The organism is Yinghuangia sp. YIM S09857, assembly GCF_051388915.1.
GTDB lineage: Bacteria > Actinomycetota > Actinomycetes > Streptomycetales > Streptomycetaceae > Yinghuangia.
Map to the genome: position 1 here is coordinate 259,904 of NZ_JBPKBH010000009.1, position 43,658 is coordinate 303,561.

At 71.1% G+C, this 43,658-nt stretch carries 39 protein-coding genes, 1 tRNA gene and 2 pseudogenes (1 of these 42 cut by a window edge); 22 read left to right on the forward strand and 20 right to left on the reverse strand.

Annotation, left to right across the window (positions count from 1 at the left end; translation table 11 throughout):
* Nucleotides 1-1,631: the 5' portion of a catalase/peroxidase HPI gene (katG, locus tag ACRX5S_RS21345; protein ID WP_436774608.1), read on the reverse strand. 601 nt of this gene lie to the left of the window's left edge; the window shows 1,631 of its 2,232 coding nt (coding positions 1-1,631); the start codon lies at nt 1,629-1,631; its stop codon lies off the left edge, out of view.
* An 866-nt stretch (nt 1,632-2,497) separates the two neighbouring features.
* On the opposite strand from katG, the gene ACRX5S_RS21350 reads away from it, so the two are divergent.
* On the forward strand, nt 2,498-2,884 hold the full coding sequence (locus ACRX5S_RS21350; RefSeq protein ID WP_436774687.1) for a PaaI family thioesterase: 387 nt from the start codon (nt 2,498-2,500) through the stop codon (nt 2,882-2,884).
* 178 nt (nt 2,885-3,062) lie between these two features.
* Here ACRX5S_RS21350 and ACRX5S_RS21355 read toward each other — a convergent pair whose 3' ends face one another.
* From ACRX5S_RS21355 to ACRX5S_RS21375, 5 genes are all read right to left on the reverse strand, one after another.
* Nucleotides 3,063-3,641, reverse strand: coding sequence for a TetR/AcrR family transcriptional regulator (locus ACRX5S_RS21355; RefSeq protein WP_436774609.1), 579 nt, complete (start codon nt 3,639-3,641; stop codon nt 3,063-3,065).
* 339 nt (nt 3,642-3,980) lie between these two features.
* Nucleotides 3,981-4,169 carry a hypothetical protein gene (locus ACRX5S_RS21360; RefSeq protein WP_436774610.1) on the reverse strand — a complete coding sequence of 63 codons (189 nt, stop codon included), beginning with the start codon at nt 4,167-4,169 and terminating at the stop codon, nt 3,981-3,983.
* Complete coding sequence (dmpG, locus tag ACRX5S_RS21365) at nt 4,159-5,163, reverse strand: 4-hydroxy-2-oxovalerate aldolase (protein WP_436774611.1); 1,005 nt, start codon at nt 5,161-5,163, stop codon at nt 4,159-4,161. Before dmpG ends, ACRX5S_RS21360 begins: the two co-directional genes overlap by 11 nt.
* On the reverse strand, nt 5,160-6,176 hold the full coding sequence (locus ACRX5S_RS21370) for an acetaldehyde dehydrogenase (acetylating) (RefSeq protein WP_436774612.1): 1,017 nt from the start codon (nt 6,174-6,176) through the stop codon (nt 5,160-5,162). Before ACRX5S_RS21370 ends, dmpG begins: the two co-directional genes overlap by 4 nt.
* Nucleotides 6,173-7,051 carry a 2-keto-4-pentenoate hydratase gene (locus ACRX5S_RS21375; RefSeq protein ID WP_436774613.1) on the reverse strand — a complete coding sequence of 293 codons (879 nt, stop codon included), beginning with the start codon at nt 7,049-7,051 and terminating at the stop codon, nt 6,173-6,175. Before ACRX5S_RS21375 ends, ACRX5S_RS21370 begins: the two co-directional genes overlap by 4 nt.
* Before the next feature lie 244 nt (nt 7,052-7,295).
* Here ACRX5S_RS21375 and ACRX5S_RS21380 point away from each other — a divergent pair, with 244 nt between their 5' ends.
* The gene (locus ACRX5S_RS21380; RefSeq protein ID WP_436774614.1) at nt 7,296-8,030 is read left to right on the forward strand and encodes an IclR family transcriptional regulator; all 735 of its coding nucleotides are present in this window, start codon (nt 7,296-7,298) and stop codon (nt 8,028-8,030) included.
* A gap of 33 nt (nt 8,031-8,063) precedes the next feature.
* On the opposite strand, the gene ACRX5S_RS21385 is transcribed toward ACRX5S_RS21380, so the two are convergent.
* Complete coding sequence (locus tag ACRX5S_RS21385; RefSeq protein WP_436774615.1) at nt 8,064-8,516, reverse strand: alpha/beta fold hydrolase; 453 nt, start codon at nt 8,514-8,516, stop codon at nt 8,064-8,066.
* 115 nt (nt 8,517-8,631) lie between these two features.
* Between ACRX5S_RS21385 and ACRX5S_RS21390 the strand changes: the two are divergent.
* From ACRX5S_RS21390 to ACRX5S_RS21405, 4 genes and pseudogenes are all read left to right on the forward strand, one after another.
* Nucleotides 8,632-9,762 (forward strand): annotated as a pseudogene (locus tag ACRX5S_RS21390) (cupin domain-containing protein); the annotation flags it as partial.
* A gap of 251 nt (nt 9,763-10,013) precedes the next feature.
* Entirely contained in the window at nt 10,014-10,871 is an 858-nt protein-coding gene (locus ACRX5S_RS21395; RefSeq protein WP_436774616.1) for a fumarylacetoacetate hydrolase family protein, read from the forward strand.
* Nucleotides 10,868-11,584 carry a maleylpyruvate isomerase family mycothiol-dependent enzyme gene (locus ACRX5S_RS21400; RefSeq protein WP_436774617.1) on the forward strand — a complete coding sequence of 239 codons (717 nt, stop codon included), beginning with the start codon at nt 10,868-10,870 and terminating at the stop codon, nt 11,582-11,584. Before ACRX5S_RS21395 ends, ACRX5S_RS21400 begins: the two co-directional genes overlap by 4 nt.
* An 11-nt stretch (nt 11,585-11,595) precedes the next feature.
* Entirely contained in the window at nt 11,596-12,852 is a 1,257-nt protein-coding gene (locus tag ACRX5S_RS21405) for an FAD-dependent oxidoreductase (RefSeq protein WP_436774618.1), read from the forward strand.
* A gap of 293 nt (nt 12,853-13,145) precedes the next feature.
* Here ACRX5S_RS21405 and ACRX5S_RS21410 read toward each other — a convergent pair whose 3' ends face one another.
* Nucleotides 13,146-14,426, reverse strand: a complete 1,281-nt coding sequence (locus ACRX5S_RS21410) for an amidohydrolase family protein (protein ID WP_436774619.1) — start codon at nt 14,424-14,426, stop codon at nt 13,146-13,148.
* Between the two features lie 113 nt (nt 14,427-14,539).
* Here ACRX5S_RS21410 and ACRX5S_RS21415 point away from each other — a divergent pair, with 113 nt between their 5' ends.
* On the forward strand, nt 14,540-15,331 hold the full coding sequence (locus ACRX5S_RS21415) for a FadR/GntR family transcriptional regulator (RefSeq protein ID WP_436774620.1): 792 nt from the start codon (nt 14,540-14,542) through the stop codon (nt 15,329-15,331).
* A 29-nt stretch (nt 15,332-15,360) separates the two neighbouring features.
* Here ACRX5S_RS21415 and ACRX5S_RS21420 read toward each other — a convergent pair whose 3' ends face one another.
* Complete coding sequence (locus ACRX5S_RS21420) at nt 15,361-15,723, reverse strand: winged helix-turn-helix transcriptional regulator (RefSeq protein WP_436774621.1); 363 nt, start codon at nt 15,721-15,723, stop codon at nt 15,361-15,363.
* A gap of 145 nt (nt 15,724-15,868) precedes the next feature.
* Between ACRX5S_RS21420 and ACRX5S_RS21425 the strand changes: the two genes are divergently transcribed.
* From ACRX5S_RS21425 to ACRX5S_RS21440, 4 genes are all read left to right on the forward strand, one after another.
* Complete coding sequence (locus ACRX5S_RS21425) at nt 15,869-16,747, forward strand: NAD(P)-dependent oxidoreductase (protein WP_436774622.1); 879 nt, start codon at nt 15,869-15,871, stop codon at nt 16,745-16,747.
* 327 nt (nt 16,748-17,074) lie between these two features.
* The gene (locus tag ACRX5S_RS21430) at nt 17,075-17,911 is read left to right on the forward strand and encodes a helix-turn-helix domain-containing protein (RefSeq protein ID WP_436774623.1); all 837 of its coding nucleotides are present in this window, start codon (nt 17,075-17,077) and stop codon (nt 17,909-17,911) included.
* A gap of 163 nt (nt 17,912-18,074) precedes the next feature.
* Nucleotides 18,075-18,545, forward strand: a complete 471-nt coding sequence (locus tag ACRX5S_RS21435; protein ID WP_436774624.1) for a cupin domain-containing protein — start codon at nt 18,075-18,077, stop codon at nt 18,543-18,545.
* A complete protein-coding gene (locus ACRX5S_RS21440) occupies nt 18,542-19,261 on the forward strand; it encodes an SGNH/GDSL hydrolase family protein (protein ID WP_436774625.1) in 720 nt (239 codons plus the stop codon). Before ACRX5S_RS21435 ends, ACRX5S_RS21440 begins: the two co-directional genes overlap by 4 nt.
* A 460-nt stretch (nt 19,262-19,721) precedes the next feature.
* On the opposite strand, the gene ACRX5S_RS21445 is transcribed toward ACRX5S_RS21440, so the two are convergent.
* From ACRX5S_RS21445 to ACRX5S_RS21460, 4 genes are all read right to left on the reverse strand, one after another.
* Nucleotides 19,722-20,729 (reverse strand): LLM class flavin-dependent oxidoreductase, encoded by a 1,008-nt coding sequence (locus ACRX5S_RS21445; RefSeq protein ID WP_436774626.1) that lies wholly within the window; start codon nt 20,727-20,729, stop codon nt 19,722-19,724.
* Nucleotides 20,726-21,556, reverse strand: a complete 831-nt coding sequence (locus tag ACRX5S_RS21450; RefSeq protein WP_436774627.1) for an amidohydrolase family protein — start codon at nt 21,554-21,556, stop codon at nt 20,726-20,728. Before ACRX5S_RS21450 ends, ACRX5S_RS21445 begins: the two co-directional genes overlap by 4 nt.
* Nucleotides 21,557-21,613: 57 nt before the next feature.
* Complete coding sequence (locus ACRX5S_RS21455; protein ID WP_436774628.1) at nt 21,614-22,363, reverse strand: glucose 1-dehydrogenase; 750 nt, start codon at nt 22,361-22,363, stop codon at nt 21,614-21,616.
* 158 nt (nt 22,364-22,521) lie between these two features.
* Nucleotides 22,522-22,989 carry a nuclear transport factor 2 family protein gene (locus ACRX5S_RS21460; RefSeq protein ID WP_436774629.1) on the reverse strand — a complete coding sequence of 156 codons (468 nt, stop codon included), beginning with the start codon at nt 22,987-22,989 and terminating at the stop codon, nt 22,522-22,524.
* Between the two features lie 140 nt (nt 22,990-23,129).
* Here ACRX5S_RS21460 and ACRX5S_RS21465 point away from each other — a divergent pair, with 140 nt between their 5' ends.
* Complete coding sequence (locus ACRX5S_RS21465) at nt 23,130-24,065, forward strand: IclR family transcriptional regulator (protein ID WP_436774630.1); 936 nt, start codon at nt 23,130-23,132, stop codon at nt 24,063-24,065.
* Nucleotides 24,066-26,106: 2,041 nt separating this feature from the next.
* Nucleotides 26,107-27,447, forward strand: coding sequence for a recombinase family protein (locus ACRX5S_RS21470; protein ID WP_436774631.1), 1,341 nt, complete (start codon nt 26,107-26,109; stop codon nt 27,445-27,447).
* Between the two features lie 179 nt (nt 27,448-27,626).
* On the opposite strand, the gene ACRX5S_RS21475 is transcribed toward ACRX5S_RS21470, so the two are convergent.
* A tRNA-Leu gene (locus ACRX5S_RS21475) sits at nt 27,627-27,710 on the reverse strand.
* Between the two features lie 353 nt (nt 27,711-28,063).
* Here ACRX5S_RS21475 and ACRX5S_RS21480 point away from each other — a divergent pair.
* The 4 genes and pseudogenes from ACRX5S_RS21480 (at nt 28,064) to ACRX5S_RS21495 (ending at nt 30,971) form a co-directional block, all read left to right on the forward strand.
* Nucleotides 28,064-29,368: a M20/M25/M40 family metallo-hydrolase gene (locus tag ACRX5S_RS21480; protein WP_436774632.1), complete on the forward strand. Its 1,305-nt coding sequence runs from the start codon at nt 28,064-28,066 to the stop codon at nt 29,366-29,368.
* A 226-nt stretch (nt 29,369-29,594) separates the two neighbouring features.
* Entirely contained in the window at nt 29,595-29,834 is a 240-nt protein-coding gene (locus tag ACRX5S_RS21485; protein WP_436774633.1) for a chaplin, read from the forward strand.
* 376 nt (nt 29,835-30,210) lie between these two features.
* Nucleotides 30,211-30,366, forward strand: a pseudogene (locus ACRX5S_RS21490) (chaplin); the annotation flags it as partial.
* 50 nt (nt 30,367-30,416) lie between these two features.
* Complete coding sequence (locus tag ACRX5S_RS21495) at nt 30,417-30,971, forward strand: hypothetical protein (protein WP_436774692.1); 555 nt, start codon at nt 30,417-30,419, stop codon at nt 30,969-30,971.
* A gap of 255 nt (nt 30,972-31,226) precedes the next feature.
* Here ACRX5S_RS21495 and ACRX5S_RS21500 read toward each other — a convergent pair whose 3' ends face one another.
* Nucleotides 31,227-31,457, reverse strand: coding sequence for a DUF5703 family protein (locus ACRX5S_RS21500; RefSeq protein ID WP_358362732.1), 231 nt, complete (start codon nt 31,455-31,457; stop codon nt 31,227-31,229).
* Nucleotides 31,458-31,612: 155 nt separating this feature from the next.
* Here ACRX5S_RS21500 and ACRX5S_RS21505 point away from each other — a divergent pair, with 155 nt between their 5' ends.
* A complete protein-coding gene (locus tag ACRX5S_RS21505) occupies nt 31,613-32,239 on the forward strand; it encodes a hypothetical protein (RefSeq protein WP_436774634.1) in 627 nt (208 codons plus the stop codon).
* A 36-nt stretch (nt 32,240-32,275) separates the two neighbouring features.
* On the opposite strand, the gene ACRX5S_RS21510 is transcribed toward ACRX5S_RS21505, so the two are convergent.
* Together ACRX5S_RS21510 and ACRX5S_RS21515 are read right to left on the reverse strand one after the other, a co-directional pair.
* Nucleotides 32,276-34,900: an AAA family ATPase gene (locus ACRX5S_RS21510; protein ID WP_436774635.1), complete on the reverse strand. Its 2,625-nt coding sequence runs from the start codon at nt 34,898-34,900 to the stop codon at nt 32,276-32,278.
* A 58-nt stretch (nt 34,901-34,958) separates the two neighbouring features.
* Nucleotides 34,959-35,939: an aldo/keto reductase gene (locus ACRX5S_RS21515; protein ID WP_436774636.1), complete on the reverse strand. Its 981-nt coding sequence runs from the start codon at nt 35,937-35,939 to the stop codon at nt 34,959-34,961.
* A 224-nt stretch (nt 35,940-36,163) separates the two neighbouring features.
* Here ACRX5S_RS21515 and ACRX5S_RS21520 point away from each other — a divergent pair, with 224 nt between their 5' ends.
* Nucleotides 36,164-37,210 (forward strand): LLM class F420-dependent oxidoreductase, encoded by a 1,047-nt coding sequence (locus ACRX5S_RS21520; RefSeq protein ID WP_436774688.1) that lies wholly within the window; start codon nt 36,164-36,166, stop codon nt 37,208-37,210.
* A 99-nt stretch (nt 37,211-37,309) separates the two neighbouring features.
* Here ACRX5S_RS21520 and ACRX5S_RS21525 read toward each other — a convergent pair whose 3' ends face one another.
* Nucleotides 37,310-37,933 (reverse strand): hypothetical protein, encoded by a 624-nt coding sequence (locus tag ACRX5S_RS21525; RefSeq protein ID WP_436774637.1) that lies wholly within the window; start codon nt 37,931-37,933, stop codon nt 37,310-37,312.
* A 232-nt stretch (nt 37,934-38,165) separates the two neighbouring features.
* Nucleotides 38,166-39,149 (reverse strand): magnesium/cobalt transporter CorA, encoded by a 984-nt coding sequence (gene corA, locus ACRX5S_RS21530; protein WP_436774638.1) that lies wholly within the window; start codon nt 39,147-39,149, stop codon nt 38,166-38,168.
* 181 nt (nt 39,150-39,330) lie between these two features.
* Here corA and ACRX5S_RS21535 point away from each other — a divergent pair, with 181 nt between their 5' ends.
* From ACRX5S_RS21535 to ACRX5S_RS21545, 3 genes are all read left to right on the forward strand, one after another.
* Nucleotides 39,331-40,065 carry a histidine phosphatase family protein gene (locus ACRX5S_RS21535; protein ID WP_436774639.1) on the forward strand — a complete coding sequence of 245 codons (735 nt, stop codon included), beginning with the start codon at nt 39,331-39,333 and terminating at the stop codon, nt 40,063-40,065.
* 198 nt (nt 40,066-40,263) lie between these two features.
* Nucleotides 40,264-40,830 carry a DUF3090 domain-containing protein gene (locus tag ACRX5S_RS21540; RefSeq protein ID WP_436774640.1) on the forward strand — a complete coding sequence of 189 codons (567 nt, stop codon included), beginning with the start codon at nt 40,264-40,266 and terminating at the stop codon, nt 40,828-40,830.
* Nucleotides 40,800-41,672, forward strand: a complete 873-nt coding sequence (locus ACRX5S_RS21545; RefSeq protein ID WP_436774689.1) for an SCO1664 family protein — start codon at nt 40,800-40,802, stop codon at nt 41,670-41,672. Before ACRX5S_RS21540 ends, ACRX5S_RS21545 begins: the two co-directional genes overlap by 31 nt.
* A gap of 141 nt (nt 41,673-41,813) precedes the next feature.
* Here ACRX5S_RS21545 and ACRX5S_RS21550 read toward each other — a convergent pair whose 3' ends face one another.
* On the reverse strand, nt 41,814-43,328 hold the full coding sequence (locus tag ACRX5S_RS21550) for an MFS transporter (protein ID WP_436774641.1): 1,515 nt from the start codon (nt 43,326-43,328) through the stop codon (nt 41,814-41,816).
* Between the last annotated feature and the right edge of the window lie 330 nt (nt 43,329-43,658).

The window sequence follows — 43,658 nt, forward strand, 5'->3', positions numbered from 1 at the left end:
TCCGCGAACGACACCTTCTTGCCGTCGCCCTGCGCCGAATTGAACGCCTCCTGGACGCCCTCCAGCGTGCGCAGCACCGTGGCGAGCTGGTCCGGGTCGTTCACCTCCCAGTCGCGCTGCGGCTCCAGCCGGACGCGCCCGCCGTTCGCACCACCGCGCATGTCGCTGCCGCGGTACGTCGACGCCGACGCCCACGCGGCCGACACGAGCTGCGACACCGTCAGGCCGGACGCGAGGATCTTCTCCCTGAGCGACGCGGCGTCCGCGGCGTCGATCGCGGCGCCCTCGGCGGCCGGCAGCGGGTCCTGCCACAGCAGCGTCTCGCTCGGGACCTCCGGGCCGAGGTAGCGCACGACCGGGCCCATGTCGCGGTGCGTCAGCTTGTACCAGGCGCGCGCGAACGCGTCCGCGAACTCGTCGGGGTTCGCGTGGAAGCGCCGCGAGATCTCCTCGTACGCCGGGTCGAAGCGCAGCGACAGGTCGGTCGTGAGCATCGTGGGGGCGTGCGTCTTGGACGGGTCGTGCGGATCGGGGACGGTGCCCTCGCCGCCGCCGTCCTTCGGCCGCCACTGGTTGGCCCCGGCCGGGCTCTGGAACAGCTCCCACTCGTACCCGAAGAGGATGTCGAAGAAGGTGTTGTCCCAGGCCGTGGGCGTGGTGGTCCAGATGCCCTCCAGGCCGCTGGTGATCGCGTCGCCGCCGACACCGCTGCCGTACGTGCTCTTCCAGCCGAGCCCCTGCTGCTCGATGGGCGAGGCCTCCGGGTCCGCCCCGACGCTGTCGGCCGGTCCGGCGCCGTGCGTCTTGCCGAACGTGTGGCCGCCGGCGATCAGCGCGACGGTCTCCTCGTCGTTCATCGCCATGCGGCGGAACGTCTCCCGGATGTCGCGGGCCGCCGCGATCGGGTCCGGCGTGCCGTTCGGGCCCTCGGGGTTGACGTAGATGAGGCCCATCTGCACCGCGCCGAGGGGGTTCTCCAGCTCACGGTCGCCGGTGTAGCGCTCGTCGTCCAGCCAGACGGACTCCGGACCCCAATAGACGTCCTCCTCCGACTCCCACACGTCCTCGCGGCCGCCGCCGAAGCCGAACGTCTTGAAACCCATGGTCTCCAGCGCGACGTTGCCGGTGAGGATCATGAGGTCGGCCCACGACAGGCTCTGCCCGTACTTCTTCTTCACCGGCCACAGCAGGCGGCGGGCCTTGTCGAGGTTGCCGTTGTCCGGCCAGCTGTTGAGCGGCGCGAACCGCTGCTGCCCGGCCCCGGCGCCGCCGCGGCCGTCGCTGATGCGGTACGTGCCGGCGCTGTGCCACGCCATCCGGATCATGAACGGGCCGTAGTGGCCGAAGTCGGCGGGCCACCAGTCCTTGGAGGTGGTCAGTACCTCGGCGATGTCGCGCTTCACGGCGGCCAGGTCGAGCGTGTTGAACGCCTTGGCGTAGTCGAAGTCCTCGCCCAGCGGGTTCGCCACGGCGGGGTTCTTCGCGAGGATCTTCAGGTTCAGCCGCTCCGGCCACCACTGGCTGTTGCCGCCACCCTGCGTCGGGTGCGGTGCGCGCCCGTGCGCGACCGGGCAGCCTCCTCCGCCCTCCGTCTTCGCGTCTGTGACGATTGCGTCGTGGTTCTCGGACATCGGAAGTCCCTCCGGGCTAGGCGGATCACGCTGCACAGGTTCTGCGTGCGATTGCACATTCGAGGCCCAGGCTCCAGTCGCGGAAGCCCGCGTCCTCTCCGATCGAGAAACTGGGGTCGGCCGGCGCGACCAGGCGGGGCACCGCGGCCTCCGGCCCACGGAAGCGCCCCGCGGCGCCGGGCGACGGAAGCCGAGTGCCAGGCACCCCGACACCGGCACCACGCGGTTGGCGGGCGACGGCGGGGGCCTGGATCGCGCTCATAGCCCAAGCTAACTTCGCAGAGACGAACGATTCAAGGCTACTAACGACTCAAGTGTCAGTGTCGCGCCCAAGCAATGTTTGCCCCGAAATGCCGCCACCCCTGACGGAGCGACCCCGAGGCCGGCTCACGCTGCCGACGAATCGACATGGCACCCGCCCGCTCGGCCTCCGACAAGCCGCAGAGCGGCAGGACGGGCGTCGGTGGACGGAACGGCGGTGGACCATCGACGCGCCGGGTGGTGTGGGGTCACCGGTCCAGTTGTCGCAACCCGCATGGTCGCCTCGCGTGCTCGGCGGCTTCCCGCGCGGCCTCGACCACACGCCCCCACCGGCGGGCGGCTTTGCGCAGGTGACATCCGGCCCGGCCGCCCCGCTCCGTATTACGCGCACCACCTGCCCGGGCGTCCGCAAACGCCCCTCCGCACGTGTGGCCGGCGGGTTCGCAGCGTTCGACGGCACTTCGGCGCCTCCGCTTTCCCGCATCGCATGCGGTTAGGTTGGCCGGTGTCGGTGTGGTTGCGGAGGGGTGAGTGGCGTGGGTGACGACGTGGTCTCGGCCGCGGTGCGGGCTCGGGTTCAGGAGAGCTTTGACCGGCAGGGGTTGATGGCTCACCTGGGGGCGCGGATCTCGCATATTGCGCCGGGGCGGGTGCACATCGTCCTGCCATCTCGGCCGGAAGTCACCCAGCAGCACGGCTACTTCCACGCGGGCGGGACGAGTGCCATCGCGGACAGTGCCGGGGGCTACGCGGCGCTGTCGGTGTTTCCCGAGGGGGCCGATGTGCTCACCGTGGAGTACAAGATCAACCTCCTGGCCCCGGCGCTCGGCGACCACCTCGAAGCGGTCGGCACCGTGGTTCGGTCCGGTCGTACGCTCACCGTCTGCACCCTGGAGGTGTACGGCGTCCAGGGCGACCGGCGCACGCTGGTCGCCAACGGGCAGCAGACCCTGATCCGCCTCGACCCGGCGCGGACCGGGGCAAAGGGCTGACGGCTCCCGCCCTGCAACTCAGACACCCCCCCCATCACGAACACACCATCCGCATCACGAACACCCCGCCCAGGACCAGGATCACGGGCCGCGGGCCGACAACGCTGCGGCGACAGCGATGCCTTGGTGCCGCCGCCCTTCGGACAGGGTCGCGCGGCCCGGCAGCGGAACCGGCGAACTATTTGGCCAACTGCGTGAGTTCCAGGTCGATCGCGGCCAGTATCAGTTCGCGGGCGCGGTCCACCGTCAGACCGCCGCTGAGCCAGCGGCCGCTGAGGCCTTCGAGCAGCGCGGTGAGCCGCTGGGCGGCGGCCAGGGCCACGGCGGCCTTGAGGCCCGGAACGACGTCGGCGATCAGGTCCGCCACCTCGTGGTCCCACACCCGCGTCGCCTCGGCGAGGTCCGTGCGCAGCAGGTCGTCGAACATCGCGCTGGCCCGCAGCTCGCCCCACGCGGTGGTGTGCTCGCGCACCTCCGCGGTGTCCTGGAACTCCAGCAGCAGCGTCTGCTCCAACACCGTTCGGGGGTCCGCGAGATGCTCGGCCGCGACATGCTCCCGCGTGTGGCGTTCCGCGCGGACGTTGATGAACTCCAGCGTCGCGCGCAGGACCCCGGCACGGTCCTTGAAGTGGTAGTAGATCAGCCCGTTCGAGACCTCGGCCTCAGCGGCCAACTCCTCGATGCGAAGGCCCCGGACGCCCCGGCGGGCGATGAGCCGCGCGGCGGCTTCCATGATCGCGGTACGACGGTCGGCCACGGGGTGAACCCTACCTTCCGCCCCATTTCCGGCCGTGAGGCGCCCGCGCGCTGCCGTGTTCGTCCCTCACCGTCCCTGACACCCGAACTCGGCCCCGCTCGGGCGAGTTCGGCGGCGGGTACGTCGGCTAGTTAGGCGGTGAGTTCGGCCGCAGGTACGGCGGCTAGTTCGGCGGCGAGTTCGGGAGCGGGTACCGCGGCTAGTTAGGCGGTGAGTTAGGCCGCGGGTTCGGCGACCGCCGGCGCTCCGCCCGGGGCCGGGGCCGGGGCGGGGTCCGACTCCACCGGGGGAGTGGCACATCTCCGCGGAGAGTGCGGTTCTCCCCGGCCGCGAACGCGTTCAGTCCCAGCCCGCCCAGCCCGCCCAGCCCGCCCAGCCCGCCCAGCCCGCCCAGCCCGCCCAGCCCGCCCAGCCCGCCCAGCCCACCTCGGCCCACCTCGGCCCGCCCAGCCCACCTCGGCCCGCCCAGCCCACCTCGGCCCCGCCCAGCCCACTTCGGTCCGCCTCGGCCCGCCGCTCAGCGCGCAAGCGTCAGGGCGATGTCCACGATCATGTCCTCCTGGCCGCCGACGAGGCGTCGGCGACCGCACTCCGTCAGCAGGTCGCGTACGTCGACTCCGTAGCGCTCCGACGCCGCCTCCGCGTGCCGGAGGAACGACGAGTAGACCCCCGCGTATCCGAGCGTCAGCGTCTCGCGGTCGACGCGCACCGGCCGGTCCTGGAGCGGGCGGACCAAATCGTCTGCGGCGTCCTGGAGGGCGAACAGGTCGCAACGGTGCTCGAATTCGGACAGGTCGGCGACCGCGACGAAGGCCTCCAGCGGGCAGTTCCCGGCGCCGGCGCCGTGCCCGGCGAGCGAAGCGTCCACGCGGAAACAGCCGTTCTCCACCGCCACAACCGAATTCGCCACCGACAGCGAGAGGTTCTCGTGCGCGTGGATGCCGATCTCGGTCTCCGGCCGCAGCACGTCGCGGTACGCCCGCACCCGCGCCGCCACGTCGTTCATGGTCAGTCGCCCGCCGGAGTCGGTGACGTACACGCAGTGCGCGCCGTACGACTCCATCAGCCGCGCCTGCGCGGCCAGTTCGTCCGGCGGCGCCATGTGCGAGAGCATCAGGAACCCGGACACGTCCATGCCGAGTTCCCGGGCGGCCTCGATGTGTTGCGCCGAGATGTCGGCCTCGGTGCAGTGCGTGGCCACCCGCACCGAGCGCACGCCGAGGTCGTACGCGTGGCGCAGTTCGCGGATCGTGCCGACGCCGGGCAGCAGCAGCGTGGTCAGCCGCGCCCGCTCCAGCACCGACGCCGCCGCCTCGATCCAGGCCCAGTCGGTGTGCGACCCGGGTCCGTAGTTGAGTGAGCTGCCGGCGAGGCCGTCGCCGTGCGCGACCTCGATCGCGTCCACGCCCGCCCGGTCGAGGGCCGTGACGATCCGCTTGACGTCCTCGGTGGAAATCCGGTGCCGCACCGCGTGCATGCCGTCGCGCAGGGTCACGTCCTGGATGAAGACGGGAGTGCTCACGGGGTTGCCTCCTGGGGCTGCCGGGCGGGGCCGCGGCGGTCGTCGCGCGGGTCGTCGCGCGGGTCGTCCCGTCGGTCGTCGCGGCGCAGCGCCACGCGCTCGCCGACCCGCAGCGCGGCCGACGTCATGATGTCGAGGTTCCCGGCGTACGCGGGCAGGTAGTGCGCGGCGCCCTCGACCTCCAGGAATACCGAGACCTGGTGGGTGGGCCGCGGTTCCCCCGCCTCGACCAGGGTGTCCAGCGGCTGGTCGCCGGGTACCGCGGTGACCTGGACCTCCTGCTTGAGCCGGTAGCCGGGCACGTATTCCGCGACGGACTCCGCCATCGCGGCGACCGCGTCCCGGATCCGGTCGGGCGCGTCCGGCTCCGGCGCGTGCACGAGGGCGAAGACGGTGTCGCGCATGATCAGCGGCGGCTCTGCCGGGTTGAGGATGATGATCGCCTTGCCGCGCCGGGCGCCGCCGACCTCGACGATCGCGGCCGAGGTCGTCTCGGTGAACTCGTCGATGTTCGCGCGCGTGCCCGGGCCCGCGGACTTCGACGCGATGGACGCCACGATCTCGGCGTATGCGACCGGGGCCACGCCGCCGATCGCCGCGACGATCGGGATGGTCGCCTGTCCGCCGCAGGTGACCATGTTGAGGTTGTCGTTGTCGAGGTGCCGGTCCAGGTTGACCGCGGGGACGACGTACGGCCCGATCGCCGCGGGCGTCAGGTCGACCAGCACCTTGCCGAACGGCCCGAGCCGGGCCGCGTTGTGCCGGTGCGCCTTCGCCGAGGTCGCGTCGAAGACGATCCCGATCTCGGCGAAGCCGGGCAGGGCGATCAGCCCGTCGACGCCTTCGTGCGTGCTCGGGACGCCGAGCCGGCGCGCGCGGGCCAGGCCGTCCGACTCCGGGTCGATGCCCACCATCGCGGCCATCTCCAGGTGTTCGGAGGTGCGCAGCACCTTGATCATGAGGTCGGTGCCGATGTTGCCCGAGCCGATGACGGCCACCTTGGTCCTGCTCATGAGGTCACCTCGTTCGAGTCCGCGGGGCGTGCCGAGTGCGCCGACGACGTTGGGTCCAGCCCGCCCGCGTCCAGTTCGCCGAACGCGACCGCCACGGTGCCGAGGCCGGTGATGTCGGCCCGCACACGGTCGCCCGGGGCGACCGGGCTCATGGGCCCCAGCGCGCCGGAGAGGACGACCTGTCCGGCGCGCAGCGGGTCGCCGAGTTCGCGGGCCTGCCGGGCGAGCCAGGCGACCGCCGCGATCGGATCGCCCAGGCACGCGGTGCCGGTGCCGGTGGAGACCACCGACTCGCCGACCCGCATGGCCATCTCCGCCTCGCACGGGACGAACTCGTCGAGCCGCCTGCGGACGGTACCCAGCACGTAGGCGCCCGACGAGGCGTTGTCCGCGACCGTGTCCGCGAAGCTGATGTCCCAGTCGGCGATGCGGCTGCCGCAGATCTCCAGTGCCGCCACGGCGTGGTCGACCGCGGCGCGCACCTGCGCGTCGTCCAGCGGGCCGTCGGCGAGGTCGGCGCCGAGCACGAACGCGATCTCGGCCTCCACGCGCGGCTGGAGCACCGCGCGGTATGGGACGGTGGCGCCTGCGGCGTACCGCATCTCGTCGAAGAGCACTCCGAAGTCCGGTTGGTCCACGCCGAGTTGCCGCTGCACAACGGCCGAGGTCAGGCCGATCTTGCGGCCCGCGACCCGGGCGCCTCCGGCGAGCCGTGCGGCGGCGTTGAGCTGCTGGACCGCGTAGGCGGCTGCCAGGTCGCCCGGCGCGATCAGATCGCGGACCGGGGCGCACGGGACGCCGGAGTCGGCGGCCTCGCGGAGCCGCTTCGCGGCGGCCCGCACCGCCTCGTCGGCGCTTGGGGAGGTGCTGGTCATGGTCGGCATCGTCGCCATCCTCCGAAGTGCGTCGCAAGCCATCCGTCTTGCTGAGCGATACGCTGGACGGGTGTCCGCCAGCGCCGATCCCACGCCTTCGACCGCGTCCCGGGGCACGCCCCGAGCCGCGTCTCCGGCCGGGTCGCGAACCCCGGCCGGACCGGGAATCCCAACCGGATCCCCAACCGGATCGCCAACCGGTTCCCGAGCGGCCGCCGTAGCCTCCGCCCCCGACCGCAACAGCGTGCTGAGCAAGGCCACCGCGATCCTGGAGGCGTTCACCGCCGACGACCGCGCCGTCCCGCTCGCCGAGTTGGTCCGGCGCACGGGCCTGCACAAGGCCACCGTCCACCGGCTGACCGCCGAACTGGTGGCCCTGCGGCTGCTCGACCGACTGCCCGGCGGTTACCGCCTCAGCGGCACCCTGTTCGAACTCGGCATGCGGGCCTCGGTCGAGCGCGGCCTGCTCGAACTCGCCATGCCGTTCCTCCAGGACCTGTACGAACGAACCCACGAGATCGTGCACCTCGGCGTCCGCGAGGGCACCGAGGTCGTCTACATCGCCAAGATCGGCGGCCACCGGCAGGCGCGCAGCCCGTCCCGCCTCGGCGGCCGGATGCCGATGCACTGCACGGGCATCGGCAAGGCCCTCCTCGCGTACGGCGACGACGACGTGCGACGCACGGTGCTCGCCGGGCCGCTGCCGCGCCGCACCCCGCACACCGTGGTCGCGCCGGGCAAACTCGGGCGCCAGCTGGACGCGGTGCTGGAGGCCGGAGTGGCCTTCGAGTACGAGGAGTCCGCGGTCGGGCTGGTCTGCGTCGCCGCGCCCGTGTTCGGCCCGGACGACGAGCCGGTCGCGGCGATCAGCGTGGCCGGGCCGTCGCCGCGGTTCCGCCCCGAGGCGCACGTCGCCGCGCTGCGGGCCGCGGCGACCGCGCTGGGCGCCGTGCTGGCCCGGCGCGACGCCCTGTCCTGACCCGGCCGACGCCCTGTCCTGACCCGCCGCCGGTCACGCGTTCCGGACGAAATCGGCCATCAGTCGGTTGAATTCGTCCGCGTGCTCGATCATCACCCAGTGCCCGCACCGGTTGAGCAGCACGAGGCGGCTGTCCGGGACGAGCGCGAGCAACTGCAACGAGACCTCGTACGAAACGACCCGGTCGTCGCGGCCGTGAATGATCAACGTGGGCACGGTGGTCCGCGAAGGCAGTGGGGGGTCGACCCACTTCGGTCCGCAGCGTGTTGACCGGTCGGGGGATCTGCGTCTTGTGGCAGCGGATGCTCGGCATCGAGACCGACAGGGCGGCGATCGGCACCCCGTCCGGGTCGTGCACCGCCACCCCGATCGCGACCAGGCCGCGTTCGGAGCGGCCGTCGTTGACCGCGGAGCCTGCGGGAGACGCGTGCGAGTTCGGTGCGCAGCTCCGCCGGATCGGGGCGCTCGAAGGCGCGGTTCTCCCATTTCAATGGCTTGTCAGGGGGCTGCGCGGGGTCCGTCCGGGGTAGCCGTCTCCAACGTACGTTCTGCCAACCAGAATCTCGTTTTCCGCGGAGCGTCAAGGCGGCACGGTGGACGCATGACCGCCAATCCCACCGAGGCCGCCCGCGCCAGGCTGCGCGCCGTCGCCGCACCGGATCAGCCGGAGGTCACACCGGCCCTCGAAGCGCTCTACCGGGGATTCGACGAAGAACGCCTAGTCCCGCTGTGGACCCAGATCGGCGACCTCATGCCCGCCCATCCGCGCTCGCGCGCCGAACCCCACCTCTGGCGGTGGCGCAACCTGCTCCGGCTCGCCGAGCAGGCGGGCGACCTGGTTCCGGTCGGCCGCGGCGGCGAGCGGCGGGCCATCGCGCTCGCGAACCCGGGCCTCGGGGGCCGCCCCTTCGCGACGCCGACGCTCTGGGCGGCCATCCAGTACCTGATGCCGGGGGAGGACGCCCCCGAACACCGGCACACACAACACGCGTTCCGCTTCGTCGTCGAGGGCTCCGGCGTGTGGACGGTCGTCGGCGGCGACCCGGTGCCGATGAACCGCGGCGACTTCCTGCCCCAGGCGGGCTGGAACTGGCACGCCCACCACAACGCCACCGACGCCCCGATGGCGTGGATCGACGGCCTGGACATCCCGTTCCAGTACGGCGCCGAGACGCAGTTCTTCGAGTTCGGCCGCGACCGGATCGGGGACGCCGAGCGCGTCACGCCGAAACGCTCCCGTTCGGAACGCCTTTGGGGCCACCCGGGGTTGCGTCCGCTCTCCGCGACCGCCGCGGGTGCCGGTACGCCGCTGCTCTCCTACAAATGGTCCGTCACGGACCGTGCGCTGGACGACCAACTCGCCCTGGAGAAGGAGGGGTTCGGCGGCACCGTCGAGCCCGGCCACGCCGCCGTCCGGTACACGGACCCGGCGACCGGCGCCGACGTCCTTCCGACGATCCGCGCCGAGTTCCACCGCGTGGCACGTGGGGCCGAGACGGCGCCGGTGCGCGAGACCGGTTCATCGGTGTTCCAGGTCTTCGACGGGTCGGGGACGGTCACGGTCGGCGGCCGGACGTGGTCCGTCGCGCGCGGCGACCTGTTCGTGGTCCCGTCCTGGACGCCCTTCTCGGCGCGCTCGGAGGCCGGGACCACCGACTCCGACAGCGGGGCACTCGACCTGTTCCGGTTCTCCGACGCGCCGATCTTCGAGGCGCTGCGGCTGCACCGCTCGGCCGTTTCCGAGCACGCTTCCCGGCATCTTGGCCGGCGCGATCCCGTGCCCGATTCCCGGCACGTGCCCCAGCCCGTTCCCGCGCCCGATTCCCGGCACTTTTCCCAGCCCGCTTCTGCGCCCGATCCCCCGCATTTTTCCCTGTCCGTACCCGATTCCCGGCACGTTTCCCAGCCCGCTCCTGTGCCCGATTCCCGGCACGTTTCCGCGCCCGATCCCCAATTCGTTTCCGGCACCGACGAGGACAACCGATGAAGCTCGCCACCCTGCGTACCCCCTCCGGCACCCGCGCCGTGCTGCTCGCCGGGGAGGAACTGGTCGACCTCGGCCGCACCGACGTCGGCGCGCTGCTCGCCGAACCGGACTGGCGGGAGCGGGTGGCGGCGCTCGCTGAGGGTGGCGTGGCCCCCGACGCCGTCCGATACGACCTCTCCCACGCCGACTTCGCCCCGGTCGTGCCGACCCCCTCCAAGGTGATCTGCGTGGGACTCAACTACCAGAACCACATCCGCGAGATGGGCCGCGAACTCCCCAGCCACCCGACGCTGTTCGCGAAGTTCGCCGACTGCCTCACCGGCGCGCACGACGACATCCCGCACCCCGCCGAGACCGAAGAACTGGACTGGGAGGTCGAACTCGCCGTCGTCGTCGGCGGACCGGTGCGCCGCGCCACCACCGCCGAAGCCGAGGCCGCGATCGCGGGGTTCACGGTGCTCAACGACGTCACGTGCCGTGACTGGCAGTTCCGCACACGAGAGTGGTTGCAGGGCAAGATGTGGGACGCGTCCACGCCCGTCGGCCCGTTCCTCGTGACACCGGACGAACTGCCCGGCGGTGTACGCCCCGTGCTGGACGTACAGCTCACGGTCGGCGACGAGGTCATGCAGGCCGACACCACGGGCGACCTGCTCTTCGACCCGGTCGCCCTGGTCGAGTACGTCTCCACGGTCATCCGCCTCAACCCCGGTGACCTCATCGCCACCGGAACGCCCGGCGGCGTCGGGCACGCCCGTACCCCGCACCGCTACCTGGGCGAGGGCGAGACCGTCGTCGCCGAGATCAAGGGCATCGGCCGCCTCGTCAACCGCGTTGTCCGGGACGCCCGGTGAGCGGCGTCCCCGACGAGGCGCTGCGCTGGGCGCGGATCGGCACGGGGCAACTCCTCGGTGCCTGCGCCGCGTTCGACGAATCGGCCTACGGTGCCCCGACACCGCTTCCGGGGTGGACCCGCAGGCACCTCGCCGCGCACATCGCCGCCAATGCCGACGCGCTCCGCAACCTCGTGCACTGGGCCGCCACCGGCGAACCGACGCCGATGTACGCCACGCCCGAGGAGCGCCGCGCCGGGATCGAACGCGGAACCACCATGACCGCACCTGCGCTCAACGACTGGCTCACCCGCTCGGCCGCGACCTTGGACACCGATCTGTCGGCACTTACCGCCGCCCAGTGGGACCACGAAGTCGTCACCGCCCAGGGCCGCGTCGTCCCCGCGAGCGAGATCCCCTGGCTCCGCGCGCGCGAAGTCTGCGTACACGCGGTCGACCTCGACGCGGGTATCGAATTCGCCGACCTGCCGGCCGACTTCCTCACCCGCCTGGCCGCCGAAGCCGCAGCCAAACACGACGGTGCGCCCGTCCCCGTCCTCACACTCACCGCAACCGACCGCAACCACACCTGGACGGTCAATCTCGACCGCAGCCCGACACACATTTCAATCTCCCAACCCCTCCCCACAATCTGCGCCTACCTGACCGGGCGCGCGACGGCCGTTCCGACCGACGCGGGCGCACCGGCCCCCGAACTCCCCGCATGGCTGTAAGGACGCACGTGATGACCCGAGACACGACAAGGTCCAGGGAGAAGGCCGACGCGATGGTCGTAGGCGGCGGAATCGGCGGCCTCGGCGCCGCCCTTGCCCTGGCCACCGCCGGACTGCGCGTACAAGTCCTGGAGCAGGCATCGGAGTTCGGCGAGGTCGGTGCCGGTCTCCAGTTGGCCCCCAACTGCACCCGGATTCTGCACGAGTACGGCCTGCTCGACGAGGTCAGGCAACTCGGCGTCGTCCCCGACACGATGGTGATGTTCGACGCCGTCGACGACGCCGAACTCACCCGGCTCGACCTGCGCGACGTGGAGCGGCGCTACGGGTTCCCGTACGTCGTCATCCACCGCAGCGACCTGCACGCCGTCCTGCTGCGAGCGTGCCGCCGGGCCGGAGTCGGCCTCGCCACCGACAGCCGGGTCACCGCGTACCGGCAAGACGGCGAGCGTGCCTCGGTCGTGCTCGCGGACGGCCGCACCGAACAGGCCGACGTCGTCATCGCCGCCGACGGCCTCCACTCAGTGGCCCGCGAACAGTTCGTGGGCGACACACCGGTCAGCTCGTCGTACGTCGCCTACCGCGGCGCCGTCCCCGTCGACAGCATCAGCGAGTTCCCCGTCGACACGAACGCCGTCGTCGTCCACGTGGGCCCGCGCTGCCACTTCGTGCACTACGCACTCCGCGGCGGCGACATGCTGAACCAGGTCGCCGTCTTCGAGTCCCCGAAGGCCCGTGCCGGACACCAGGATTGGGGAACCCCCGACGAACTCGACACCGCCTTCGCGGCGACCTCCGAACGCGTCCGCGCCGGCATTCCCCTGATGTGGCGCGACCGCTGGTGGCGCATGTTCGACCGCGAGCCCGTCGACACCTGGGTGTACGGCCGCATCGCCCTCCTCGGCGACGCCGCACACCCACCCCTCCAATACCTCGCCCAGGGCGCCATCATGGCCCTCGAAGACGGCTGGGTCCTCGCCCACCACGCCGCCCAGAACCGCACCCCCGACGACACCGTCGACTGGCCCGCCGCCCTCGCCGCCTACCAGGCCGTCCGCCCCGAACACTGCCGCCGCGTCCAACGCACCGCCCGTGCCTGGGGCGACCTGTGGCACCTCGACGGCGACGCCCGAACCCACCGCAACCAGCTACTTCGCGACCGCAACTTCCACGACTACACCTTCACCGACTGGCTCTACGGCCCCACCGCCCTGTACCCCCACCAAGAACCCCCGATGTTCACCCCCGTCCCACTCACGGCCCCTTAGCCGTCGTCGCGAACTCCCCGACCAATAAAGTTCGTCGGAGACGCTGGTGGATCTTGGCGCAGGCACTCGCTCGCGGTGGGAAGGCACTTGCGTCCCCACCCGAGCGCGAGTTCCGCCGCGTGGGGGGGGGGGGGGNCCCGACCAATAAAGTTCGTCGGAGACGCTGGTGGATCTTGGCGCAGGCACTCGCTCGCGGTGGGAAGGCACTTGCGTCCCCACCCGAGCGCGAGTTCCGTCGCGTGGCGGGTCCGCGTCCGCCCGCCGCGGGGGCGGGCGCGGACCCGCCGATTCGGCTAGCCCGCGCGGCTCGTGAGGGCGGGGTGGTCGGCGCCGAAGTGGTCGATGAATACTGAGCCGAGAGCGTCGGCCGGTACCTCGTCGCGGTGCAGCGGGCGGGCGACGTCGGCAACGCGGGGGCCTACCCGGGAGGCGATCGGCGCGAGGGCGTCGAGGTCGAAGCCGTAGAAGCCGGCGGCGTTTCCGGCCAGCATCGCCCGTACCTCGTCCTCCGGCACATCGGCGAAGGTCAACCGCAGGCCTTCGAGGGTGTACGGGAACGTCCCCTCGGCGTGCGGGTAATCCGCCCCCCACATGATCCGGTCGACGCCGATCTGGTACCGCATCGCGCACTCGGACGGGCGCAGCGGGCTCGACCCGAGGAAGCAGTTGCGCGCGAAGTACTCGCTGGGCAGCAGGCTCAGATCCTGGATCATCTCGCCGCCGAAGAAATGCTGGGCGGTGCCGTCCAGCGGCATCACGTGCACGAACTGGTCGAGCTTCGCCAGTTCGCGGGTGACCCAGGCGGAGCCCTGCTCGGTGAACGCGACGCGCAGGCGCGGGAACCGCTCGAACACGCCGCCGAAGATCAGGTGCGTCAGCACGCGGTTCGAGAACCACGTGATCTCGGCGAGCAGCACCGCCAACCCCTGCGGGTCGTGCGGGTATTCGGGGACGCCGCCACCGCTGTGCAGGTTGACGGGGACGTCGAGTTCCTCGCACGCGGCCCAGATCGGGTCGTACGCCCGGTCGAACAGTGGGGGCAGCGGCGAGCCGGGCGGGATGCCCGGGATCAGGATCCCGCCGAACAGGCCGGACTCCTTCACCCACCGCACCTCCGCCACCGCGTCCGCGATGTCGTTGAGCATGACCTGCGCGACGCCGGCGCGACGTCCCGGCGACTGCGCGCAGAAGTCGGCAAGCCAGCGGTTGTGCGCCTGGAGGCCGGCCCAGCGCTGCTCGTACGCGCGGCGGTCGGTCGGCGGCGGCGGCACGAAGAACTGCGTCTGCGGGAAGAACGGCGGCACGGTGTTGGGGAAGACGACCTCGCCGACGATGCCCTGGGCTTCGAGGTCGGCGTTGCGGACCGCGTCGTCCCAGTTGCAGTCCTGCGCCTTGCTGAGCAGGTGCTCCGACTCGAACGGGTTGACGAGCCGGGACGACCAGTCATCGAAATCGTCGTGGTGCTCGGCCGCGAGGTACGGCCGGTAGTCGAGCAGGTCCGCACCGGCGTGGCCGTCGGACGAGATGACCGTATAGCGCCTGTCCTGGTCGTTCAGGTTTGCCTTGTTGTCCACAGGGTTCCTCCCTCGCTGTTTCAGCTAACTTAGCTATGTTAGATAAAACAGACAAGACAGGGGGTCCATCGCGTACGATGGCGCGACTGCGGTCAAGACGAAGGGACCCGCCTGTGAGCGTCGCTGCGGCCGGAGGCATCAACGCCCCCGGCACCCGGATCCGGCGGCTGAGCGTGGCCGAGGAGCTCGCCGAAGTACTGCGGGACCGCGTCCTCGACGGCGGCATGCGCGACGGCGACCTGCTGCCCAAGCAGAGCGATCTGCTGGCCGAGTACCAGGTCGGCCAGAACACGCTCCGCCAGGCGATCCGGATCCTGGAGACGGAAGGCCTGGTGACCGTACGCCGCGGCAACACCGGCGGCCTGGCCGTCAAGCTCCCCAGTGAGGTGGACGCGGCCCGGACGTTCGGGCTCGTGCTGCGCAGCCGCCGCGTACCGCTGGAAGACCTCGCTGCGGCGGTCCGCAACCTGGAGCCGACGTGCGCGGGCATGTGCGCGGCCCGCGAGGACCGGGCGACCGCCGTGGTTCCGCGCCTGCGCGAACTGCACGAGGAGTGCGTCGGGTTGGTCGCGGACCTCCCGGCCTTCGTACGCGCGTGCCGCCGCTTCCACGAAGGCCTCGTCGAACTCTGCGGCAACACGACGATGCAACTACTGCTCGGCACCGCGGAAACACTCTGGTCCGCTCACGAACGCCATTGGGTGGACGAGGTCCCGGAGGGCTCCGACTTCACCGAACGCATCGCCGCCGGCCTCGCCGTCCACCGCGAACTGGTCGACCTCATCGCCGCCGGAGACGTCGACGGAGCCCACGGACTCGCCCGCCGCCACGTGGAGTTCGCCCAATCCCACCCCCTGGAAGCCCGCCCAGGCCACGCAATCGCCTCGCTGCCCGAGAACCCCTGAGAGCAGCCCGCCGCCCTCGGCGCCCGGTCTCAGGCGCTTTCGAGTGCGACTTTGTGCGCGCCGATTCGTTGGATTCGGTCCTGTCCCCACGCGGCCAAAGACTGCATGGCGGTGTTGAGGGTCTTGCCGTGTTCGGTGAGGGAGTATTCGACCTTCGGCGGTACGACGGGGAACACCTCCCGGTGTACGAGGCCGTCCTCCTCCATCTCTCGCAGATGCTGCACGAGCATCTTCTCGCTGACGCCCGGTAGTGCGCGCCGCAGCTCGGCGAATCGGCGGATGCCGTGCTCGTGCAGCTCCCAGATGATCAGCGACTTCCACTTCCCGGCGACGACGTCCATCGCCGCGTCGATCCCGCAGATGTAGGGGCCCTGTCGCGCCGATGTCGCCATGTGCGCCTCCGATTTCGCCGGGGGTACTTACTTTCAGGTGAGTACCTCACCAATTAGTCCGTACTGGTCAACTCTATTGGGTCTGATGAGGATTGGAACCGCAAAGGAAACCTGTACGACCTGTACGACCTGAGGGAGCAGTGAAATGCCGCAGATCCACGACACCGACGTCAGCATCCTCGGACTGGGCGCGATGGGCAGCGCGCTTGCCGAGGCCTTGGTGAAGGCCGGGATGCGAACCACGGTGTGGAACCGTTCGCCGGGGAAGGCGGACGCGCTCGTCGCGCGGGGGGCGACCGAGGCCGCCTCCGCCGCCGAAGCGGTCCGCGCGAGTCGGCTGGTGATCGTCTGCCTGTTCGACCACGACTCGGTGCACGAGGTACTCGACCCGCTCGTCGACGACCTGGCCGGGCGGACCCTGGTCAACCTGACCACGACCAAGCCCGAGCAGGCCAGGCAGTCGGCCGTGTGGGCGGCCCAGGCGAAGGCCGACTACCTGGACGGCGGCATCATGGCGGTGCCGTCCATGATCGGGCAGCCCGGCGCGTCGATCCTGTACAGCGGTTCGGAGAAGGCGTACCGCGAGAACACGGCAGTGTTCGAGCAGTGGGCGGCCGGTACCTACTACGGCGAGGACGCGGGGCTGGCGTCGCTGTACGACTTCGCGCTGCTCTCGGCCATGTACGTGATGTTCGCGGGATTCATGCAGGGTGCCGCCATGCTCGCTCCGGCGGGGGTGTCCGCGGGCCGGTTCGCGGAGATGGCCGCGCCGTGGCTGACCGCGATGACCGGCGAACTCGGCGGGTACGCCGAGGTCATCGACGGCGGCGACTACTCGGTCCCGGGTCAACAGAGCCTGACGTTCTCCAATCTCAGCCTGTTCATCGAGGCAATCGCCGAAGAGGGGGTCAGCCCCGAACCGGTCGCCATGGTTCAGCGGCTCATCCAGCAGCAGGTGGACGCCGGCCACGGGACGGACGGTTTCGCCCGCATCATCGAGAGCATCAAACACCCTGGTGCATGACGCGGTCTTCGGCCGCCGTGCACTGCCCAGGGCCAGTTGGCTGTGTGGGCGGGCGACCTCTGCGAAAGAGGCCCCAGGCACCGGTTGGCGAAGCCGACTTCGTCGCGGCGCGGACCGCCCCAGCGACAGCACACACGCGCCGGGCGGACGACGTATCCGCCGCACGCCGGTCTCCTGCGCTGTAAGCACTGCAAGTGCGGCGGAAAGGGGGCGCGGCCCGTCGTCCGTCCTCGTCGGAGACAGTCCGGGGGCGGGTGTTTCGAGGTGGACAGGGTTCGCGTTCCGCTCGGTGATCTTGCCGGGCTCGCAGACTCGTACACTCACGAAATGGAGGACTACACGGCCACCGGCATGGGGGCACGTCCGGCGCCCGCGTTGCGGCGGTACGTCGAGTCGTACGTGGGCTTCGACCTGCGCGGGCTCCCGGCGGGGGTGCACTGCGGCCCGCCGGGCCGCATGCTCACCGCGGTCATCAGCCTGGCAGACCCTCTGGAGCTGGCGGCGGGCGTTGACGACGGGTCGCCCGTCACCCGGCTCGGCGGTGTGGCCGGCGGTCTGATGTCCCGCTCCGTCGCGATCCGTCACGACGGACGCCAGCAGGGTGTCAAGGTGGCGCTGACACCGCTCGGGGCCCGGGCCGTGTACGGCGTGCCCGCCGCCGAGCTCGCCCACCGGTTGGTGCCGCTCGACGACCTCCTCGGAGGGCTGGGAGTCGAGTTGGCCGAACGGCTCCGTGCGGAGACGACATGGGCGGCACGGTTCACCGCGCTGGACGAGGTGTTCCTGCGAGCCGTCCGCCGCGGCGCCGGGGCGGACCGTGAGCGCCCGGTCCGTTCCGAGGTGGCCGAGGCCTGGCGCCGCATGATCGCCGCGCGGGGACGCGTCCAGGTCGGTGCGGTCGCCGCGGAGCTGGGTTGGAGCCGTCGGTACCTCACCGCACGGTTCCGCGGCGAGGTGGGCCTGACACCGAAGTCCTTCGCGCGGGTCCTGCGCTTCGAGCACGCCCACGAGCTGGCGACGGCGCGGGACCCCCTCCCGTGGGCCGATGTGGCGGACATGTGCGGCTACGCCGACCAGGCCCATCTCGTGCGGGAGTGGAGTGAGTTCACGGGCCGGTCGCCGACGGCGTGGCGTCGCGGCGAAGTCCTCCTCGGGGCCGGGTAGCCGCCGACCGCCCGCCGCCCCGGCTGATGTTCCCAGTCCTCTGTTCTGAGTTCTAGGTTCCGGGTCCTCTGTTCTGAGTCCTCTGTTCCCAGTCCTCTGTTCCCATTCCTCTGTTCCCATTCCTTCAAGACCGCCCGGGCGCGGTCGTGTGACGCTCGTCGGCATGAGACTCGTCAACCACGAACCCAACGCCATCAACCTGCGGGCGACCCCCGTGCACCTCGGGCTGGGATCGACGGCGCAACCCGTCGAGGGCTTCGCCTGGGACCCGGCAGTGCTCCAGGCCTACAGCGCCGCCGTCGCCGCGGACGGCGCCGAGGGCCGCATGGTGATGATCTTCGACGGCGACGGCCCCGGCGACCACTGGGAGAGCCACCCCGCAGGCGACGAACTCGTCGTCTGCCTCAGCGGGTCGGTGACGGTCACCCGCGACGTGGACGGTGCGCCCGAGCGTGTTGTACTCGGTCCGGGCGAGGCCACCGTCAACCCCGCCGGGGTGTGGCACGCGGTCGACATGCAGGGGCCGGCGTCCATCCTGACCGTCACCGCCGGCCTCGGCACCGACCACCGACCCCGGACCGACACCCTGCACCCGGCCGAACGCGCCGAGACACCCGACCGGGAAGCGCCGTGACGACGCGCATCGCCTGCCTCGGCGACAGCCTCACCCGCGCGCAGATCAGCGCCGACTACCTGGATCTTCTCGGACGACGCCACCCTTCCGGCGACGTGCAACTCGCCCGTTTCGGCGCCAACGGCGACTTCGCGTACAACCTCCTGCAACGCCTCGACGCCGTCGTGGCGAACCCGCCCGATGTGATCACCGTGTTGATCGGGACCAACGACGCCCGCGCGAGCCTTGCCGACTACCCGGTCGAGCAGGCGATGAAGCGCAAAAAGCTCCCCGAGCGCCCGTCGGCAGGCTGGTTCCAACAGTGCCTGGGCGCCGTCGTCGAACGGCTGCGAGCAGAAACCGACGCGACGATCGGCCTGCTGTCGCTCCCGGTCCTCGGCCAGCAACCCGATGCGCCGGCGGCCCAGGCATCCGGCGCGTACAGCCGGATGATCGCCGAGGTCGCCGCCACTCACGACGCGACCTACCTTCCGCTCCACGAACGCCAGACCGAGGAACTGCGCCGAGCGGACCCGCCGCCGGTCCCGTACCAGGAGCCGACCCCCGCAGCGGGCCTCGGTGTCTTCCTCCGACACGCCGTACTGCGCCGCAGCCTCGACACGATCTCGCGGCGCCGGGGTCTCCTGCTGACTACCGACCACATCCACCAGAACACCCGCGGCGCCACCCTGATCGCCGAGGCCATCGACGCCGCGATGCTGACCCGCAGCACGTAGTCCGTTCCGGCACGCCGCGGCCGCTCCGATGCCACCCGCACACGCGGATGACGAATGCCATCCAGACGCCGGTGCCGGCGCCGAACACGCCGGCACCGGAGATGGCGAGACGGCCGCCGAGCCGAACCGTCACCGCACCGAGCCAGACGCGGCCGACTGCGTCAGCGCCTCAGAACTCCAGGACCGCCCAGCGCCCAAGTTCAGGAGTCCTGATCAGCACCTGGCCACCCTGGGGCGGGACGTCGCGGGCCAGAAGCGGTCCCCGCGCAACAGTGCCGGCGTCAGAGGTTGGGGATGACGTCGGTTCCCAGGAGCTTGAGGCTCTCCCAGGCGAGTTGCGGGGGGATGCCGCCCATCATGGGGTGGAAGAGGCCGAACGCGGCGTCGCCCATGGCTTTGAGTTCGTCGACCCGGACTGTGAGCCACTGGTGATGGCAGGTGCCGGTGCGGTGCCGGGTGGTCAGGACAGGCGGCTGACGACTTCGTCGGCGAAGGTGCGCATGAAGGTGATCTGGTCGGGGACGAACTGGGCGACGATGATGTTGCGGATGCCGAATTCCTCGATCTCTGCGAGGCGTTCGGTGCAGTGTCCGATCGGCCCGGCGACGGTGGAGTGGCCCGCGAGCCAGGCGGTCAGGCCGAGTTCGTCGACGAGGGCGGCGTTGTGCGCCGCGGTCTCGGGTGAGGCGTGGTGGGTGGAGTCGTAGCGACGCTTGAGTTCCTCGATCTTGGGCACCAACGCGTCGGGCAGTCCCTTGCCTTCGGTGGTGAAGCGGAAGACGTGGTTGGCGGTGCCCGCGAGGACGGAGCGGACCTGGGCGATGCCTTCGGCCTCGGTGGCGGCGGGGACGACGTTGGCCATGCACCAGATCTCGATGTCGGCGATGTCGCGTCCCGCCTCGGCGGCGCCTTGGGTGATGTGCGCGAGGTTGCGCGCGTAAGCCTCGCGCGTCAGCGAGTTCGACAGGATCACCCCGTCGGCGCTGCGTCCGGCCGCGCGCAGTGTGCGGGGGCCTTCGGCGGCCATCCACACGGGAGTCGCGGCCGGCGCCCAGCGTTGGACCAGGTCGGTGTCCTGCCAGGTGGCGTGGTCGCCGCGTGTGAGGGCGCGGACGGTGCGCACGTATGTCTCGGTCTCGTCGACGGTGCCGGGCCGTACGCCGATGTTGCGCAGCGCCGAGTCCCCGGAGGCGATGCCGAGGACGAACCGGCCGCCGCTGATGTGCTGGAGCGCGGAGGCGGCGGACGCGGCGACGGCCGGGTGGCGGGTCCTGGGGTTGGAGACGGTGATGCCGAGGCGCTGGGTGGTGGTGCGCTGCGCGGCGAAGGCGAGGGAGACGTAGGGGTCGGCCCACAGGGACTGCGAATCGCCGGTGGTGAGCATGGCGTACCCGCAGTCGGCGGCGACGTCGAGCCAGGCGGCGTAGTCGTCGAAGTTCTTGACGGTGGTGCCGGTGGCGAACTTCATGCGGCGGCCTCTCCGTTCGGCAGGTTCAGGATGCGCCGGGTGTTGGCGGCGAGGATCTGCCGCTTGTCGTCGTCGGGCAGGTCGGAGTCGAGGATCTGGCCGAGGACGTGGGTGCGGCGGTAGCCGAGGGGTGCCGAGTAGAGGTCGGTGCCGAAGACCAGGCGGGACGCGCCGTGGCGGCGTACGAACGGCTCGACCAGGTCGAAGGTGTAGGCCAGCGAGGTGTCGAAGACGAGGTTCGGGGCCAACTCGCCGACCGAGAGCGCCTGTTGGCACTGCTCGAACGAGGAGAACGCGTCCAGCACGACCAGGGTGAGGTCGGAGAAGTCCCGTCCGAGTTCCTGGACTTGCCACAGGGCTTCGTTCGCCGCTTCGCCGATCGCGTGGACGAAGGGGACGAGGCCGCGTTCGCCGCAGCGTTCGACGATGGCGCGGACGAGCGGCGAGCCGACGGAGACGCCGTGGAAGCGGGCGTGGATGCTGATGCCGCGCAGGCCGAGTTCGTCGGCGCAGCGGTCGATCTCGCCGAGTCCCGCGTGGCCGTACAGCGGTTCGGTGACGCCGACCGCGGCCGGGAAGCGGTCGGGCGCCGCGTCGCGGTAGGCGGCGACGGTGTCGTTGACGCGGCGGGTGTCGGCCAGCCCGTTCGGCCGCAGGTAGCTGTGCCCGGGGATCACCACCGCCTGGCCGATGCCGTTGCGGTCCATCGTGGCCAGGCGTGTCTCCCGGTCTCCGACAAGGCCTCCGTCACCATCGGGACCGGCACCAGACGGCCCGAAAACGTCGGCTACATGGTGGTGGCAGTCCAGAACATCGAAATCGCTCATCTCGCGGTCCTTTCGCGCGCCTACGGCACGGTGTGCTCCTTGCGTCCCGCGACGACGTCAGTAACGACCCGTCAGCAGACCACCGTCGACGAGGAATTCGGCGCCCGAGGCGTACGCGGATTCGTCGGAGGCCAGCCAGGCGACCATGCGGGAGATGTCGATGGGCTGGCCGATGCGCGGGACGGGGAGGGTGGCGAAGAAGGCGCTCGGGTCCCGGCCTTCCCAGGCGGGGTCGCGGGTCATGGCGGTGTCGACGCCGCCGGGGTGGACGGAGTTGACGCGGATGCCGGAGCCGCCCAGCTCCAAGGCCGCCACGCGGGTCAGGCCGCGCACCGCGAACTTGCTGGTGGTGTACGCGGACATCGCCGGGGCGCCCACAAAGCCGTTGGTGGAGGAGATGTTGACGATGGACCCGCCGCCGGCTTCGGTCATGGCGGCGGTGACGGCCTTGATGCCGATGAACTGGCCGACGGTGTTGATGTCGAGGCAGCGGCGGAAGTCCTCGACGGTGGTGTCGGCCATCAGGCTGATCGGCTGCACACCGGCGTTGTTCACCAGCACGTTGACACCGCCGAACCGCGACACGGCGGTCCTGACGGCCTCCTGCCAGTCGGACTCGGAGGTGACGTCGAGGTGGACGTAGCAGGCGTCGTCACCGAGTTCGTCGGCGACCGCCTGTCCCTCCTTGTCGAGGACGTCGCCGAGGACGACCTTGGCGCCGAGGGCGACGAAGTGGCGGGCATGGGACTCGCCCATGCCGCGTGCGGCGCCGGTGACGAGGGCGGTCTTGCCGTGCAGGTCCGTCATGGGGACTCCGGGGGTAGTGGGCTCGGTGAGCTGTCAGTCGACGACGAAGAGGTCGCGCGTGCCGAGTTCGGCCGTAACGTCCTGCCGTCAAGAGGTCAGGCGCCACCCACAGGCGGTACGTACCGCGTCGGCGTGGTACCAGGTCGCGACATAGGCGATCATTGCGCCGCCTGCGGCAGTCCCCCGGCGAGCGGGTCGATGCGCAGGCGCGCGACGCGGGTCGACGCGATGCGCCATGCGCCGCGTTCGATCCGGTATTCGTCCTGGTAGTGGCCGTAGCCGTGGAAACCCTGCGGCGCGCCGTCGGACGGGAATTCGACGTAGTCGAACATCGCCCACACCCCGGTCGCGGCGTCGGCGGCGGTGAAGGTGATTTCCGGCATGTGGCCGTGGTGCACCGTGCGCAGCGGAGCGAGCACCTCGGACATGAACGCGATGATCGTGTCGCCGCCCTCGTTGGCGAACCCGTCGATGTCCATCCGGGCGTCGTCGGTGAACACGTCCCGCAGAGCGGCCCAGTTCTTGGTGTCCATGAACCGGAAGTAGCGGGCCTTGAGCTGCTTGATGTCCTCGATCGCCGCGAGCCGGTCGACCACCGGCAGAGGCTCGGAACCGGAATCGGTCACGTACGTCCTCCAATGACAAATATTCAACATTGTCTGTTGAATGGGTACGGTAGCCGTGCCCGGTCACGAGATCAACAGGCAAGCCGGGGCGCCTGCCACGGGGCGGCCTGGACCGACCGCCGAAGGACGGACAACGACCGATGCCCGCCGCCCAGGACCGCGACGCGTGGTCCGCCATGCCCTCCCCGCCCACAGACCGGGTGGTCGCCGTGGTCGAGTTCCTCGCCTCCCGGCCCGCCGAGCCGGCTACCGTCGCCGAACTCGTCCGCCACCTCGGCTTCAACCGCGCGACCTGCCACGCGGTACTGGCCGCACTGGTGCGCTCCGGCTGGGTGCTCCGCGATCCCGCCGAGAAGACCTTCACCCCCGGCCCCGCACTCATCGCCCTCGGCCGCGCCGCCGAATCCGGCGTCCCCGCAGCGCGCGCCGCCGACGGGGAACTCGCCGCGCTCGCCCGGGACCTCGGCCTGACGGCCACCATCAGCTATCCCAGCGGGGACCACATCGTGGTCGGCAGCCGCAGCCCGGCGGTCCCGGGCAGCGGCGACACGGTCCGTGTCGGGCAGCGCTTCCCGTTCGCACCGCCGTACGGCCCCGGCCTCATCGCGTGGGGCACTGCCGACGACGTCGACCGCTGGCTGGCCCGCGCCCCCCGTACGGACGACACCGGCATCCGCCGCTTCCATGACGCGCTGGCCAGCGTGCGCCGCCGCGGCTACACGGTCGAGAGCATGACCGCCGCCTCCCGGCGCCTGGGCGAAGTGCTCGCCGAGCTCGACTCACTGTCGCCGCGCCAACGTCCCGCCGTCGACGAACTCCTCCACGAGATCGGCGGCATCGAATACCTCGACGACAACCTGCGGGACGGGCACACGTACCCCATCAGCGTCATGTCCGCCCCCGCGTTCGCCGGCGACGGCACCGCCGCGCTGAACGTCAGCGTGTATGTGTGGGCCGACCTCGACCCACCGGCCATCCGAGCCGTCGGCAACCGGCTGCTGGCGGCCTCCCACGCCGTAACCCGCGAACTGCGCGGAACCGCCCCGAAGGACTTCCCCGCCACGCGCCGGACGTAGCGGGCGCTCAATTGCTTGATGTTCGCGGGATTGCACGATGTGCGCGGGCCGACGGGGTCGGGTGGCGAACCCGTCGCCCTCGCCGGCCGGCCCCGCCAGGCCACCGCCGCGCGTGCCACCGCACAAACCGTCGTCGACGCATGGCGGCCCTGGCGCCGGCCGGTCGCGGTGACCGCAGGCGACGACGGCTGGACCGAGCCCGAATTGGGGGCGTCCCTCGCGAAACTCGGGGACCTATCCGAAGTCCCGTACGAAACCCCGAAATTACGAAATAGCTTGTCGTGGGTTCTGGGTCCATCCCTCGAAAGGGTGGCGCTAGCCGAGATCGACGCCAGCCCCCTGACCCCGTAGCCCCGCTCCAAGCAAGAGGTAGCCATGACCCGCAACGTTGATCCATTAACGGGCTCATCTGGCACCGTCGTCACCGTTCACACCCAGCCGGCCGACAACGAAAACCAAAGAGCCGTACGGGTTTTCGCCTTCGGGCGACGCGCCAACCGGGCCCCAGCACACCCGCACCGAAACCCACACACCACAAACACACCGACGGCCCGCCGGCAAGCTGACGGGCCGTCGTGAACCATCGAGGTTAGCCGCAGTGGATGTTGCGCTCGGACCGATAGTAGCCCCCGGACTTTGCGTCGAAGTTTATGCACGCATCAGGTGCGTAAACGCGAACTGGTCCAGCGTAGTACCAGAAGTTACCCGAATCCGTGTCACTGTCGTAGGGACTCCAAGCCGTGATCGACATATTCATGATGGATGAACCGTTGAAAAGGTTCAAATTGACCAGGCAATTCGTTTGCGTAGAGGCCTCCCAGTAGACATTTACTTCTCCAACATCTCCGACCGGATAGACCCCCACCAAAGTTCCGCCGCACCCATTGGCGGCGTGAGCAGTTCCGCTGCCGAGAGTGATTCCACCTGCGACAAGAAATGCACCCAAAAGTGCTTGCAGTACCCTGCGGATCATGCCATCTCCAGTAGTATTGAAATGGGACTATCTGCGAAAACTTGGATGAGCATACAGTCGGCCACCCTCGGAATTCCAGGGTGGAATTGTCCCATTGCAGAATATAAGTCAGCCTTTGCTTCTGGTTCTGTCGTCGATGTTTCGTGACGGGCCGTCAACTTGCTGACGGACCGTCCGTGTTGTGGCTGTCCACGGCCTTCGGAGTACGGGCCCGGTTGTCGTATCGGGTGGGCCCGAATTTCCACGGTTCCGGGCTGATGGTGGCGCACTTTCGTCGGTGTGGATCTCGGTGCAGGCGAGCGGGAGCGGTCGTTGCTGACGGCGTCGTGGGGGTTGGTCGTGCGGGGAGGGGTAGCCGGCTGCGGAGCGGGTCTTTCCGCCTGCGTGCGATCCGTCACCAAGCTCAATGGACAGAACATCTTGCTGGCTAAAACGCGTACGCATGCAACCTTCCTCCTCTGAGGTGCGCATGCGTCTTGGTGGTAGAGCCGCAGCTGGCAACATCGCAGGGCCAACAGACAAAGGGATGCCAATGAATCCATCACACGCGAGCTTCTATCAAGACGCCGCATTGGCACGGGACCGCGCAACCTTCGACCGCCAGACGGAGACGCAACGCGACCACCCGCCTGCGAAGTACGGCGCCGGGGTAGCCGCCGTCGCCCAGTGAGGCGCGTCCTTTGGACGCATAATTCCCGGGACAGTCATCCTGGTTGTCATCGCAGTTCTTTCCAGTTCCTAGTAATATTTGCCTGTCCTGGTTGAATAACGATCTCGTCCCGCTTGATGGTGTAGCCGCTCACCAGTGCGGTGTGCGCGGGCTTGCTCGCCGGGCGCACAACCATGGGGGTGCGCGCTCCCCACGGGATGGCTTCGGCCCCGGGTCGGAAGGCACGAACCGATCGCAGCCGAACAACAGGATCATGGCGCCCAGCACGCAGGCGACGCGGACCGCCGACTCACCTGCGCGCCCCGCACGTCGGCGTGCGCCCGTCGCGATCCGCCGCACGTCGATCCGTAGCCGCCCGGGGCCACTTGGCCGCATGGGCTGATGGCTCCCACGCGCGGGTGAACGGCTCGGCCCCGGCAGGCGGCCTGCGGTTCGCGTTCTACGGCCGAGTTTCCACCGAAGACCACCAGGACCCTGTGACGTCCCGGGCGTGGCAGCGGTTGCGCGCCGACGCCGTGGCGTCCGGGCACGGGCGGATCGTGGCGGAGTTCTTCGACGTCGGCCACAGCCGCTCCCTCCCGTGGGCCCGGCGCCCCGAGGCCGCCTCACTGCTCACCGCCCTTGCCGACCCGGAGCGCGGATTCGACGCGATCATCATCGGCTCCAGCGAACGTGCCTTCTCTGGTCAGCAGTTCGCGGCGATGGCGCCGACCTTCGAGCATTACGGCGTGCCCGTGTGGCTGCCCGAGCTCGGCGGCGAAGTCGGCCCGCAGCTCGCGGCCCACGACGAACTGATGGTCCTGCTCGGTGTTCTGGCCAAGCTCGAGGTCACTCGTGCCCGGATCCGTGCGCGCACGGCGATGCTGGTCCAGGCCCGGGACCAAGGCCGCTACCTCGGCGGCCGCCCGCCGTACGGCTACCGGCTCGTGGAAGCCGGACCGCACCCGAACCGCGCACTCGCCCGCCGCGGCGTGCAGCTACGTCGCATGGACGTCGACCCGGACACCGGCCCGATCGTCACGTGGATGTTCCAGCAGCGCCTGGCCGGCCGCAGCGTCGCCAGGATCACCCGTGCGCTGAACGACATGAAGGTCCCGTGCCCGGCCGCCGCTGATCGCGAACGCAACCCGCACCGCACCGCAATTGCCTGGACGCTCACCTCGGTGCGAGGCGTCCTCGGCAACCCGCGCTACACCGGCCGCCAGGTGTGGAACCGGCAACGCACCGACCACGAATTGATCGACCCGGACAACACCACCCTCGGACACCGGGACGTGATGCGCCGCAGTACCCCCGACGAGTGGGTGATCTCCGAGCAGCAGGCGCATCCGGCCTTGGTCAGCGAAGCCGACTTCGTCGCCGCACAGGCGATCCGAGCGGAGAAGAAGGCTGTCGGGAGGACGTACCAGCTCGCCGGCCTGCTTCGCTGCGGCCACTGCAGTCGGCTCATGGAGTCGTGCTGGTCGAACGGCCGCGCCGCGTACCGCTGCCGTCACGGACACTCCAGCGCCACACCACGCAACCCGAACCGAACGCCGAACGCGTACGTCCGCGAAGACCAGATCCTCGCCCATCTTCCCGCGCTCCATCTGATGCGCACCTGCGAGGGCACGGCGCCGGACCCCGCGGGCGCACTCGCCCGGCTGCGCGCCGACGGGATCGGCTTGATCTACGACCAGACCGGTCGCACGGTGACCGCGGACACCGAACGGAAGGAAAGGATCGTTATCGGTCGATGACTCCCAGCGCCGACCGGCACCGGACACCGGTCAGCGCGCAACCGACAGCGAGTACGGAGAAAAAAGGAAGGTGCTCGACAGAAGCAGACCCCGGAAACGACGAACACCCGCCTCGGCCGAGTCCAAGCGCGGGTGCCGATCGCTGCTGCCCTGGAATCCAGGTTCGTGGGGCGATTATGTGTCCGAGGGGGGACTTGAACCCCCATGCCCTTGCGGGCACTAGCACCTCAAGCTAGCGCGTCTGCCTATTCCGCCACCCGGACTGGGTGTGTGGCCCGTGACTGTTGGTCGGGGCGACGTGGAGAATCATACCAAAGATCGGGGGGCGGGCGGTTCGGGGTCGGAGGGGAGCGGGAGGGGCTGGAAGGGGTGGGGGAAGGAGAGAGGGGGTGAGGGGTGAAGGAACGGGATGGGGTGGCTGAGGGGGTGTTCCGCTTGGCGGAGGTGTCCGTCGCAGGGGTGCACGCACGGGAGGTAGGGGGAGGGGAGAGGAGCAGTCGGAGATTGGGGGTGGGAGTGAGGGGGTGGGTGGGGGTGCGGTACGGATGGGCGGGTGCAGGATGGGGTGGGTCGGGGTTGGTCGGGTTGGGTTGGAATTGGTGAGAGGGGTGTTGGCGTGGAGGGTGTTGGCGAGCGGGAGGTTGTGGACCTGTGCCGGGATCTGATCCGGATCGACACGAGCAACTTCGGGGACGGAAGCGGGCCGGGGGAACGGGCGGCGGCGGAGTGGGTCGCGGAGAAGTTGGCCGAGGTCGGGCTTGAGCCGGAGGTGTTCGAGTCGGCGCCGGGGCGGGCCAGCACGGTGGTGCGGATCGCGGGGGAGGACCGGAGTCGGCCGGGGCTGTTGATTCACGGGCACACGGATGTGGTGCCGGCCAATGCGGCGGATTGGTCGTACGACCCCTTCTCGGGGGAGATCGCCGACGGGTGCGTGTGGGGGCGCGGGGCGGTCGACATGAAGGATATGGACGCGATGGTGCTCGCGGTGGTGCGGGACCGGATGCGGTCCGGGCGGAAGCCGCCGCGGGATGTGGTGCTGGCGTTCCTGGCGGATGAGGAGGCCGGGGGGACGTACGGGGCGCGGCACCTGGTGGATACGCGGCCGGAGTTGTTCGAGGGGGTGAACGAGGCGATCGGGGAGGTCGGGGGGTTCTCGTTCACGGTCAATGATGATTTGCGGCTGTATCTCATCGAGACGGCTGAAAAGGGCATGGAGTGGATGAAGCTGGTCGTCGACGGGACCGCGGGTCACGGGTCGATGATCAACAAGGACAACGCCATCACGGAGTTGTGCGAGGCGGTCGCGCGGCTGGGGGCGCATCAGTTCCCGGTGCGGCTGACGAAGAGCGTGCGGGCGTTCCTGGAGGAGGTCGCCGATGCGCTCGGGATCGAGTTGGACCCGGAGGACATCGAGGGGGCCATCGAGAAACTGGGGCCGATCGCGCGGATCATCGGGGCGACGATCCGCAATACCGCACAGCCGACGATGCTCGGCGCCGGATACAAGGTGAATGTGATTCCGGGTCAGGCGACCGCGCATGTGGACGGGCGCTTCCTGCCGGGGTTCGAGGACGAGTTCTACGCGGAGCTGGACGCCGTGCTCGGGCCGCGCGTGCGGCGCGAACGGGTGCACCGCGACAAGGCGTTGGAGACGGACTTCGACGGCGCGCTGGTCGAGGCCATGGCGGCTTCGCTGCGCGCGGAGGACCCGGCGGCTCGCGCGGTGCCGTACTGCCTGTCGGGCGGTACGGATGCGAAGTCCTTTGCGGACCTCGGCATTCGGTGTTTCGGTTTCGCGCCGCTGAAGCTGCCCGCGGACCTCGACTTCGCCGGGATGTTCCACGGCGTGGACGAGCGAGTCCCGGTCGACGGGCTGAAGTTCGGCGTACGGGTGCTCGACCGGTTCCTCGACGCCTGCTGAGTCGGTCGACCGGGCCGAGTACGCCTGGCGAAGGACGCCCGCGCAAACAGGTGTGCACCGGCGTGCGCGCGGGCGTGCGTGGCGTGGTGCGGCTCCGCGCCGCGGCGTTCGGGTGAACCCTAAAAGGTGAATCGCCGGCGAGCTCCGTAGCCTGCGCGGACCGATGTCGTTTCCCCTTGTGCGGCGCGCAAGCGTGCCGTGGTTCCGACAAGGAGGACTGAAACACATGAAGAAGATCGGCAAGGTCGTGGTTCTGGCCGCCGCGACCGGCGGACTCGCGCTCGCGGGCGCAGGCGTGGCGATGGCCGACGCGGACGCGGACGGCGCGGCCGTCGGCTCGCCGGGCGTCGCGTCCGGCAACCAGATCCAGGTGCCCGTTCACGTCCCCGTGAACGTGTGCGGCAACACGGTCAGCGTCATCGGCGTGCTGAACCCGGCGTTCGGCAACTTCTGCGCCAACACCTGATCCTCCGGCGCCCGCGTCGGGCGGCCTGGGTTCACGGACAGCCCCGGAGCTTTCGCTCCGGGGCTGTTTGGTTTCGCCTGTCCGGCACGGTTGTTCGCCTGGTTTCGATTGCGTTCGTATCGGAATCGGATGGCGCAATCGGATGGTCGTCGGAAATCCAGAATCTCATCCGATCGGGCGAACTTTGCGCGTGTACGCGGCTCCTTAAGTGACTTGAAGTGATCGAACCCTGTTAATGCCGTTGCGGGGCAACTGTCCCGCCCCTCACACGGAAGACACAGGGGATTCTCCTATGCAACAGCTTGCCAAGAAGGGGCTGTTGGTCGCCATCGTGGCATCGGGCGCACTCGCGTCCGCCGCGGTCGGTATCGCCAACGCCGGCAGCGGTGCGCAAGGGGCCGCAGTGGGTTCGCCGGGTGTGGCCTCCGGAAACGTCGTGCAGGTTCCGGTGCATGTGCCGGTCAACGTGTGCGGCAACACCGTCAATGTCGTGGGTCTGCTGAACCCGGCCTTCGGCAACAAGTGCGCGAACGTGTCGGGCACCAAGCCGCACAAGCCGCCGCACTGCGGTCCGCACGCGACGTGCCCGCCCACGCTGGGCCCGCCGCCCTCGTCGCCGCCGCCCACCCTCCCGCCGCCGCCTCCGCCGACCACGTGCCCGCCGACGACGCCGCCTCCGCCGCCTCCGCCGACCACGTGCCCGCCGACGACGACGCCGCCGACGACCACCCCGCCGACGACGACGCCGCCGACGACCACCCCGCCGACGACTACGCCGCCGACGACGACGAAGCCGCCGACAACGAAGCCGCCGACAACGAAGCCGCCGACGACCACCCCGCCGACGACTACGCCGCCGACGACGACGAAGCCGCCGACGACGACGCCGCCGCCCCCGCCGGGCAGCACGCCTCCCACCCTTCCCCCGCCGCCCCCGGGCGGCGACACGTCGGGTGGCGGGACGGGCGGCAACGGTGTCACCCCGCCGCACCGGGGCGGTCTCGCGAACACCGGTGCCGCGACGATGGTGCTGGCCCCGGCCGGTGCCGCGTTCCTGCTTGGTGGCGTGGTGCTCTACCGCCGCTCGCGTCCCAGCGAGGGCTGACCGCACCTGCGTACGCGACAGTAACCGCGTAGGCCGCACAACAGTGAAGGCCGCACAACAGTGAAGGCCGCCCGCCCCGCAACGGGGTGGGCGGCCTTCGCCGCTCGTTCACACTCACATTTGCCCACGGCCGTGGCGCGCCGCCCCATCGAGTGACCACCACACGACGACGGCGATCCGCGCACCGGTTTCGAGGGCGCGCGCCCGCATTCGCGGCCCGCGGCTGCCTGGTCTGCTGCCTGCCTGTTCTGGTCTTGCGTCTGTCGGCCTGTGCGGTGCGGCCCGCGCTACGTCAGCCGCAGTTGCCTGATGATGCGTCTGCGCAACAGCACACGACGACTCCCGTCCCGGCGGATGGTGAGCCGTTCCAGCTCCCACAGGCCGTACTCCGCCTGCTCGGTCAGAATCCGCCGCGCGTCACTGCGCGACGTGCCTCGCGGCAGGTGCAATTGCTGGAACTCGTATTGAGTGCCGCCCACCCGCGTACGAGTTCCCGTGTTCGGCTCGGTCCCCTGCATGGCCTGAGGTTACCCCGCCCCCGCGACGGGATATTCGGGGCGGGGCGCCCGAAATCCGCCGTACGGGCCCGGCGCGGGATCGTTTTGCCGCCCCCGCTCCCTCAGGCATCGCAAGCCTTGTGCGCAACGGGGGCTGTTGCGGATAGCGTCATGCCATGACCGGTGTTGCGCAGCCCACGCCCGAGCAGGTACGAGCAGCCGCCGAGGCACTCAAGTCGGCCGTCGACCGCCACCTGGCCGCAGTCGAGCGGCGACAGGGGGAGAGCGACCCGGACGTGTTCGCGGCGTACGACGAGCTCGCCTCCGCCGCCGAGGCGTACGACGAACTGCTGTACGACGTCTACGACGAGGTCACCCCGTTCGAGGTGCCGGACCGCTCCGAGGCCGAGGAGTACCTCGGGCCGGAGAACCCCGACGCCATCAGCGTCCTGATCCGGCGCGACTACCTCGTGAAGGACGCGCTGACCCTGCTCGACCACGCACGCCGCGCCGACGCCGAGGCGGGCGAGCCCGGCGGCGGCGAGGGGGTCGAGACGACGTCGACCGCGCTCGCGGTCCTGTTCGACGTCTACGACCCGGACGAGATCGCCGCGCGCGCCGAGGAGATCGGCCTGGAGTCGGGCGACTCGACGCTCTGGGTCACCGCGATCGAGCAGGGCGAGCCGGGGGAGTGGCTGGACGCGCCGTTCGACGACGTCGACCCGCAGGGCGTGATCTACCGGTTCGAGACGAGCACCGCGTACGAGGACGACCTCGAAGCGCTGGAGGAAGATCTGCGCTGACCGGGCCGCACCGGAGCGGACCGCACCCGGGCCCGGTCAGACCGAGGTCGGCGCGGACTCGCCCGGCACCTCGAACCCCGCCTCCGACGCCGCCTCGCGCAACGCCGCGGCCAGCCGGGTCGTCCGTACGCTCGCACTCGCCCGCGCGACCGCCTGCGGCAGGCTGCCGCCCACCGGGTAGACGATCGACAGGTGCCGCCGGGCGCGCGTGAACGCGGTGTAGACGAGCGCGCGCGTCACCAGCGGACCCGCGTCGCCGGGGAGCATGGCGACGACGCCGGGCCGCCGTACCCCCAGCGACTGACGGACCGTCACCGCCCACCCGTGCCGCAACTCGCCAAGCTGCGCCCGCGATACGGTGACCGGATTGCCGGGATTGTCGCGGTATGCCACGGAAAGCCCGTCCGACACCGCCGCCACGACCTGCCCCTCGACCAGCCCGGTCGACCGAGGCACCGGGACGCGGACCACGCGATCGCCGACGTCGAACCCGCCGTACTGCCCGGGCCCCGGGTTGAGGCGCGCCTTGAGGGCGGCATTGAGCGCCGTCGTCCCGGCGCTGCCGCCGTCCGCCGGCGTCACCACCAGCACGTCGTCGACCGGGATGCCGAGCGCGCGCGGGATCGAGTCGGCCACGAGCTGGACGCAGCGGTGCACGGCCTCGGCCGCGGCGCGCGCGCCCACCAGCACCACTTCGCGGTCCGGCGACTCGACGGGTGGCAGCGTGCCGTCGCGCACCGCGGCGGCCAACGAGCCCAGAAGCCCCGGCCCCTGGGCGCGCGAGGCGACGACCGGCAGCACGCCGACGGCCGCGAGGTCGGCGAACACGCGTCCCGGCGCTGCCGGTTCCAGCTCGTCGGGATCGCCGCAGAGCACGACGCGCGCGCCGTCGGGCACGGCTTCGAGCAGGGACGCGGTGGTCTGCACGTCCAGAAGCTGCGACTCGGCCACGACGAGGAGGTCGAGATCGAGCAGCCCTTCGGGAGTACGGCGCGGGCCGTCCGCGCCGACGAGCAAGTCGTGCACGGTGACGGCACCGTCGGCCAGGCGCGCCCGCCCGTCGATCGTGGGCGCCGCGAGGACGACGCGCGAAGCCGCGCCCGCGGCGACCTCCAGCGCCGCCGCCGGGGGATCCTCACCCGCGGCCGTGACGTACAGCGCGACTCCGGAGCCGCGCAGCGCCTCGCCGAGATCCGACGCCCCGAAAGCGTCGTCGGCGGGCCGGGCGGTCGACATCAGGCGCAGTACCGCGTCGGCGATGCTCTCCTCGGCGAGCGCGTGGCGTTCGAGGGCGACCAGCACGCGGTCCGACGGTCCCTCGAACGGATCCTCGAACCCGCCGGGGCCGACCTCGTGGAAGTCCTCGTGGAAGTCCTCGTCGAACTCGCCGTCGAAGTCCCCGTCCTCGCCGAACCCGCCGTCGAAGTCGTCGCCCCCGTCCGGGACTTCCGGCTCCGCAACCTGCGGCCGCTCCGCGAACGCCATGATTCGCCCGGCCTCGTAGGCCGCCCGCACCGCGCCCTGCGCGTCCCGCACTCCCAGCCTGTCGAGGGCCGCCACGACGGACGTGACGTCGACCGCGGTGTGCCCGCTCTCGCGCGCGGCGCCGACGAGGGTCCACAGCACAAGTGCGCGGGTACGCCGCGGCTCGTCCGGATCCGAAGACCCGCCGGGCGCGTGCTGCGCGAACAGGTCCGCCTGTTGCGGCGAAATCCCGGGCAGCGCAAGCAGGTTCCACGGGTCCTCGGCGAGGAGTACGGCCGCCTCGGGTCCCAGCGACGCCACCGCCTGCTCCGCGAACCGCACGGGTGCGCCGCCGGCCGCCAGGACCTCGCGTACCGCCGCCAGGGCGGACTCGTCGGGCTCGTGTTCCTCGTCGAAGCGGGCGGAGGCCGCGAATCCGCGAGCGGCCGCACCGGGGACGTCCGGCGCGGGACGCCGTACGTCGAACAACGAGCCTTCGCCCGACTGCCCGGCGCGACCCTCGGAACTTCGCGACGCGGCGCCACCCCGCGCGTCCCCACCCGCCGCCCCGGACGACTCTTCGTCAAGCGGCGGCGCCGGGGGCGCGTCGAGGACGGGGGCGGCCCAGTCGGCGTCGGGATCACCGGTCAACCGGGGACGCGGACGCGCGGCGGTCTCGGGCGGTCCGGGGGCAGCCGAGCGCGACGGCTGCGGGCGGCCTTGGCCCGATCCGGAAGACGGTCCGGAAGACGGTCCGGCAGCCGCCCCGGCAGCCGCCCCGGCAGCCGCCCTTGCAGCCGACCCGGAAGGCGCCCCGGCAGGTGGTCCGGCGGGCGGCTCAGGTGTCGGGTCCGCAAACACGTCGTACTGCGTCGGCGGCGCATCGACAACCGGTAGCGCCCACTCGGTGTCCGACACGCGAGCAGTCCGCCGCCGGGTGCCGGGGGAGTCCTCGGGGACGGGCCCGCCGCCGTGTTCCTCGCCGAGCGTGCTGAGGGCCTGCCAGGCAGCGGCGAGTTCGTCGCGGTTCGACTCGCTCGCCGAATTGGCTTTGTCCAGTGCGGCGAGCGCGGCCCGGGCGGCGGCCAGCGCGGGATTCACCGCCGCCTGCTCGCCGTTCCCGCCCGACTCGTCCGGCCCGCCGGACCCGCCCGACTTGCCGTTCCCGCCCGAATTGCCTTGGTCGTCCATGCTCATCACGCCGTCCCCGAGCCTGCTTGCGTCGTGCGCCTGATCCCCACCCCGGTCCCCGTCCCTACGCTTGACTCCAGTCATGGTCCGGATATCCGGTCAGCGGCGCCGACACGTCGTCGAGGGCGTTGCGGATCTCGGTCGGCAGGGTCAGGCCCTCCGCGGCGAGCGAAGCCCGCAACTGCCCGGAATTGCGCGCCCCGACGATCGGCGCGACGACGCCGGGACGGTCCCGCACCCACGACAGCGCGACCTCGATCGGCGCCGCGCCGAGGCCGTCCGCGGCGGTGGCGACCGCGTCCACGATCCGGCGCGAGTCGGCGTCCAGATACGCCGCGACGAACGGCCCCATGTCCGCGGACGCCCCGCGCGAGTCGGCGGGCATCCCGTGCCGGTACTTGCCGGTCAACACGCCGCGCCCGAGCGGCGACCACGGCAGGAGCCCGACCCCGAGGTCGACGGCGGCGGGCAGCACCTCGCGCTCGATGCCGCGTTGCAGCAGCGAGTACTCCATCTGCGCGCTGGCGATGACGACGCGCCCGGGGGCGACGAGTTGCCAGGTCGCGGCCTTGGCGAGCTGCCAGCCGCAGAAGTTCGAGACGCCGACGTACCGTGCGCGCCCCGAGGAGACCGCGAGTTCGAGCGCGTGCAGGGTCTCGTCCAGCGGCGTCGCCGGGTCGTACGCGTGGAGCTGCCACAGGTCGACGTGGTCCGTGCCGAGTCGGCCCAGCGACGCGTCGAGCGCCTGGAGTAGATGGGAGCGCGATCCGTCGAACCGACGCTCGCTGTACGGCACGCTGGCCGCCTTGGTCGCGATGACGACCTCGGAGCGCGGCACGTAGCCGTCGAGCAGCCGGCCGAGCAGGTACTCGGCCTCGCCGTCCGCGTAGACGTCGGCGGTGTCGACGAGGTTGCCGCCGGCGTCCAGGAACGCCTTCATCTGGTCGGCGGCGTCCTGCTCGTCGGTGTCCCGCCCCCAGGTCATCGTCCCGAGGCCCGTGCGGGAAACCCGCAGCCCGGTCCGGCCCAGATGTCGCTGCTCCATGGATCGGGAGACTAGCCGCTCCGGCGGACAGGTCGGCGGTGGCGGGGCCGTACGGCTCCCTCAGGTCAAGTGTTCGGAACCCGGTCCCGCCGCGCGACAGGGCGGCACGGGCGTTTTCCGGCGCTCGACCCGCCGCGTGCCGATGTGTTACTGAGCGGTAGTTATGACGATAGGGTTCGGGGTGGGACGACCACGACCCCAGGCAGAGAGGCAGCGGCATGGGCATGCGGCTCGGTATCAACCTCGGCTACTTCGGCGCGGGCAACGACGCCGACAATCTGGCCGTCGCGCGGGAGGCCGACCGGCTCGGGTATTCGGTGTGCTGGGCCGCGGAGGCGTACGGCTCCGACGCCGCCACCGTGCTCTCCTGGGTCGCGGCCCAGACCGAGCGCATCGACGTCGGCTCGGCGATCTTCCAGATCCCGGCCCGCACCCCCACCATGACCGCGATGACCGCGGCGACCCTCGACACCCTCTCCGGCGGCCGGTTCCGCCTCGGCCTCGGCGTCTCCGGCCCGCAGGTCTCCGAGGGCTGGTACGGCGTCCGCTTCGACAAGCCGCTCGCGCGCACCCGCGAGTACGTCGAGATCATCCGCAAGGCCATGCGCCGTGAACGCCTCGAACACCACGGCGCGCACTGGGACCTCCCGCTGCCCGGCGGCCCCGGCAAGCCCGTCAAGCTGACCGTGCACCCGGTGCGCGAGCACATCCCTCTCTACATCGCCGCCGTCGGCCCGAAGAACCTCGGACTCACCGGCGAGATCGCGGACGGCTGGCTCGGCGTCTTCTACGCCCCCGAGCACGCCGAGGACTCCCTCGCCCATGTGCGCGCCGGGCGCGAGAAGGCCGGGCTGACGATGGACGGCTTCGACGTCGTGCCGACCGTTCCCGTGGTTCTCGGCGAGGACCCGGTCGAGGCCGCGCACGCGGTCCGCGGATACGCCGCGCTCTACATCGGCGGCATGGGCAGCCGCGAGCAGAACTTCTACAACAGGCTCGCGGTCCGCATGGGCTACGAGAAGGAAGCCGCCGAGATCCAGGACAAGTTCCTCGCCAAGGACTACATGGGGGCGGGCATGGCCGTCCCGCACGACCTGCTCGACAAGACGGCGCTGCTCGGCACCAAGGAGCGCATCGCCGAGCGGATGCGGGCGTACGCCGACACCGGCGTCACCACCCTGACGATCGCACCCACCGCGGACACGCTCGACGGCCGTATTGAGACCGTCCGCGCCGTCGCCGAGGCGCTGGAACTGTCCGGCCTGGCCTGACGGCGGGGACAGGACCCGGACGGCCGCGACCCGGACGGCCACGGTCCGGACGGCCACAGACTGGGCGGCCACCATCCGGACTGCCGCGCCCCGGAGGACCTACCGAGGGCCCGGGACCCGCTCCGCCACCACCTGCGCGAACTCCAGCAGGCGGCGGATCTGGCCCGGGCCCCCGTCGTCCAGCGACTTGCTGAAGCGGTACGCCTCCTGCCGGAAGCGCCCCGTCGAGGTCCCCTCCTCGCCGCGCACCGTCGCGATCTCCTGGAGGGTGGGCGTCGCGAGGAACACGTAGGCCCCGCGCATCTCGCGCTCGCCCTCCGTGCTGGTCCCCACGAGCGTCCTTATGCCGACGTGCGAGACCGACCCGAGCGGGATCACCTGCACCGACGAATCCAGGACCGTGCCCCCCGGCGCGCTCGCGTCCGTCATGTCCTCGCTGTGCCAGAGCACCAGGCGGGTGTCGTCGCACACCGCCGCCTCCTGCCACACGGACGTGCCGTTGGCGTTGATGTCGACGACGCGTTCGAGGGTGAACGCCCGCACCGGACGGCGGCCGAGCACCGAGCCCAGCGCCTCCAGCGCGATGTCCGGGTGCAGCATGTACGCCCGCACCGCGTCCTCAAGTTCGCGGTGCGTCGACCAGTCCGCTCCCGCGGCACCCGAACCCGGCACCGCGGGGGGCTGCGTCCGCGACATGCGCTGCCTGCCCGGCCTGCCGAACATCCCCACCTGCTCTCCCCTGGCGTACGTACCGGACCAGCCTATGCGGGGAAGTGCGCCACAGGTGCCCGGGGCAAGGTGCCGGACCGATCACGAAACGGGGCACACCATGCTTTACGGCCGGGGCGGGGGTTCTGCACAGCCCCGCCTCGGCCGTCACAGTGTCAACGACCGTGCCTCGAAAGGGTTGCGGGTGCAATACGCGGAACCGCCGCAGTCACGCGTGTGGGTGACCTCACAGCCAGCCGTTGCGGCGGAAGAGGCGGTGGATCGACACACAGGCGACGACCATCGCGATCAGCACGGCGGGGTAGCCCCACCACTGCCGCAGCTCCGGCATGTGCTCGAAGTTCATGCCGTACACGCCCGCGATCATGGTGGGTACCGCGGCGATCGCGGCCCACGCGGAGATCTTGCGCATGTCCTCGTTCTGCCGCACGCCCACCTGCGCGAGGTTCGCGCTCAGCACGTCGGACAGCAGCCGGTCGAACGAGTCGACCTGCTCGTTGACGCGCGCGAGGTGGTCGGCCACGTCGCGGAAGAAGGGCTGCGTCTCCGCCGGGACGTACATGACCTCGGAGGTGGACAGCTTCCGTATCGGGTCGGTCAGCGGCTGCGCGGCGCGGCGGAACTCCAGGACCTCGCGCTTGAGCAGGTAGATGCGCTCGGCGTCGTTCTCCCGGTGCGCGGAGAAGACGCGGCCCTCCATCTCCTGGAGGTCGGTCTCCAGTTCGGACGCGATCGATACGTACGTGTCCACGACCGCGTCGCACACCGCGTACAGCACCGCCCCCGGCCCGTGCCGCAGCACGTCCTCCTTCTTCTCCAGGCGCTTGCGCACCTCGGAGAGCGGGTTCCCGGGGCCGTGCCGCACCGTGACGATGAACGAGTCGCCCACGAAGATCATGAGCTCGCCGGTCTCCACCGACGAGGTCTCCTCGATGTAGTAGAGCGTTTTGAGGACGACGAACACCGAGTCGTCGTACAGGTCCAGCTTCGGGCGCTGGTGCGCGTGCAGGGCGTCCTCGACGGCCAGCGGGTGCAGGCCGAACTCGCTGGTGACCAGCTCGAACTCCTTCTCCGTGGGCTCGTGCAGGCCGATCCAGAGGAAGGCGCCGCCGGCCGCCCGCGCCTCGTCCAGTGCGTCGGAGAAGTCGGCCGGGCCCTTGGTCCGGACACCGTTTCGGTAGATGGCGCAGTCCACGATCACGCGAGACATTGTGGCGCTTCGGGCCCGGCGGCGGGGAGGCGGCAGGCGCATGCCGCCGGAAATACGGCGTTTCAGATGATCGAGTGCCGCCCACGCCCCGCTGCCCGCGAGTTGCCGACCCGTTGCCGGCGAGCTCCCACCGCACCCGGCCTCGCTCCCGCCCCGCGGCAGACCGCCGTACAGTGATCCGATGGCGACGCTGCTCCTGGTCCGGCACGGCCGGACCACCGCGAACTCTTCGGGCGTACTGGCGGGCTGGACCCCCGGGGTCCACCTCGACGACACGGGGAGGGAGCAGGCGGCGGCGCTCGCCCGGCGCATCGCCGACGTGCCGCTCGCCGCGGTCGTCTCCAGCCCGCTGGACCGCTGCCGGGAGACCGCCGCCGAGATCGCCGCGGTCCGCGAGGGCACCAAGCTCGCGCTCGACGCGGGGGTGCAGGTGGACGACCGGGTGGGCGAGTGCCGCTACGGCGACTGGACCGGCCAGGAGCTCAAGAAGCTCGTCAAGGACCCGCTCTGGCCGGTCGTGCAGAACCACCCCAGCGCCGCGGTCTTCCCCGGCGAGGACGGCGAGGCGCTGCGCGACACCCAGGCCCGGGCCGTCGACGCGGTCCGCGACTGGAACGCCCGCATCGAGGCCGAGCACGGGCCCGACACGCAGTACCTGGTGTGCTCGCACGGAGACGTCATCAAGGCCGTCGTCGCGGACGCCCTGGGCATGCATCTCGACCTGTTCCAGCGCATCATGGTCGACCCGTGCTCGCTCACGGTCGTCAACTACGGCCGCATGCGTCCGTTCGTGGCCCGGCTCAACGACACCGGCGGCGCGGTCAACGGCCTCGTCCCGCCCCCGAAGCGCCGACGGCGCGGAAAATCCGCCGCCACCGACGACGCGGTGGTGGGCGGCGGAGCCGGTGCCCCGTAGGGTGCAGCGAGGGGGCCTGCCCGCCCGTACGCGACCGCCGGCGCCACCGCGGGCGCCGCGCGCGGTACGGTCGGGCGTCCCGACCCGCCCGGGCCGGACCGTCCACGCCCGTCCGGCAGGTTCGCAGTCCCGTCCCCGTCTCCCGCCCGTCCCGAACCCCCAGTCCAATCCGCTGTACGAGTAGTACGGAGCCAACCCGTGCCCCGCCAGGTCTTCCTGTACGACCCCCCGGACCGGTTCGTCGCCGGCACGGTGGGGGAACCAGGGCAGCGCACTTTCTTCCTCCAGGCCTCCGCGGCCAGCCGCGTCACCAGCGTCGCGCTGGAGAAGGCCCAGGTCGCGGTCCTCGCCGAGCGCGTCGACGAACTCCTCGACGAGCTCGTCCGCCGCAGCGGCGGCGAGACCCCCGTACCGGCCGTCGCACCGCCGGACCTGGAGGACGCGGCACCCCTGGAGGTGCCGATCCTCGAAGAGTTCCGCGTCGGGACGATGGCCCTCGCCTGGGACTCCGACGACGAGCGCCTGGTCGTCGAGGCGCAGGCGCAGGTGCCGGACGACGACAACCCCGAGGACACCCTGCTCGGCGAGGACGACGAGGAGGGGCCGCCGCTGCTGCGCGTACGTCTGACCGGGCCGATGGCCCGCGCGTTCGCCAAGCGCGCGCTGCTCGTGGTCGCCGCCGGCCGTCCGCCGTGCCCGTTCTGCGGGCTCCCCATGGACGCCGAAGGCCACATCTGCCCCCGCGCGAACGGGTACCGCCGCTGAGCGCCGCACACGGCCCGGCCGGGGACCTCGGCAGCGCCCTGGACACGTCGGCCGCCGAAGAACTGCTGTCCCGCGGCGAGATCACCGTCGAGGGCCGGCTGACCGACGCCTCCAACGCGACGCTGTACTGCCGCGTCGAACTCGACGGGGTCTCGCGCGCGTGCGTCTGGAAGCCGGTCGCGGGCGAACGCCCTCTGTGGGACTTCCCGGACGGCACGCTCGCGGGCCGCGAGGTGGCGACGTACGCGCTGAGCGAGGCCACCGGCTGGGGCATCGTGCCGCCCACGGTGCTGCGCGAGGGGCCGTACGGCACCGGCATGTGCCAGTTGTGGGTCGAAGGCGAACCGGCCTCCGGGCTGGTCGACCTCCAGGACCCGGCCGCGCCCGAGCCGGGCTGGAAGCCCGTTGCGCAGGTCGCCGTGGAGGACGAGAAGGGCGGGCACCGGCCCGCGCTGCTCGTCCACCTCGACAGCGAACCCATGCGCCGCGTCGCGGTGTTCGACGCCGTCGTCAACAACGCCGACCGCAAGGGCGGGCACCTGCTGCCCGGTTCGGACGGCCACGTCTACGGCATCGACCACGGCATCTGCCTGCACACCGACGACAAGCTGCGCACGCTGCTGTGGGGCTGGGCGGGGGAGCAACTGCCGGACGAGGCCGTCGAGACGCTGCGGCGCCTGCGCACCGACCTCGACGGCGGCCTCGGCGCCGGGCTGACGGTGCACCTGACCGCGGATGAGGTCGAGGCCGTCGGAGACCGCATCGACGGGCTCCTGCGGGACGGGAAGCACCCGCTGCCGACCCAGGGCCGCCGTCCCGCGGTCCCGTGGCCGCTGATCTGACCCCGCGGAAGTCGGCACCGCGGCAGGTGCGGCACGCGCAAACGCAGTTCGGCCGACGGCCCGCGGCAAGCCACCCGGACACCGGCGAAGGCCCGGAAACCCCAGCGGGTTTCCGGGCCTTCGTGGTTCCGCCTCGCGGACTCAGCCAACATGCACCGCGCGGGCCGGCAGTTCGGCCCCTTCCTCCGCGGGCTCCGGCCGCGGCGTGTTCATCAGGAACCCGACCAGCACCGCGGCGCCGACCAGGATGAACGCGGCGTACGTCGTCGCGACCGAGAAGCCGTGCACCAGCCCCTCCGCCTGCACCCGCGGGCCTCCGGGGGCGTGGTCCTTCATGTAGTCGCCGGTCGCGGTCGTCGCGATGGTGTTCAGCAGCGCGATGCCGATCGAACCGCCCACCTGCTGCGCGGTGTTGGCCATCGCGGACGCGACACCCGAGTCCTCGGCCGCGACCCCGTGCGTGGCGTAGTTCATCGCGGGCGCCATCACCAGGCCCATGCCCAGCCCGAGCAGGAACTCGGCCGGCAGCACGCCCGACCAGTAGGACGTGTCCACCTCGATGCGCGACAGCAGGAACATCCCGGTCGCGGCGATCAGCATGCCCGGCACCATCAGCATGCGCGGGGCCACCTTGGGGATCAGCCGCGCCGACAGGCCACCGCCGCTGATCACGACGCCCACCGACATCGGGAGGAACGCCAGCCCGGCGACCACCGGGGAGTAGTCCTTCACGATCTGGAGGTAGTAGGTGAGGATCAGGAACATCGCGAACATGCCGATCACCGCGAGCGCGATGGCCAGGTACGCCCCGCCGCGCGTCCGGTCCAGCGCGACCCGCAGCGGCAGCAGCGGCCTGGCGACCCGGGTCTCGACGTACGCGAACAGGCCCAGCAGCACCGCTCCGCCGATGAGCATGCCGACCACGGTGCCGGAGCCCCAGCCGTCGGTCTCGGCCTCGCTCAGGCCGTACACGATCGCGAACAGCCCTGCGGTGACCAGGAGTACGCCCGGGATGTCGAACCGCGCCCGGCCCTCGGCGCGCGTCTCGCGGACCACCGTGTAGACCCCGGCGCCGGCGATCAGCGCGATCGGGATGTTGACGTAGAAGCACCAGCGCCAGTCCAGGTACTCGGTCAGGAAGCCGCCGAGCACCAGGCCGAGCGCGCTGCCGCCGCCCGCGATGGCCCCGAACACGCCGAACGCCTTGGCGCGTTCGCGCGGGTCGGTGAACCCGACCGCGAGCAGGGACAGCGCGGCGGGGGCGAGCAGCGCGCCGAAGCCGCCCTGGAGCGCGCGGGCGGCCAGCAGAAGGCCGAACGTGTTGGCCGCGCCGCCCAGCGCCGAGGCGCCGGCGAAGCCGACCAGGCCGATCATGAACGTGCGCTTGCGTCCCGTGTAGTCGGCGATGCGCCCGCCGAGCAGCAGCAGGCTGCCGAACGCGAGCGTGTAGGCGGTGATGACCCACTGCCGCGACGAGTCCGACACGTCGAGGTCCTGCTGTGCGGACGGCAGCGCGATGTTCACGATGGTCACGTCGATGATGACCATCAACTGCGCGAGTGCGATGAACGTCAGGGCGAGCCAGCGGCGGGGGTCGGGCTCGGGGGCGGAGATCCCGGCCGCCGCGTCCTTGCGCGGGGTGTCCGGTGTGCTCATGGCGATCGCCTTCTTCGTCATTCTCGTCGTGGTCCGGTGCCGGGAGCTCCGCACCGGGGACTTGGAATTGGACGTGCGCGTACCGGGCACGGCGGTTGCCCGCCGCGTGCCTGAACGGTGTTGCGGTTCTGCCGTGTTCCGTTGTCGCGCCGCTCGGCCGCCGACCTACGGCCTGCCGACCTACCGGCCTGCGGACCTGCCGGCCTGCCGGCCTGCCGGGGCGGCGTCGGCTCAGAGGCCGTCCCCGCCGCCTTCGGCGAGTCGTGCGCGGACCTTGTCGAAGTCGGCCAACGTGACCACGGGCGGCGGGAGTTCGGCGCGGGCGCCGTC

Excerpts from the sequence above, each read along its gene's own strand:
- ACRX5S_RS21485 (WP_436774633.1), top strand. The coding sequence starts at position 29,595 with ATGAAGAAGATCGGCAAGGTCGTGGTTCTGGCCGCCGCGACCGGCGGA.
- ACRX5S_RS21455 (WP_436774628.1), bottom strand. The coding sequence starts at position 22,363 with ATGACGGACCTGCACGGCAAGACCGCCCTCGTCACCGGCGCCGCACGC.
- ACRX5S_RS21525 (WP_436774637.1), bottom strand. The coding sequence starts at position 37,933 with ATGTTCGGCAGGCCGGGCAGGCAGCGCATGTCGCGGACGCAGCCCCCC.
- corA (WP_436774638.1), bottom strand. The coding sequence starts at position 39,149 with ATGTCTCGCGTGATCGTGGACTGCGCCATCTACCGAAACGGTGTCCGG.
- ACRX5S_RS21445 (WP_436774626.1), bottom strand. The coding sequence starts at position 20,729 with ATGAAGTTCGCCACCGGCACCACCGTCAAGAACTTCGACGACTACGCC.
- ACRX5S_RS21405 (WP_436774618.1), top strand. The coding sequence starts at position 11,596 with ATGACCCGAGACACGACAAGGTCCAGGGAGAAGGCCGACGCGATGGTC.
- ACRX5S_RS21465 (WP_436774630.1), top strand. The coding sequence starts at position 23,130 with ATGCCCGCCGCCCAGGACCGCGACGCGTGGTCCGCCATGCCCTCCCCG.
- ACRX5S_RS21375 (WP_436774613.1), bottom strand. The coding sequence starts at position 7,051 with ATGACCAGCACCTCCCCAAGCGCCGACGAGGCGGTGCGGGCCGCCGCG.
- ACRX5S_RS21385 (WP_436774615.1), bottom strand. The coding sequence starts at position 8,516 with ATGGGAGAACCGCGCCTTCGAGCGCCCCGATCCGGCGGAGCTGCGCAC.
- ACRX5S_RS21350 (WP_436774687.1), top strand. The coding sequence starts at position 2,498 with ATGGCTCACCTGGGGGCGCGGATCTCGCATATTGCGCCGGGGCGGGTG.
- ACRX5S_RS21520 (WP_436774688.1), top strand. The coding sequence starts at position 36,164 with ATGCGGCTCGGTATCAACCTCGGCTACTTCGGCGCGGGCAACGACGCC.
- ACRX5S_RS21550 (WP_436774641.1), bottom strand. The coding sequence starts at position 43,328 with ATGAGCACACCGGACACCCCGCGCAAGGACGCGGCGGCCGGGATCTCC.
- ACRX5S_RS21450 (WP_436774627.1), bottom strand. The coding sequence starts at position 21,556 with ATGAGCGATTTCGATGTTCTGGACTGCCACCACCATGTAGCCGACGTT.
- ACRX5S_RS21420 (WP_436774621.1), bottom strand. The coding sequence starts at position 15,723 with ATGGCGACATCGGCGCGACAGGGCCCCTACATCTGCGGGATCGACGCG.
- ACRX5S_RS21515 (WP_436774636.1), bottom strand. The coding sequence starts at position 35,939 with ATGGAGCAGCGACATCTGGGCCGGACCGGGCTGCGGGTTTCCCGCACG.
- ACRX5S_RS21505 (WP_436774634.1), top strand. The coding sequence starts at position 31,613 with ATGACCGGTGTTGCGCAGCCCACGCCCGAGCAGGTACGAGCAGCCGCC.
- ACRX5S_RS21435 (WP_436774624.1), top strand. The coding sequence starts at position 18,075 with ATGAGACTCGTCAACCACGAACCCAACGCCATCAACCTGCGGGCGACC.
- ACRX5S_RS21395 (WP_436774616.1), top strand. The coding sequence starts at position 10,014 with ATGAAGCTCGCCACCCTGCGTACCCCCTCCGGCACCCGCGCCGTGCTG.
- ACRX5S_RS21510 (WP_436774635.1), bottom strand. The coding sequence starts at position 34,900 with ATGAGCATGGACGACCAAGGCAATTCGGGCGGGAACGGCAAGTCGGGC.
- ACRX5S_RS21370 (WP_436774612.1), bottom strand. The coding sequence starts at position 6,176 with ATGAGCAGGACCAAGGTGGCCGTCATCGGCTCGGGCAACATCGGCACC.
- ACRX5S_RS21535 (WP_436774639.1), top strand. The coding sequence starts at position 39,331 with ATGGCGACGCTGCTCCTGGTCCGGCACGGCCGGACCACCGCGAACTCT.
- ACRX5S_RS21430 (WP_436774623.1), top strand. The coding sequence starts at position 17,075 with ATGGAGGACTACACGGCCACCGGCATGGGGGCACGTCCGGCGCCCGCG.
- ACRX5S_RS21500 (WP_358362732.1), bottom strand. The coding sequence starts at position 31,457 with ATGCAGGGGACCGAGCCGAACACGGGAACTCGTACGCGGGTGGGCGGC.
- ACRX5S_RS21425 (WP_436774622.1), top strand. The coding sequence starts at position 15,869 with ATGCCGCAGATCCACGACACCGACGTCAGCATCCTCGGACTGGGCGCG.